Here is a 56,434-nt window from a genome sequence, read left to right on the forward strand (position 1 = left end):
GCGCACCTCCCCAGCACACCGATGCTGGGGAGGTGCGCGGCCAGGCAGTGCGTCACTCTCTCTGGGGCGGCCGGCCGTCGGCAGCTGGCGACAGAGTCGAGCCAGGGACGGCTTCCGGCTCGGGCTCGCTGTCGGCTTGCCGTCCGACGCTGCTGATCGCATCGAACAGCAGAGACGGCCGCCCGCCGAGGGAGTTGACGAAGATGAGCGTGACGGAGGCGGCCATGGCGACCATCGCCCAGACCGGGTAGACCAGCCCCGTCGTGGCCGCGGGGATGCCGATGCCGTTGAACAGGAACGCGACGCCGACGTTCTGGCGGGTGCGGCGGTAGCTGGAGCGGCTGATGTCGCGGGCGGTCAGGACGGCGTGCAGGTCGTCACGGACGACGATGATGTCGGCGCTGTCCACGGCGATGTCGGTGCCGCCGCCCATCGCGATGCCGACGTCGGCCTGCATGAGGGCCGGGGCGTCGTTGATGCCGTCGCCGACCATCGCGACCCGCTGGCCGCCGGTTTGGAACTCGCGCACGATGTCGGCTTTGGCCTCGGGCAGCACGCCGGCGCGGACGTCGTCGATGCCGAGCTCGCCGGCCACGTGCGCGGCGGCGCGCGCGTTGTCGCCGGTCACCAGGATCGGGGTGATCCCGGCGTCGCGCAGCCGGGCCACAGCGTCGGCGGCGTCGGTGCGCAGCGCGTCGCCGAGCGCGATCAGCCCGAGCGGACGGCCGTCGGCGGCGACCACGACGACCGTGCGGCCGGTGCTCTCCAGCTGGTCCATCCGGGCGCGCATCCGCTCGAGGTCGACGCCCCCGTCGGACAGGAACCCCGGACGGCCGACCAGCACCGCCTGACCGGCGACGCGGGCGCGGACGCCGAATCCGGTGACCGACTCGAACTGCTCAGCGGGCGGGACCGTCAGGCCGCGCTCCTTCGCCGCCCGGACGACCGCACGCGCCAGCGGGTGCTCGGACGAGGACTCGGCGGCGGCGGCCAGCGTGATGAGCTCACCGTCGCCCACCAGGGACACGATCTCCCGGACGGCGGGGCGGCCCTCGGTCAGCGTCCCGGTCTTGTCGAGCAGGACCGTGCGGACCTGGCCGAACGTCTGGAACGCCTCACCGGTCCGCATGATGATCCCGAGGTCGGCCGCTTCGCCGGCGGCACGGACGATCGCCAGCGGTGCCGCGATCCCGACCGCGCACGGGTAGCCCATGACCAGCACCCCCAGCCCGGCGAACACTGCCCGGCGGACGTCGGCCTCTCCCGCGATCAGCCACGACCCGAGCAGCCAGCCCGTCAGCGCGAGGGCGGAGACGACCAGAACGGTGGGCGTGTAGACGCGCAGGACCCGGTCGACCAGATGGAGGATCCCGGGCTTGAGCGCGCGGGCGTCCTCGACGTGCCGCACGACCTGAGCCAGGAAGCTGTCCGTCCCGACCCGGGTTGCTCGGACCAGCAGCGTGCCGGAGCCGTTGATCGACCCCCCGACGACGTCCTCCCCGGCGCTGCGCTCGACCGGCACCGGCTCACCGGTGACCAGCGACACGTCGAGCGTGGAGTAGCCGTCGGCGACCTGCCCGTCGACCGGGACGCGCTCGCCCGGGCGCACCCGCACCACATCGCCCACCGCGACCTGGTCGATCGGCGTGTCGGTCTCGACCCCATCGGCGAAGACCCGGGCGGTGTCGGGCTGCAGGTCCAAAAGCTTCTTCACAGCCTGGCTCGACCGGGTCTTGACCAGCAACGACAGCCACTCGCTGAAGATGTGGTAATTCGCGACGAGCACCGTCACGGCGAAGAACGGCGCCGTCGGGTAGTCCTCGAAGGCGCCGGTCAGCCCCACCAGGCCGCCGGCGATCCCGGCGAACGCGCCGACCTCCAGCAGGACGTGCTGGTTCAGGATCCGCCTCCGGCCGGCCTGGTAGGCCATCCGCAGGATGTGTGGGGCGACCCCGAACACCACGACGAGCGCGAGAGCGCCGACGACCAGACTGACAGTCGTGTCACCGAGCAGCCCGCTCTCCCGTGCGCTATACCCGAGCACTGCCGGAGTCACGATGCCGACGGCGCCGGCGGCGGCCCGCCCACGGCCGGCGGGACGCAGCAGGGCGTAGGCGACCGGGACCATCAGGGCGACGACCGACGCTGGGACGAGCACCGACCAGATCCCGGAGACCTCGAGGATCAGGGCGATCGCGGTGAGGCTCGCGCCGATCGCGGCGAGCAGCCGCTTGCCCTCCCGGACGAGGTCGGCTTCTTCCTCCTCGTACGGCCGGAGCTTGCGCGGGTCGTACAGGTCGTAGCCGATGTCGCGTAGCGTCCCGAGGATCTGCTCCGGCTCGATCAGCGCGGGGTCGTAGTCGACCAGTGCCTGCTCGTGGGTCAGACTCACCGCGACCTTGTGGACCCCCTCCTGTCGGCCGAGGGCCTTCTCGATGGTGCCGGTGCACAGCGAGCAGTGCAGCCCGGCGATGCGTGCCCTGATCCGCACATGGCCTTCCAGGCTGCTGGGCTCCTCGGCCCACAGCGCATCGGCGTCCGTCCTGGTCGGCGTGCTCATCGGGTGCCTGCCTTCGTCGGAGAGTGCGGCGTGGGACTACCTGACGACGGGGTAGCCGGCGGTCGCGAGCCGCTCGGCGATCGCCCCCTCGCCGGTCTGGCTCTCGTCGTAGACGACCTCGACGCAGTTGGTTGCGGCGTCGGGCTCGACGACCCGGACGCCGTCCATCCGGGCCAGCGACTTGCGGATCGCGTCTTCACACGCACCGCAGTGGATGTCCTGCACCTGAAAACTCTGCTGTGCCATCGGGTCCTCCTCGAGCTCGGAGGACACGCACGCTAGGCATTCCACCTACTGGAAGGTCAAGGCAGCCTCGTGGGGCGTTCCGGTGACGAGGCAGCGGAGCACCGACGCGGCGGCTCAGCCGCCCGGGGTCAGCGTGTATGACGCCCCAGTTCGACACGATCGAGACGTCCTGTGCGTAGTTCCGTTCGAGATCGTCCTTGAGAGCGCCGTTCAGGCTCGTGTCGAGGTGGTCGTCCAGCACCTCCTGGGCGCTGCGCCGCTCGCTCATCTGCTCCTCCTCGGCACGGGCCGCACCGACGGGCCGGTTGACATTCCAGTAGGTAGAAGGACAAGGTCGGCTCCGACCCCTGTACCAGCGTGAGGGCACCATGCGCATCGGCGAGCTTGCTGACCAACTCGGCATCAACACCAAGACGATCCGGTACTACGAGCAGATCGGGCTCATCCCCCTCGCGCCACGCACCTCCGGCGGGTACCGCGACTACACCGAGACCGACGCAGCCCGGCTGACGTTCATCAAGACCGCCCAGCGGCTCGGCCTGTCCCTGGAAGAGGTCGCCGAGATCCTCCGGCTACGCGACGAGGGTGAGCCGCCGTGCGCCTACGTCCGCGACGTCATCAGCAAGCAGCTGCGCGGCATCGAGCGACGCATCGCCGAGCTGCGCGCTCTGCGCGGCGAGCTGCGGGAGCTGCGCGCCGCCGCCGACAGCATCCCCGAGGTCGACGGCGCGACCTGCCGGATCATCGAGCATGTCAACGCAGTGGCGGCCCGGAGCTGACGGCGAGCGGCGCCGCGGCTACGCCGCCGGTCGCGTCTCCTCGAGCTTCAGGGAGATGCCCCACAACTGGTAGATCGGTGGGCACAGGCTCAACGCGAGAGCCCGCCGCTGCCTGGTCGCGTCTCCCGCGCGCTCGGCCTTCACCCACATGAGCGTCACTGCCGCGATGTGCGCGGCAGCTGTCGCGTACATGTGGCCGCTCGTGACGCCCTTCGCATGCATCCACTTGACCATGACAATGCTCCTGTCCCTCGGTCAACTCGTCTGCCTGTCGAGGGACGGCGTGCCCCGTGGGCGCGTGCAGACACCTGGTTGACCTTCCACCTGCGGGAAGGTGTAGTGGCCATGTGCGCCGGAGCTGTGCAGCGATCCCGCTCCGCAAGCTCATCGGGAACAGAGCGGCCCGTATGGTTGCTAATGCAACCAGCTCTCGCAACTCCTGGAGGTTCTGATGGACACCCTTCTCGTCATCGGCAGGGTCCTGTTCGCCCTGCTGTTCCTGGGATCGGCCGTGGGCCACCTGACCAAGACCGAGGCCATGACGCAGTACGCGCAGTACCGCAAGCTCCCCGCCGCCAAAGCAGGTGTGATCGTCTCGGGTGTCGTGCTCGTGCTCGGCGCGCTGTCCGTCGTGCTCGGCGTGGTCGGCGACCTCGGCGCGCTCGCGCTCGCGGCGTTCCTGGTGGTCGCCGCCTTCGTCTTCCACGCCTTCTGGAAGGAGAGCGACCCTCAGGCCACGGCGACCGAGCAGGCGCAGTTCATGAAGAACATCGCGCTCGTCGGGGGCGCGATCGTGCTGTTCGCGCTGTTCGCTGGGGACGCCGCCGGTCCCGCCATCACCGACGGCGCTTTCGACCTGTCCTGAACACACACGGTGTCGGCCGGCGTGCAGTGTGAGGCACACCGGTCCCCTCCGTGAGACCCCAATCCCTGAAGGAGATTCGCCATGACCTCGCCCCTCTTCTCCCCCTACCGCCTCGGTGACCTGGTGCTGGCCAACCGGCTGGTGATGGCGCCGATGACGCGCAACCGCGCCGGCGCCGACGGCGTGCCGACCGCCTCGATGATCACCTACTACGCACAGCGCGCCACCGCCGGGCTGATCGTCACCGAGGGCACCCAGCCCAGCGCCGTCGGCCAGGGCTACCCGCTCACGCCCGGCATCCACACCGCCGAGCAGGCCGCCGGCTGGCGGCAGGTGACCGACGCCGTCCACGGGCAGGGCGGCCACATCTACCTGCAGATCATGCACGCCGGACGCATCTCCCACCCGTCGCTGCAGCCCGGAGGTGAGCGTCCGGTCGCGCCGTCCGCGGTCCGCCCGGCCGGCCAGGTCTTCACCCCCTCCGGCCTGCAGGACTTCATGGACCCCCGCCCGCTGGAGACCGACGAGATCGCCGGCATCGTGCAGCAGTACGCCGACGCCGCGCGCCTGGCCGTCGAGCAGGGCGGCTTCGACGGCGTGGAGGTCCACGGCGCGAACGGCTACCTGCCGCACCAGTTCCTGGCCGAGGGCACGAACTCCCGCACCGACCGGTACGGCGGCAGCGCCGAGAACCGCGCCCGGTTCCTGATCGAGGTCACGACTGCGGTGGCGGCCGCCGTCGGCGGCGAGCGCGTGGGAGTCCGGCTGTCGCCGGCCAACTCCTTCAACGACATCGTCGAGCACGAGACCGAGGCTGTGTACGCCGCGGTCGTCGCCGGGCTCGCGCCGCTGGGGCTCACCTACCTGCACGTCGTCGAGGGTCCTGCCGCCGTCACCGAGCAGATCCGCCAGGCGTGGTCCGGGACGCTCATCGTCAACGCCGCCTTCAGCCTGCCGACCACGCCGGAGAACCTGCAGGGGCTGCTCGGCGGGCCTGCTGATCTGGTCGCTGTCGGCCGGGCGTTCCTCGCCAACCCCGACCTGGTCCAGCGCCTGCAGCTCGACGCGCCGCTCAACCCCGCGGACGAGACGAGCTTCTATGGCGGCACCGACGCCGGGTACATCGACTACCCCGCCCTCGACCAGGCCGCCTGACGGCGGTTCCGCCCCCCCCCCCCGGCGCCCACGCCGGGCGGGCGGACGTTGTTCTCCACGTCCTGGACGTCGGACGGCGAGTCGCACTCCCGCATCGCGGCGGAGACGCTGCACCTCAGCGCGAGTCGGTACCGCACCGCTAACGTCGCCGCGTCCCTGCCTCCGTTGCCGAGGAGCCCCTTGATGAAGGCCCTGCGCACCCCCGAGGCCCGGTTCGCCGACCTGCCTGACTTCCCGTACACGCCCCACTACGTCCACGTCGACGACGGGGACGGCGGCCGGCTGCGCGTCGCGTACGTCGACGAGGGGCCACGCGACGCTCCGCCGGTACTGCTGCTGCACGGCGAGCCGTCGTGGTCGTTTCTGTACCGGAAGATGATCCCGATCCTGCTCGAGGCGGGACTACGCGTCGTCGCGCCGGACCTGGTCGGGTTCGGCCGGTCCGACAAGCCCGTCGAGCGCAGCGACTACACCTATGCCCGGCACGTCGAGTGGATGCGGCAGGCGCTGCTCGACGAGCTCGTGCTGAACGGAGTGACGTTCGTCGGGCAGGACTGGGGCGGGCTGGTCGGACTGCGCCTGGTCGCGGAGAACCCCGACCGTTTCGCGCGTGTGGTGGTCGCCAACACCGGGCTGCCCACGGGCGACCAGCAGATGAGCGAGGCGTTCCTGGCCTGGCAGCGCTACTCGCAGGAGACGCCGGACTTCCGCGTCGGCCGGATCGTGTCCGGTGGGTGCGCCACACCGCTCGCACCGGAGGTGGTCGCGGCCTACGATGCCCCCTTCCCGGACGACAGCTACAAGGCCGGCGCGCGGGTCTTCCCGACGCTGGTGCCGACCCGGTCGGACGACCCGGCGGCAGACGCCAACCGCGCAGCGTGGGAGGTGCTGTCGAGCTGGGACCTGCCGTTCCTCACCGCGTTCTCGGACTCCGATGTCATCACGCGCGGGGGCGACAAGGTGTTTCGCAAGCTCGTCCCGGGAGCGGCAGATCGCGGGCACGTGACGCTCGAGGGCGGCGGCCACTTCCTGCAGGAGGACGTGGGCCCGCAGCTCGCGCGGGTGGTGGCCGAATTCGTCGCGGCCACCCCGCACGGCTGAAACGGCCGCGAGCGCATCTCGTCGGCCTTCACATGCGCAGGCCGGCGCCGGATAGCCGGACCGGTATGAGCCGGACCGAGGGACGGTGATGTGGTCGTGGCGCGCGCGTCCTGCGGCGCCCGCGCTCTCAGGACGCCTTCAACAGCTGCAGCGCGGCGGCCTTGCCGCTGCTGCCGGCGATGCCGCCGACCGGCGCCGTGGACGCGCCGCAGGTGAACAGCCCCTGCACGCCGGGGACGGTGTGCCCGGACAGCCTGCGGGTCGGGCGCAGGAAGGCCAGCTGGTCCAGGCTGATGTCGAGGTACATCGGGTGCGCGCCCGGCCAGCGCAGCTCCTGCGCCATGAGGGTCGGCGTCCGGACAGTGCGCGCCAGGATGCTGTCGCGGAAGCCGGGTGCGTGCTGCTCGACCTGCTCGACCATCGCGTCGGCGAACGACTCGGCGTGGCTCTCCCAGCCGCCGTCCACGTCGTACGGCGCGCTCGGGCAGGCCAGGTAGACGGTGTGGTGGCCGGCCGGGGCCAGGCTGTCGTCGTACACGCTCGGGGTGAAGCAGTAGGTCGGCGGTGGGTCGGGCAGCCGCCGCGCCTCGGCGGCCAGGAAGCCCCGGGTGAGCTGGGGCATGGAGTCGACGTGGGACTGCAGGCCGTTCCAGTCGCCCTCGCGGGCACCGGGATAGGGCGGGAGCTTGTCTGTCGCGAGATGCACGACGAGCTGGACGGCGTTGCCGCGGTGTGCCGCCGACAGGTCCCGCCCGGCGTCGCCGGCCAGCGGCGGATCGAGCAGGTCCAGCAGCGCGGTCTGCACGTCGACGGCCGAGATGACCGCGGCGGCCTCGACCCGCTCGCCGTCCTCGAGCACGACGGCCCGGGCGCGGCCGCCCGCGGCGTCGATCCGCGCGACTGCCGCGCCGGTGCGGACCTCGCCGCCCCAGCCGACGAGCCGCCGCTCGAGGGCGTCGGTCAGCGCCTGCGACCCACCGCGCGGGTGCCACTGCCCGAACAGGTGGTAGGCGGCCTGCCAGAAGACGTAGAAGGCACCGCCCGGCTGATGCGGACCGGCCGAGCTGTGGCTGGCGAACGACGAGACCGGCGCCCGGGTGAGATCGGAGCGCAGCACCCGCTCGAGCAGCGAGCCGTACGGCGTGACCAGGTCGTGCGCCAGCCCGATCGGGCCGCCCGAGCGCTTCAGCCCCTGAAGTAGCGGCCAGAGCTTGCTGCCGGTCGCCTTGAGCACCCCGCCGGCGCTCGAGCCGCTCTCCAGACCGGTGACGGCCGTCTTCACCAGCGGAACCGCCTGGTGCATGAACACGCGGTACGCCTCGGCGTCGGCCCGGTCGTGCTCGGCGATCGAGGCGACCGTCTGCTCGATGTCGCGCGAGAAGCGCACGATCCGGCCGTCCCGGAAGAAGCCGGTCGCGAACGGCTCCATCGGGAGGTACTCGAGCCCGGCGCCGGCGAGGTCGATCTCGGCCGGGATCGACGTCATGTTGATGATGTTGTGCGCGGCCGCGTGGGTGTTGAAGCGGTAGCCGGGAAGGGTTTCCTCGGTGCGCGACCCGCCGCCGAGCGTGCCGCTCGCCTCGAGGACGAGGACGCGCCGACCGGCCTTGGCCAGGTAGCAGCCGGCGACCAGGCCGTTGTGGCCGCCCCCCACGATCACGACGGGGGCGCTGCCGGAGGGTTCGGTCACTGCGCAGGTCGCCTGGTTGCTGAAAGGCGTCAGCGCTGTACGGCCAGCCGGCGCGGCGCCCCGAAGCCCTGCTCCCCCAAGGCTTCCCGGGTGCGGGCGACCGCCTGGTCGAAGCTCAGGTCCGTGGTCACTGTGCTGCCGTAGTCCATGTCCCGTCTCCTCGTCCGCTGAGGGAGCGCCACGTTCGTGGCGGGCTCCGGTTCTGCGCCATCGAGCCCCTGCCCCGGGTGTCCGGGGCCAATCAGCGAAGCGGTGCGGCATGCCCATCGGCCGGCATACGCGCCGGCTGCCGCGTGCCTACGCGGACTGGACATTGGACGCCATCGTGTGAGTAAAGTACCCCTGCCCTAACTTAGGGTCCCCTAAGAAAGATCCAGATGTCCCCCGCTACAGGAGGTCCCCCGTGCTGCTGCCGGCCAGCGCCGCAGGCACCGCCTGCGGCACCGCCCTCGGCGTCCAGACGCTCCCCCGAGCCCTGCGCGAGTCCCTGTACGCGGTCGCCGGCGCCGCCGAGCCGGTGAGCGGCTACTGGTACGACCCGGCGGTCGCGGCGTACCGCGCCCGTGCGTTGCGGGCGGTCCTGCCGACCTGGGCGACACTGCTCTACGCCGTCAAGGCCAACCGCTTCCGACCTGTGCTGGAGGCACTGGCCGCACCGGGAGGCGTCGACGGCTTCGAGGTCGCCTCACCGGCCGAGGCGATCGCGGCCGCCGACGTGCTGCGCGCCGCAGGCCGGCCGGTGCGGCTGGCGGCCGCCGGCCCGGCCAAGACGCCGGGACTGTTGGGGGCTCTGCTCGACACCCGGGTGGAGGTGGTGCACGCCGAGAGCCTGCTCGAGCTGGGCCGGCTGTCGGCGCTGGCACAGGAACGCGGGGAGCGGGTGCGGGTCGGCCTGCGGGTCAACCCGTCGCGGATGACCGTCACCGGCACCCTGACGATGGGCGGCCGCCCCTCCCCGTTCGGCGTTGCCGAGGCCGACGTGCCGGAGGTGCTCGAGCGGGCCCGCCGGCTGCCCGGCCTGGACCTCGTCGGCTTCCACGTCCACGCAGTCTGCGGCAACCGGGACGCCCGCGCTCATGCGGCGTACGTCGGCTGGTGCCTGGACTGGGCCGGCCGCACCGCGGCGGCGCATCGCGTCGACCTGCGCTGGGTGGACGTGGGTGGCGGCCTCGGCGTCGCGTACGGCGGCCAGGACGCGCTGGACCTCGCACTGCTGGCCGACGTGCTGGACGCGCTGACGCCGCCCGCCGGGGTGGAGGTCGCCCTCGAGCCCGGCCGCTGGCTGGCCGCCGACTGCGGCTGGTACGCCGCGGAGGTGGTCGACGTCAAACCCTGCGGCGCAGCGACTTTCGTCGTCGTCCGAGGCGGGATCGGCGGCTACGCACTGCCTGCCACGGAGGATTTTCCCTTCCCTGTCGCCGTGCTGCCCGTCGAGGCGTGGCCCGCGGGCCTGCCCCGGCCCGAGGTGCGCGACGCACCGGTGACTGTCGTCGGGGAGCTGTGCACCCCCGAGGACGTCCTCGTCCGCGACGTCACCGTCCCCCGCATCCGCGCCGGCGACGTCGTGGTCTTCCCGCAGGCCGGAGCGTACGGGTGGGAGTTCGCCCTACAGCCCTTTCTCGGCCACCCCCCCGCCACCCGCGCCGTCGTCGGCACGCCCATGTCCCTGCTCGTCCCACCCCCTCGCAGCACGGAGCCCGCCACATGACAGTCGCCCTTGACAGCCCGCTGACTCTCGACAGCTCGACCCGCACCCGCGACGCCGTCCTTGCCCGGCAGGAGGCCCGCGAGTCGGCAGCCCGCACCTACGCCCGCACCTTCCGCATGGTTCCGGTGCATGCCGCCGGGATGACCGTCACCGGCGCCGACGGGCGCAGCTACCTGGACTGCCTGTCCGGCGCCGGCACCCTCGCACTCGGCCACAACCACCCGGTCGTCGTGGAAGCGGTCACCCGGGTCATCGAGCGCGGCGCCCCCTGGCACGCCCTGGACATCGCGACGCCGGAGAAGGACGAGTTCACCGACGCGCTGTTCGCCGTACTCCCGCCCGGTCTGGCGCGGTCGGGCCGGGTGCACTTCTGCGGCCCCGCCGGCACCGACGCGGTCGAAGCCGCACTCAAGCTGGCCCGTACGGCCACCGGCCGCGGCGGCGTCGCCGCCTTCACCGGCGCCTACCACGGGATGACCGCCGGGGCGCTCGCCGCCTCAGGCGGGCAGGCCGCGAAGGAGCCCATGGTCGGCGCCGCGGCGGAGGCCGTCCGGCTGCCCTATCCCTACCCGTACCGCTGCCCGTTCGGCGTCGGCGGCGAGGCCACCGCCCAGCTCTCGGCGCGCTACGTCGAGCGGCTGCTCGACGACCCCAACGGCGGCGTGGTCCGACCGGGTGCGATGGTGCTCGAGGCGGTGCAGGGCGAGGGCGGAGTGGTGCCGGCACCACCGGAATGGCTGCGCGACATGCGCCGGATCACCAGCGAGCGCGGCATCCCGCTGGTGGTCGACGAGGTGCAGACCGGCGTGGGCCGCACCGGCTCGATGTGGGCCCTCGACGCGGCCGGGATCGAGCCGGACGTGCTCGTGCTCTCCAAGGCGATCGGGGGCAGCCTGCCGCTGGCCGTCATCGTCTACGCCGAGCACCTGGACACCTGGGCACCGGGTGCCCACGCCGGCACCTTCCGGGGCACCACGCTGGCGATGGCGGCCGGCGCGGCGACACTGCGGCACGTGCGGGCCGAGCGGCTGCCGGAGCGGGCCGAGGCCCTCGGAGCGCGACTGCTCACCGGGCTGCGCGGGCTGCAGGCCCAGCACCCGGGCATCGGCGAGGTGCGCGGCCGTGGCCTCATGGTGGGCGTCGAGCTGGTCGAGCCGGGAGCCGCCCCGGACGAGCTCGGCGCGCGGCCCGCCGCACCCGGCCTGGCACTGGCCGTACGCGCCCAGTGCCTGCGGCGAGGGCTGATCGTCGAGCTCGGCGGGCGGCACGACAGCGTGCTGCGGCTGCTACCGCCGCTGGTGATGACCGACGCGCAGCTCGCGGACGTCCTCGACCGGCTGGGCGACGCACTGGCCGCCGCCGAGCGGGAGCACCGGGCATGACCGCGACGACGCTGGCGCCGGCGCCGGCTGCGGCCGGCCTCGACGCGCTCGTCGCCGTCGCCCTCGGCGCCCTGGAGGACGGCCGGCGGCTGCGCGGCGGGCCGGTGCCGCGCGGCACACCGGCCGACGTCGCCGCCTCGGTCGACCTGGCCCTGGACGGCGAGGCACTGCCGCGGGACGGCGTCGGGGAGGCCCGGGCGCTGCAGACACTGGTCACGGCGGTCGCCGCAGGCGCCGCCGATCCGGCCGACCCCCGGTGCGCAGCCCACCTGCACTGCCCACCGCTCGCCGTCGCGGTCGCCGCCGACCTGGTGGCCAGCGCCCTGAACCAGTCGCTGGACAGCTGGGACCAGGCGCCGGCCGCCACCGTGCTCGAGCAACGGGTCGTGGCCGCACTCGCCGATCTGGCGGGCATGCCCGGCGGGGCAGGAGTGCTCACCACGGGCGGCACCGGCTCCACCTACACGGCGCTGCTCCTGGCCCGCGACGCCGCGCCGACGCCGGTCCGGCTCTACGCCAGTGCGCTGGCGCACTTCTCCGTCGACCGCGCGGCGCACCTGCTCGGCCTGCCCCCGGTGGTCGCCGTCCCGGTCGATGCCGACCTGCGGATGGACATGATGGCGCTCGCCGCACTGCTGCGGGACGCCCCGGCAGACGAGCGCCCCGTCGTCGTCGCCACCGCCGGCACCACCGACACCGGCAGCATCGACCCGCTGGAGGAGACCGGGCGCCTCGTGCATGCCGTCGGCGGCTGGCTGCACGTGGACGCGGCCTACGGCGGCGGCGTGCTGTTCTCCGACCGGCACGCGCCGCTGCTCGCCGGGCTGGAGCGGGCTGACAGCGTGTCACTGGACCTGCACAAACTGGGTTGGCAGCCCGTCGCCGCCGGGATCCTGCTGACCCGCGAACCCGGGGCATTCGCGCCGCTGGACCGGCGTGCCGTCTACCTCAACCCGGCCGACGACGAGCAGGTCGGCTACACCAGCCTGCTCGGCCGATCGCTGCGCACCACCCGGCGGGCCGACGTCCTGAAGATCGCGGTGACGCTACGGGCGCTGGGTCGACGTGGCCTCGGGCAGCGCGTCGACACCTGCTGCGACCTCGCCCGCGTCGCCGCTGCACGGGTGCTGGCCGAGCCGGCGCTGACGCTGGCCCGGCCGCCGGTGCTCACCACCGTCGTCTTCCGCTACCTGCCCGCCGACCCGGCGCGCAGCGACGAGGTGAACGCCGGCCTGCGCCGCCGGCTGCTGCGCGAGGGCACCGCCGTCGTCGGGCGCACCGAGCTCGACGGGGCCGTCCACCTCAAGCTCACGCTGCTCAACCCGGACGCCACCGTCGCCGACGTCGAGGGGCTGCTCACCCTCGTCGTGGCCGCCGGTCACGCCGAGGAGTCGGCGTGACGGGCCTGCTCGCCACCCCGGTCCCGCAGCGGGCGGGCGCGGAGACCCTGCGGGTGCTGCTCCGCTGCTGGCTGCGCGAGACGGGCGTCGCCGTCGGCGGACCGGGTCTGCTGCAGCTGCCGCTGCCGGCCACCGGCCGGGCACTGGTCCTCGACGTGCTGCGCCGCTCGCCCACAGGTCAGCACGACCTCGGCCAGGTCACCCGGCCCGACGGGGGCGGGCTCGACCTGCCCGACGTGGCCCGGCTGCTGCTGGAGGAGGCCGCCGCCCGCGCAGGGCTACCGGCCGTACACGCCGAGGCCGCGGTCGCCCGCGTGCTCGACTCCGCCCGGCGCACCGCCCGCTACGCCGCCGCGCGCGCCGCGGCGCCCGACCCGCCGGCTGGTCTACCGCGCTGGCTGGCCGCCGAGCAGGACCTGCTCGCCGGGCACCCGTTCCACCCGATGGCCAAGAGCCGCGAGGAGCTCCCCGACGCCGAGGACGACCTGCTCGCTCCCGAGCTGCGCGGCCACTTCCCCCTGCACTGGTACGCCGCCCGGGAGGGCGTCGTCGCGTCCGGCAGCGCCGGGCTGGACGTGGGGGCGCTGCTGCGTGAGCTCGCCGGCGACGTGCGGGTGCCGGCCGGCTTCGTGCCGGTGCCGGCCCACCCGTGGCAGGCCGCACGGCTGAGCTCGCGGCCGGCTGCGGCTGCGCTGCTCGACGCGGGCGACCTGCTCGACCTCGGCCCCGGCGGTGCGCCGTGGTGGCCGACCTCCTCGGTGCGCACCGTCGGCCGACCCGGAGCTGCGGTGATGCTCAAACTCAGCCTGGGTCTGCGGGTCACCAACAGCAGGCGCGACAACCTGCGCAGCGAGCTCACCCTCGGCACCCGCACCGCCCGGCTCGTCGACGCCGGCGTCGGGCGGGCGCTGGCGGCCACGCACCCGGGCTTCACGCTGGTCCGCGACCCCGCGTGGGTCGGCGTCGACGGCCACGGCCCGGTCGGGCTCGACACCGTCGTCCGAGACGTGCCCTTCGACGCCAGGGACGACATCGCCTGCGCCGGAGCGCTCGTGGACGCGCGCCCGGATCGGGGCCGACCGGTCGTCGTGGACCTGGTCGAGCGACTCGCCACCCGCCGCGAGCTGAGCCGGCCCGCCGCGACGTTGTCCTGGTACCGCGGCTTCCTCGCCGCCGTCGCCACTCCACTGCTCTGGCTGCACGGCGAGCACGGCCTCGGGCTCGAGGCCCACCTGCAGAACCTGCTCGTCGGCCTCGACGCCGACGGCCGCCCGGACCGCGGCTGGTACCGCGACAACCAGGGCTGGTATCTCGCCGCCTCGCACGAGGCGCGCGCGCAGGCGCTGCTGCCCGGGGTCGGCGACGGGGTGTCGCTGGTCTTCGACGACGCCCTGGTGACCGACCGGGTCGTCTACTACCTCGGCGTCAACACGCTGCTCGGCGTCGCGGGTGCACTGTCCGCCGCAGGGCTGGCCGAGGAGCATGACCTGCTGCGTGTGCTCGCCGATACCCTGCGCGCGCACCTGCGCACCCCGAGGCCGTCACCGGCGGCCGCCGTCCTGCTGGACGCCGACCACCTGCGGGTCAAGGCCAACCTGCTCACCGGCGTCGACGGCCGCGACGAGCTGGACGGCCCGGTGACCACCCAGTCGGTCTACGTCGCCATGCCCAATCCGCTGCGGGAGCTGTGATGCGCACCCATGACCTGGTCGGCGTGGGTCTGGGCCCGTTCGGGCTGTCGTTGGCGGCGTTGGCCGACGGCCGGCCCGACCTCGACGCCGTCTTCCTGGACCAGCGCGAGTCCTTCGCCTGGCACCCGGGGCTGCTGCTCGAGGGCGCCACGCTGCAGGTGCCGTTCCTCGCCGACCTCGTCACCCTCGTCGACCCGACCAGCCCGTGGTCCTACCTGTCCTACCTGCGCGCGTCGGGCCGGCTGTTCCGCTTCTACCTCGCCGAGCGCTTCCAGGTGCCGCGGGCGGAGTACGACGACTACCTGCGCTGGGTGGCGCGGTCCCTGACGTCCTGCCGCTTCGGGCAGCGGGTCGACGCGCTCGCCTGGGACGGCGACGCCTTCCGCCTCACCGTCACCGACACCGCCACGCAGGCGGCCACGACCCTGCGGTCCCGGGCGGTGGTCCTCAGCGTCGGCACCGAGCCGGTGGTGCCCGCCGCCTTCACCGGGCTGCTCGGCAAGCGCGTCGTGCACGCCTGCGACTACCTCGACGCCCGCCCGGCCCTGCTCGAGGCCGGCCGGGTCGCCGTCGTCGGCTCCGGGCAGTCCGGCGCCGAGGTGTTCCTGGACCTGCTGCGGGCCCAGCCGCAGACCGGCTCGTCGTTGCGCTGGACGACCCGCAGCCCGGCCTTCGCGCCGATGGAATACTCCAAGCTCGGCCTCGAGCACTTCACCCCCGACTACACCGCCTACTTCCGAGAGCTTCCCGAGCAGCGGCGCGAGGAGCTGCGCCACAGCCAGTGGCAGCTGTACAAGGGCATCAGCAGCTCGACCATCGCGGAGGTCTACGACCTGCTGTACGAGCGCACCGTCGGCGGCCGGGTGGTCGATGCCGTGCTCGAGCCCGCGGTGGCGGTCGAGGCGGCCGTCGCCGAGGGCGAGGCGTACCGGCTGTCCTGCCGGCAGGTGCAGCAGGACCGCAGCTTCGACGTGACGACCGACGCCGTCGTGCTGGCCACCGGCTTCGCCCCCCGCCGGCCCGCTCTGCTCGAGCCGCTGCTTCCCCTGCTCGACCTCGACGAGCGTGGCCGCTACCGGGTGGACGCCGACCACCGGGTCGCCCTGCACGTCCCGGGTCCGCTGTTCGTGCAGAACGCCGAGGAACACACGCACGGCGTCGGCACCCCCGACCTCGGTCTCGGCGCCTGGCGCAGCGCGACGATCCTCGGCGCCCTCACCGGGCAGCCGCTGGTGCCGCCGCAGCAGGGCGCCTTCACCCGCTTCGGTTCACCGTGAGCGCTCTGGCCGCGACCCGGGTGCTGGCCGCGGTCGTCGCCCTGCAGCTGGTCGCCGAGACGGCACTGACGCCGTACTGGCCTCAGCTGCTCGAGGAGCTGTTCGGTACCGCGGAGCTCGGCGCGACCGGGGCCTATCTCACCGCCTGCCGCATCGCCGGTCTGGCCGCGCTGCCGCTGTGGGCGCTCGCCGCCCGCCGCTGGTCGCTGCCGCGGCTGCTGGTGGTCGCGCTGCTCGGGTCCGCGGTGCTCGACCTGACGGTCGCCCTCGCGCCGACGCTGCTGCTGTTCACGCTCGCCTCCGCCGGCTCGGTCGCGACGGGGAGCGCGCTGGTGCTGGCCTATCCGGCCCTGGTCGCCGTCACCGACCGCCCGGGGCGGGGCGACCGGCTCGGGGCGGTGCTCGTCGGGGTCGCCGTCTTCCACGGGGCGTCGCTGCTCGCGACCGTGCTCGGCGCCGGCGTGCTCGCCCTGCCGGCGCCCCGGCTCGGGTTGGCGACCTTCGCCGTGGCCGACCTGCTGCTCGCCGTCCTGGTGTGGCGCCGCGTGGCCGTACCCGCCACCGCACAGCCGGGCGGGGCAGCCGCGGTGCCCGCCGCACAGCCGGGCGGGGCGGTCGCCGTGCCGGCCGCCGCGCCGCAGCGCGGGTCGCTGCCCCCGCGGCAGGCAGCGCTCGCTCTGCCGGTCGTCGTCGTCCTGCTGCTGGCCGTCCTCAGCGACACCGGCACCGGGGTCCCGCGACCGTTCTTCACCGCGCTCGTGCTGGACGGCGGCGGCAGCCTGTCCCTGGCGGCCGTGCTTTTCCTGCTGCCGTCCGCCGGCGCACTGCTGGTGCTGCCGTACGCCCGCCGCCTGCAGGCGGGGCTCGGCGACCGGCTGCTGCCGTACGCCGCCGGCCTGGCGGCCGTGGCCCTGGCGCTGCAGGCGATGGCGCCTGCGGCCGTACCCGTCGTCGGCGCGAGCCGGCTGGCTCTGGGCGCCGGCTTCGGCCTGCTGGCGGTGGCGCTCGACCTGCGCGTCTTCGCCGCCGTCGGGACGGGCGGGCCCGGCTTCGCGCTGGTCGAGACAGCCCGCTCCGCCGCGCTGCTGGCCTCGCCCCTGATCGCCACCGCCACCGCCACGGTGGATCTCGCCCTGCCGCTGGCCGCCGGCGCCGCACTGCTCGCGGCGACCGCACTGGTCGCCGCCGTGGCTCCCCGCCCGTCCCCTGTCCAGGCCCCGGAGGTTGACCATGTCCCCGAACCCGCCCACTGAGTCCGCCGACTGGCGGGCCGCCGGCCGTGCGCTGGTCGCCAAAGCGCTCGGCGAGCTCGCCTATGAACAGCTGCTGGCGCCAGAGCACCGCGGTGCCGGCTGGGTGTTCACGCTCCCGGACGGCCCGACGTACGGCTTCACCGCCCGGCGCACCGGCTTCGGCGGCTGGCACGTAGACCCGGCGACGGTGACCCGGAACGGCGTTCCCGCCGACGACCCGGTACGCCTGGTGCTCGACGCCCGCGAGCTGCTCGGGCTCGACGGCGCCACCGCCGCCGAGGTCGTACGCGAGCTGATCGCCACCCACGCCGCCGACGCCCGCATCCGGGCCACCTCGAGGCCGGTCGCGGAGCTCGCCGAGCTGGGCTACGCCGAGCTCGAGCAGCACCTGACCGGCCACCCGGTGCTCGTGCTCAACAAGGGCCGGCTCGGCTTCACCGCCGCCGACCTCGACCGCTACGCCCCGGAATCACGCGGGACGGTCCGCCTCCGGTGGTATGCCGCGCACCGCGACAGCGCCTCGTACGCCGTAGTTCCGGGGCTGGACCAGGGCCGGCTGCTCGCCGAGGAGCTGGCGCCGGAGGTCCTGGCCTTGCTGCAGGCCCGGCTGGCCGCGCGAGTGGACCGGCCGGCCGACTACGTCTGGCTACCGGTCCACCCCTACCAGGACGACGCCGTGGTGCGGACGCTGTTCGCCGCCCAGCTGGCCGACGGCCGGCTCGTGCCGCTGGGCGAGGCGCCGGCGGAGTACCGCCCGGTGCAGTCGGTGCGCACCCTGGTCGGGGACGGCCGGGACGTGAAGACACCGCTGCTGATGCGCAACACCCTCGTGTGGCGTGGCCTCGGCACGGCGGCCACGGCGGCTGCCCCGGACGTCAGCGCCTGGCTCACGCAGCTGCACGCCGGCGACGCGGAGCTGCGGGCCACCGGGCTCGGCTTCCTCACCGAGGTGGCGAGCGTGGTCGTGCGACACGAGGCGTACGACGCGCTGCCCGACGCCCCCTACCGCTACGGCGAGCTGCTCGGCGCGGTGTGGCGCACGCCGGTCGTCGCGCTGCTGCGCGACGGCGAGCGGGCGCGCTCGATGGCCGCGCTGCTGCACGTCGACCGGGACGGCCGGTCCCTGCTGGTCGAGCTCGTCGCGCGGTCCGGCCGGTCGCCGCAGGTCTGGCTGGAGCACCTCTACGAGGCGCTGCTGCCGGGGCTGCTGCACTGCCTGATCCGGCACGGCGTCGCCTTCTGCCCACATGGCGAGAACACCGTGCTCGTCTTCGTCGACGACACCCCCGTCAGGGCACTGGTCAAGGACTTCGCCGAGGACGTCACCCTGCTGCCAGGGCGCGACTACCCGGGCCTGTCGGCGCGCGCCGACGCGGTGCTGGTGCGCTGGCCGGCAGCGGAGATGGCGCACAGCATCACCTCGGCCGTGCTGGCCGGGCACGTCCGCTTCCTCGCCCCGCTGGTCGAGGAGCACCTCGGACTGCCCGAGGCACAGGTCTGGGACATCGTGCGCGACGTCCTGCTCCGCTGGCGGGCGCTGCACCCCGAGCACGAGCAGGCCTTCGACGCGTTCGGCCTGCTCGCGCCCGAGGTGGAGCGGATCGCCCTGAACCGTGAGCACCTCACGGGAGGCGGCTTCCACGACCGCCCGGAGCGGGACGGGGCGCCCGACGTCGTCCATGGTCGGGTTCCCAACCCGGTCGCCGCGGCGCAGGTGCCCGCGTGCTGACGCTCGAGGCGCTGCGCGAGCAGGTCGACCGCGGCGACGTCGACGAGGTGGTGCTCGCGCTGCCCGACCTGACCGGCCGGCTGCAGGGCACCCGGCTGGGCGCGCGGTTCTTCCTCGACACGGTGGCCACGTCCGGCTTCGGCGCCTGCACCTATCTGCTCACCACCGACGTCGACATGGTCGTCGTCGCACCGTCGTCCGCGCTCGACCCGGAGGGAACCGGGTACGGCGACCTGCGCCTGGTTCCCGACCTCGCCACACTGCGGCCACTGCCGTGGGACCCCGGCACCGTGCTGGTCATCGCCGACGCCGAGCTGCCGGACGGCGCACCGGTGCCGGTGGCGCCGCGCTCGGCCCTGCGTGCGCAGGTCGAGGCGCTCGCCGCGCACGGCCTGGTGCCGTACGCCGGCGCGGAGCTGGAGTTCCGGGTCTTCACCACGAGTTACGCCGAGGCTGCGGCCGCCGGCTGGCGGGACCTGCCGGCCGCCACCCGTGGCAACGTCGACTACGCGCTGGTCGGCATGCAGGCCATGGACCGGCTGACCCGGCGGCTGCGCCGGGAGATGTCGGCGGCGGGACTGGTCCTCGAGTCAGCCCGCGGGGAGTGCGCTCCGGGACAGTACGAGATCGTCTTCGGCTACGACGAGGCGCTGCGGACCGCCGACGCGGCGGCGTTCTACAAGACCGGCGCGCGGCAGGTGGCCGCCCAGGAGGGTCAGGCGCTCACCTTTCTGCCGAAGTACGACCAGGCCGAGGGCAGCTCCTGCCACCTGCACGTGAGCCTGCGCGGCACCGACGGCGGGCCGGTGCTCGCGGGCGACGGCCGCTACGGCGATTCGGCCCTGCTGCGCCGGGTACTGGCCGGGCAGCTGGCCTGCCTGCGCGAGTTCACCCTGCTGTTCGCGCCGACCGTGAACGCCTTCAAGCGGCTGCGGCCGGGCGCCTTTGCCCCCACCGCCGTCGCCTGGGGACGCGACAACCGGCTCGCGGCCCTGCGGCTGGTCGGTTCCGGCGCCTCGCTGCGGGTCGAGAACCGGGTACCGGGCGCGGATGCCGATCCCTACCTCGCGCTGGCCGGCGTGCTGCTCGCCTCGCGGCACGGCATCGAGAACGACCTGCCGCTGCCCGACCCGGTCCGCGGTGCACCGCCCCGCGGAACGGAGGGGCTGCCGTCGTCGCTCGGCGAGGCTGCCGATTTGCTCGACCGCAGCGAGGTGGCCCGCAAGGGGCTGGGCGACGCGCTCGTCGACGCGTTGGTGGCGACCGCACGCGCCGAGGCCGCCGGCTACGCAGCGCAGGTCAGCGAGTGGGAACGGGCACGGGGCTTCGAGCGACGCTGAAGCGCCCGTGCGGCGCCGCCAGCAGGTGCTCCACGAACAGCTGCGCGGTCGCCGTGGGCACGTCGCGGGTCACGAGGTGCCACGGACGTACGAGGGGCAGGTCGGGCAGCTCGACGACGCGCAGCGCACCGTCGGCCAGCAGGGAACGCACCGCGTCCTCGGACACCAGGGCGAGGCCGAGCCCGGCCACCGCGCCGGCCGTGACGGCACCGCTGCTGCCCATGTACAGCAACGGAGGGTCCAGCTCCTGCGCGGCCAGCAGCACCTCCAGCGCGACCCGGATGCCGGACCCCGGCTCACGCATCAGCCACGCGGTGCGGGAGGCATCGACCCGCACGGCCGGGGCGGCCACCGCGATCAGCCTGTTCGCGCGGGTCGCCCTCGTGGCCGCCCCGTCGACCGATGCGGGCGGCCGGCCGGCCAGCACGACGTCCGCCTCGTACGCGCCGAAGGCCGCCCACAGCGTGCGGTTGTCCGAGACCTGCAGGCGCAGCGTCACGCCGGGGTGGTCGGCACGGAAGCCCGCGAGCAGGGTCGGCAGCACCTGCTCGGCGGCGGTCGTGACCGCCGCGATCCGCACGGTGCCGACCTCGGGGTCGGCGCCCCCGGTGGCGGCAACGCGTCCCTCCTCCAGCAGGCCGAGCACCCGCCGGGCGTACGGCGCGAAGGCCAGACCGGCCGCAGAGCAGCGAACTCCCCGCCCGTGCCGCTCCAGGAGGGCGATGCCGACCTGCCGGTTGAGCGCGCCGACCGCGGAGGAGACCGCCGACTCGGTGACCACGAGCTGCCGGGCAGCCTCGCGCACCGACCCCCCAACCGCCACGGCAAGGAAGGCCCGCAGCTGCGCCACGGTGACAGCTGGAGCCGAGACTGAAGACATCGCTTGATGGTGTCACGGCAATTGTTGATTGACCATCGGGTGCAGGGCGGCGCACGGTCGGCAGCGGAGAAGCCCGGCACAGCCCGAGAGCGGGCGTGGCCCGCACGTACCGTCCGCGGGCCCCGGCAGAGCCGGTCTCCGTCGCAGCAGATCCAGGCGCGTTCGCGCGTGGAGGTTCCAGGAGGAGTGAAGCCGATGAAATACGCCAGCACCCACGACCCTGCAGGCGGCGGCGACCCACACCTGACCTTCGCGTCCGGCGGGCAGATGACGTACGACCTGTGCTGCGACCCGGCCGGACAGCGCATCTTCCACCTCCCTCCGGGGGTGAGCACCATCGGCAGCGACGAGAGCTGTGACCTGTGCCTGGAAGGCCTGCGCCCCCAGCACGCGCAGATCTACCGCAACGACGCGGACGACTACGTCATCGTCAACATCTCCCGCTGCCCGGACCTGCGGGTGCACGGCCGGACAGTTCCCGAGGCCGAGCTGCACACGGGGACGCGCATCGAGCTGGGCCCGTGGGTGCTGTGCTACAACCGGGCGGAGTTCGCCGATCACGGGCGACCCAATGGCGGTCGGCAGGGCGGCGAACTCTCGGCCGGAGACCGCTGCCGGGCCTGACCGCACCGCCAGAGCAGGCTGACGGCTGACGGCTGACGGCTGACGGCGTACGCCACCGTGCCGCCCACGTCGGGTCGGCCACGCCGCTGCGGCCGCAAGCCGTGCAGGCGCGGGGGCCAGCCCGTGCGGGCGGGTGTGACCCGGCTCGATCGCCCTGGGGCCGGTCTGACCCGGCTCGATCGCCCTGGGGCCGGTCCGACCCGCCTCGATCGCCCTGGGGCCGGTCTGACCCGCTTCGATCACCCTCGGCGGGTCGGCGCCGCACGGCCCGCGCCGGACGCGGGTCTTCCCGAACCGGCCGCCTCCGGCGCGCGCCGTCGGTCATCGGTCCTGCGGCGTGTGGCCTGCGCGCCCTCACGCTTCCCCGGCGAAGCGTGGAGCCGAGCAGGAGTCCCCGTCCGCGACAGGCAACGTGCGCGTCCGGCACACCGCTGGAACCGCCTGCTACCACCGGCGTGTCGCGCGACCTCACCCGTCCCCGGCGCCCGGGGGCAGGACGCGCGACACGCGGTTCACCCCCAAACCAACCCCCATTTCCTTTTCGCGCGAAACGTGCCACTGTCTGCGCGGAACAGTTACCGCCTTGTACTCGCGGTGCTACATGGACTAGCAACGGGAGTGTTCATGCGACGGCATCCTCAGATGAGCGGTGACTCCGGCGCGGCGATCCTCGGCCTGGCTGTGACGATCGTGGTGGTGCTGGTGGCGGCCGGCCTGCTGCACCGGACAGCGTCGTTGGCCGGCGAGATCAACGACAAGGCCAAGACGATTGCCCTCACCGGTCGCGGCATCAACGAGTCGACCGACAGCATCATCCAGCTGGAGCGGACCAATGAGCTCGCCACGTCCATCCTGAACTCCGCGAAGCCGCTGGAGGGCAAGCTCGGGCAGATCGTGTCGCTGGCCGGCAACGTGAACGGTCTGGCCGGCTCGATCAACAACTCGGCGGGGAGCATCAACGGCTCGGCCGTCAGCATCAACGGGACGGCAGGAGGCATCAACTCCAACGCCACCAGCATCAACAAGACGGCCGACGGCATCAACGGCGAGGCCTCACGCATCCTCGCCGTCGCCCAGTCCATCAACCGGGGCGTCGCGCAGATCAACACCAACCTGGACGCCACGATCGCGATCGCCACTCAGATCCGCGGTGACACGAGCAACATCGTCACTCAGGCCAGGCGCGCGCACATCAAGGCAACCTGCATTGACCGTGGCGTCGCTGGCGCCAAGGGCAACGACGGCCACTGCAAGTAGAGGAGACTGAGATGCCAAGCACAATCGCCCCTGGCGGCAAATCGACCGGCGTTGCCCGGTCGTCGGATCCCGGCAAGCAGACCTTCTTCGACCGCTGGCTCAAGACGTGGGCCATCCTGCTCGGCCTGGTGGTCCTGGTCGTCGTCGCCTACCTCATCGCGATCACGAGTTCCCTGTCGTCGATCAACAAGAACCTCGGCGTCGCCAGCGACTCGGTCACCGGAGCCGGCGGCAACGTCCTGACGCTGCCGGACCAGATCCAGCGAGCGAACGAGAACCTCACCGGCATCGACACGGCCCTCAAGCCGATCGACGCCGAGACGGATCGGATCATCTCCGCGCTGACCTCGATCCGCGGCGGACTCACCTCCATCGACGGGTCGCTGAAGAACACCAACGGGTCGCTCGTGGACACCGACAGCTCGCTGAAGAACACCAACGGGTCCCTCACCGACACCGACAACGTGCTCGGCTCGGTCCTGGGCCTGGCCGGCAAGATCCGCACCACCCTCGTGGACGCGGATGACCCGCCGGACAAGCTGGGCGTCCAGAACATCCACCGCCGCGTCGACACGGCGAACAAGATCCTGACCTCCGCCCGGGCGGACACCAAGAACATCCTGACGTCGCTGGTGCAGGTCAACGTCCACCTGGAGAGCATCTGCAACTCTCCGGCGGTGCGCGGCGGGCCTTCATGCAACGCCTGAGGCCGCACCGGAACGCCGGTGACCACGGCATCATCGCGACGCACATGGCGATCACCGTCGCCTTCGCGTTGTTCGCGGTCGTGCAGCTGACCCGCACCACGCTCTCCGCACAGCAGATCGACACGCGGGTGAGTGACATCGTCAACTCCGTGGACACCATCGACACCGCCACCATTCCGGTGGCGCTGCTGGACGAGACCGGTGACACCACCGACGAGATCCTGGCTGCGGCGAAGAACCTGAACGGGCAGGCCCAGGAGGTCACCAAGCACGCAACCACCATCGACGGGCATGTGAAGGACATCCTGAGCAGCGCGAACACGATCAACAGCAGTGTCGTGGACATCAACAGCAACGTCCGTGAGATCAACACGACCGCGCGGGCGATCAACAAGAACGCCTCCGAGATCCTCGGCTCGTTCCAGCGGCTGTCACCCGTCGTCGTCTCCATCCACGACGGTGTGGCCGCCATCAACGGCCAGGCCGACAGGATCATCGCGTTGTCGCAGGGCATCAAGAGCGACACCGGCAACATTCTCGCCGCAGCCCGCGACGTGAATGCGCACGCCAAGTCGATCGACTGCAGCTCGCTGATCCGTGGGTCTGCCTGCAACCAGCCCTAGGACTGCGCGCCGCTCCCCGGACGCAGACCGGATCGACTCTGCCGATGCCGCCCCACTGAGCCGAGCCACCGCCAGGTGATCCACGGGGACTTTGGGGCGGACCTTTGACCGGCAACCGCCCCAAAGTCCGCGTGGATCAACCCCAGGGGCCGGAGGGCCGGGGCCGGAGGGCCGGGGCCGGAGGGGCGCGGGCGGGGAGCGGCGCGGGCGGGGAGCGGCGCGGGCGGGGGGCGGCGCGGGCGGGGGGCGGCGGCGGGGTGCTGGTGGGCGCGACAGCAGTCGGTGGAGTCGGCGCGGACCATCACGGCCCTCAGTCGATCCGGCGAGCCCCCGGCCGCCGCCCAGTGCCGCAGGTGAGGAGGGAGGTTGAACGCCACCTCACGGCCCCCGGCGGTCCGGGTGTAGCCGGACCGCACGCACGCCGGCGAGGCTGCCGGTCTTGGGCGGGACTGCACCGCAGCTGCAACAATCAGGAAGCACGGCGGTATCAGGAGCGCCGGCATCGGGGGAGCGGGGGCGGGTGTCAAGACCGCCGCATCGGAGAAACGATGCTCACACCCCTGCCACGACCCGATGCTCAGGCCGTTGTCCTGATCGCTTCCTGTCGCGCGGCACAGGTGAGCCGCGCCGGCCGCCGTCCACCGACAGCCTTTCTGACCCGGATCCGGTCGAGCAGGCACCCGAGCTGCTGCGCCAGCTGCAGACACACCGACGGACACTCCACTCCAGGCTGTCGAATGTCGGGTGACCGCACAGGGCGGCGCTACTGCAGGATCTGGTAGCTCTGGGCGATGCGGTCGAAGTCCTCGGCAAGCCCCTCGAAGGATTCGCTGGGCAGCGCCTGAAAGACCAGCGTGTGCATCGTGCTGTCACGGAACAAGAAGAAGTGCGAGTGCACGCCTTCCACCTGGGTCTCCTCATCCGTGAAGGTGTAGAGGTAGTAGTAGCCGGGTGTGCCGCCCAGCTCGACAGACTTCTGCTCGACGACGCCGACACCGGGCGCCTGCACCACCACATCGGTGACAGCCTTGACATCGTCGATGTCCGCCGGATCGATCGGCGTCTCGAGCGGCACGAGACGCACCAGCATCGACCCGCCCTCCGGTCCCAGCAGCACGACCCCGATGTCAGGGTCGTCCGTCTCCAAAGGCTTCCAGGTCTCCGGGTGCTGCAAGGTGAAGCGTCCCTGCGGATCCCGGTAGTCGACGAGGCGAACCTCGGCCGACGGGCTCGCCGACGGATTGGCGTCGGCGCCCAGCTTGTCGGCACGATCCCGTGCCGTGGCAGCCAGCACGGTCGCAGCGACCGCGACCACCAGTACACCCGCAAGCAGCGAAAGCCGCGAGCGGCTGCGCCATGGGTTGGCCTCTCCTGCCGCGGCAGAAGAAGCCCGGTCGGCGTCGGTTGTGGGACTCGATGGGCTGCGCGCATCGCCAGCAGCTGACTCCGCTCCGGCACCGCCGGTGGACCCGGCAGCGGTCGCGCCGGTCGCCTGGCCAGCCCCGGCCCGGGCATTGAGCACAGCGAACACATCGGCCAGGCTGCGACCCCACAGATCCCACCGGCCGGACTCGATGCTCAGCCGCTCCCGCACCAGTGGGTGCGCGAGCGAGCTGTCACGATCCAGGCTGGTCAACCCCTCGACGACCAGCGCCCGCTCGACGGCGGCCCGCGACTCGGCCAACTCGGCAGGCAGGTCAGCGCGTACGAAAACAACTTCGTGGCCAGCCCGCAGAGCTGCGGCGATCCGGCCACCGACGAACAACACGTCCCTGTCGGCCGTCAGCTCGTCGGTGTCCTCCACGGTCTCACCACGGACGAAGCAGAGCGCGGCCCTGTCGTGCGGCGAGCCGCTGTTCTCCAGAGGCTGTGTAATCCCGATGCCCGTCAGACGCTGAGCCGCTCTGCCCCGACCGCCGCTCGCTCGAGATCGGCAGCTGTGGCAGCCAGGTTGGAGTTGATCTGGTCAGCCGCCGGACCGATGGCGCCACACTGCGTCACCAACGTGCGGACGCCCCATGTGATCTTGGCGAGGTTCGTCGAGATGTGCCGCAGCAGCTTCGTGATGCGGATGACAAAGAATGCCAGCACGGCAACGAGCAACACGATCTCGAACACCGACAGCGCGATCAGCAGTGTCATACCCGGGCTCCCCTGTTGCTGCCGTTGCTGGACTGGAAGAGGGTGGCATGCGTGTGAACCTCTTCACGCAGCGCGTCCGTGAGGGTCCCGGTGCTCGTGAGCTGCCAGGTTGTGGTCGTGTTGCGGGCCACCTTCGTCGCGACCTGCCAGACGTCGGCGACGTTGCGGTCGATGTCGCGGACGATGCCCGTCAACAGCGAGAGCAGCAGGATGACGACCAACACGACGACCAGGCCGAGGCCGAGGGTGGTCCACCACATGGCGATCTGGTTGTCGGCGAGGGCGATGTTCACCGTCGCCGCGTTCACAGCCGCGCTCCCAGGACTCCGCGCGCCGCCTGCGCGTTCGCGACGATGCTGGTGAGGCCTTCGTTCACCGCGGCGACGTCCCACAGCGCCTCGGTGTTGGCGCGGGAATCCTCCAGCGCTTCGGTGATCAACGTCGCCTGGACCGCGATGCGGCGAGCCATCGTCAAGATGATGGCGACGAGGATGACCACCAGGGTGATGATCACGCCGGCGATGACGAAGGAGACGTACCAGGTCGTGAGACTGGGTGAGTCCAAGATGTCTTGTGCCAGGACTGCGTACATCGACTAGGTCCTCTTAACCTTCTGCGAGACGAGGTTGACGATGGTGTCGCTGACGGTGTGGACCTCGTGCTTGCGCTGCACGTGGTCCGCCACCTTCGCCATGAGTTCGGGCTCGGAATTCGCTCTCCCATGCCAACTGCACGGGTGGTCGGCGTCCTTTCAAGCAAAGCTGTAGGGCATGTCAGCTCCGGTCTCTGTGTCGGACGTTCATCGGGTCGCCCGGGCGCGGGTGCGCCGAGCCGGTTGCGGCACCGTGGCCGTCGTCACGAGATCCTTCAGAGCGTCGTCGATGGCGCCGACCTCGGAGGCGATGGTGCTGACGACAGCTCCCACCGGCTCGGTCTGGTTGGCGATCGACCGCACTCCGATGAGGACGGTTCCGAGGGTGAAATTCACCTTCGTCAGGTGGTACGAGATGAGGCTGAGGTAGATGGCGAGCGCGCCGACGAGCAGCGCGACCCCGATCAGCGTGACGATCACTTCAGCGCGCATGAACTCCTACTTCGGGTTGGCGAAGGCCGGCGGGAACAGAACGTCTCAGAGCAACCGTCGTAGCGCGGCACCGTAGCGCCCCACCAGGCCGCGAGCGGTCCCGGCCAGCTCAGCCGTGGTGACCAGCTTGGGCACCGCGTCCAGCGTGCCGGTGAGCGTGACGCCATTGTCGAGCACGTCGTCCGCGTAGCGCCTGATCTCGAGCGTGGCCTGGAGGAGGCCATGAGCGAGATAAACGACCAGCGGGACGACGACGAGCAGAAGAACAGCATTGCCGATCCACCACAGCACCACGTGTTGCTCCTCAGGGAGTCTGGCTATTGGTCCTCGACATTTAGTGAGTATCACGGCAACTCCGTCAAACGCAAGGACCATCACCCGGTCCACGAGCTGCGGCCGAGGGCGATTCGGCGCCCGCGCCCGCAGGCTCGAGGTCAGCATCTCCCCCCGGCGGCATCCTCGGCCACCCCGAGGAGCACGGCCGGCCGAGTGGGGGTTGCGGCGGCGCTGTCAGCACACCATGTTGCGCCCATGCCAACAGTGACGATCGGCCCGGAGAACGGCAGACTCACGCTGCATACCGGCGTGGAAGGTCGTGCCGCCAAGGCGGGACACGCCCTGACGATCCGGATGAGCGACTGGTCCGGCACGGTGACCCTGGAGGGCTCGGAGCCCATCGCCGTGTCGTTCCGGACGTCGGTCGCCAGCCTCGAGGTGATCTCCGGTGAGGGCGGCGTGAAGCCGCTGACCGACAAGGACAGACAGACGATCGAGAGCAGCGCGCTCGACACACTGTCGGCGGCCAAGCATCCCGACGTGACCTTCGTGAGCCGGACGATCAGCGGCCGGGCCGGCGGCTACGACGTGCAGGGTGAGCTGCTGATCGCCGGCACTACGTCCGCCGTGACCGCGGCGCTCGATGTGCAGCGCGCTGCAGGGCAGGCCACGGTGGAGACCACCGTCCCCGTCGTCCAGACCGAGTTCGGTCTCAAGCCCTACACCGGGCTGATGGGCGGCCTTCGGGTGCGCGACCGGGTCGACGTTCGACTGTCGTTCACGGTTCCCGAGCCCCAGTGACGTCGCGCCAACAGGAGCGGCGTCACCGCGAGTAGCGGCTGACCACCAGGAGTGGTCTCAGCACCGGTGACGGTCACACCCGCCCCGGACGCGCGTGCGTCGCCGGCCGGCCCCTACCGGCCGGCCTGCAGAGCCAGCGACAGGACGCCGGAGTTCGCCTGGACGCGCTCGTCGAGGGCCGCCTGGCCCGCCTGCCAGCGCGCCGGATCGCCGGCCCACGCGCGCAGAGCCGGGTCGACGAGGGCGCGGCCGAAGGAGAAGGTCACCTGCCAGGGTGTGTCGACTGCCGCGATCGCGGCCAGATGTGCCGTCGCCACCTCGGGTGGCTGCCCCCCGGACAGGAAGGCGATACCCGGAACTGCCTCGGGGACGTGCTCGCGCAGCACCCGTACCGTCGTCTCCGCCACCTCCTCGACCGACGGCTGCCGGCTGCAGGCCTTGCCGGCCACCACCATGTTGGGCTTGAGCACGATGCCCTCGAGGTCCACGCCCTGCGCGAGCAGCGACACGAAGACCATGTCCAGGGTCTGCCCCGTCGCCTCCGCACAGCGCTCGATCCCATGGTCACCCTCCATCAACAGCTCCGGCTCGACGATCGGCACGATGCCGGCCTCCTGGCACAGCGCGGCATACCGACCCAGCGCGTGCGCGTTGGTGAGCATCGCGCGCTCGCTGGGCAGGTCGGCGCTCAGGACCAGGGCGGCCCGCCACTTGGCGAAGACGGCACCTTGCGATTCGTACTCCGCCAGCCGCTCGCGAAGCCCGTCCAGTCCCTCGGTGACCGTCTCCCCCGGCGCAAACGCCAGCGGCTTGGCGCCGGTGTCGACCTTGATGCCCGGCAGGACCCCTACGTCGCAACAGGCCTGCGGCACACTGCGCCCGTCGGAGAGCGACTGCCGGAACGTCTCGTCGGCCAGGATGACCCCGCTGACCGGCTTCGACAGCCCCGGCGTCGTGAGCAGCATCTCGCGATAGTCGCGCCGGGCCTCCGCCGAGGGCTCGACGCCGACCCCCTTCAGCCGTGTGGACATCGTGCCGGGACTCTCGTCGGCAGCCAGGATCCCGCGTGGCGGCGCGACCATTGCCCGAGCCGTGCTGTGGAGCCGGTCGGTGTGTTCGTGCGTCACAGTTCCTCCTCAGAGAGTTGCAGCCCGGTCGCTGCTGTCGCCCACGGCCCCGACGTCGCAGCGCCCGGCCATGGCCGCCGCCCCGGTCACCCGCAGCGGCTCGAGGGCGGGATTACGGTCCGGTGTGGACCTCGTCATGTGACCACCACAGTGCCGGCTCCCCCGTAGACCGGCACCGTAGGCAGCACGAACAGGGCCCCGCCTCCCCCGGACGGTGGAGACAGCGGGTGAAAGGTCTCGATGACGTCGGTCCACACCTAGCTCTGGTAGACCTCCTGGGCCAGGTGGTAGAGCAGGATCAGCTGGGTCACCGCGAGCGGCTCGCTGCGAAAGCCGGGGGCCACGTCGCCCAGGCCCTGGGGCATCTCCCGCCGGTCGGCCAGACCCTCCCAGATCGCCTTCTCCAGCAGGTGGGCGTCCTCGGCAGGCGCGTGTCCGTGCACGTGCAGGCAGTCGACCGGCGTGCCGTCGTCATCGCGGAGGATCTTCAGGTGCATCGCGGCGCGCACGTCGTCGGTGAGAATGTGGCTCAACGGCGGATGCTGCACCGTCGGGCGCAGCAGCAGCTCGGCCGAGAGCGGCGTGTCCGGGGGGTCGTGCCGGTCCGCGACAGGGGCGAAGCGGACGACGATGTCGGCGTGCCGGCGCTGCGGACGGATGAACTCAGCCGACTCCGGCTCCCGCCGCACCAGGTCGGCAAGCACCTCCTCGCGGGTGTAGCCGCGATCGGTGCTGTCCCGCGCCACCTTCCAGACGTGCCGGATCTCCTCGGGCGGGTCGAGGTAGACGCTGATGTCGAAGCAGGCCCGCGACAGCTTGGTGAACAGCGGGAACAACCCCTCGACGATGACGAACTGCCGGGGCTCGACGTACTCCGGGCGGCCGAAGGTCCCCGTCCGGTGGTCGTAGACCGGCTTGAGGATGGGCTGCCCCGTCGCCAGCATCTGCAGGTGCTGCTCCATGATGTCGATGTAGTTGCCGTCGGGGTGCGTCGGCGTGAACGGAAGGCTGCGCCGCTCCGCCCGGTCGTAGCGGTGGTAGTCGTCCACGCAGATCGACGTGCAGCGGTCGCGACCGACCGCCTCCACCAGGCCGCGGGTGAGCGTCGTCTTGCCCGACGCGCTGTCGCCGGCGACGGCCAGCATCACAGGCCGGGCCACCGGGCCGTACGGCGGCCGCGAGCGCGTCATCCGGATCAACTTGTCAGGCATCCAGCACTCCTGCCAGACGGCCGCCGGACACGTGCGTCATGCGTCTCCTCCAGCCGAGCCGGGTGCCGTACCCGCACGGTAGGCATCCGTGCGCCGAACCGTGCCACCCTCTCGGGTGGTCGCGCGGGTGATCTGGGCGCCCGAGGACCGGATCATCGCCGCGTTCTGCCAGTACGGTCGGGCCATGCGACAGCCCATGCGCGTCCTGCTGGTGGACGACCACGAGATGGTGCTGCAGGGGCTGGCCGCGATGCTCTCGCGGTTCCCGGAGAAGGTCTGTGTCGTCGGCACGGTCGGGGAGCTGCCCGACGCCGTCCGCGCCTTCGGCGACGACCGCCCCGACGTCGTCCTGTGCGACGTCCGGCTGCGGCAGGCGAGCGGCCTGGACGTCTGCAAGGCGATCCGCGAGCTGGACCCGACAGCGAAGGTTGTCTTCCTCACCGTCTACGACGACGAGCAGTACCTCTACCAGGCGCTGCGGGTCGGGGCCGCCGGCTTCCTGCTCAAACGGGTGGACGGCCACGAGTTGGTGCGGCACCTGGAGAACGTGTGCGCGGGGGAGATCGTCATCGACCCCACCCTCGCCGGGCGGGTGGCCGCGTCGGCGGCGCACCTGCAGCACGGCGAGTTCTGGCCGGGGGCACGGCTGGGCCTCACCCAGCGAGAGAGCGAGGTGCTCGCACAGCTGGTCGCCGGCCTGTCGAACAAGGCGATCGCGGCCAAGCTGGTGGTCAGCGAGGACACCGTCAAGACGCACCTGCGCGGGCTCTACCGCAAGCTGGACGTCAACGACCGCGGTGGGGCCGTCGCCACGGCGCTGCGCGAGGGCCTGTTCCATTGACGCCTGCGACCGGCTGGGGGCCGCTGCTCGACGACGTCCGGCGGCTGGTCACCCGTGAGCCGTCGCTGAAGGTCGTGCTCGCGGGAGTCGCCCGCCACCTGGTCGGCGCACTCGACGTCGACGGCTGCCTCATCTACCGGATCGAGCCGGGTGGCGAGGTCGTGGTGGCAGCCGGCCACCCCTCGTCGGCCGGCGAGGGAGAACCGCTGCGCCTTGCGCCGGGCTTCGGCGTCACCGGCCGCGTCGCCGCAGACGGCATCGCGGTGACGCTGGTCGACGACAACCCGCGCAACGCCCGGCACCGTGAACTGCTCGGACTCGCTGAGGGGCAGCGGGTGTCCCGACTGTGCGTACCGGCCCGCGCTCCTGACGGCAGCTGTGCTGCCGTCGTCGCCGCGCACAGTCGGACGCGCCGGGTCTTTCTCGACGCGGAAGTGGCGCTGGCCCAACAGGTAGCCGACCTCGTCGCGCTACGCCTGCGGCTGGACCGGCTGACCGCGGCCTCCGCCGACCATCGCACCGAGTGGAACGTCTTCGTGGCCGGAACGGTGACCGCGCAGGAGGCCGAGCGTCGGCGGATCGCCGGAGACCTGCACGACGGCGTCAGCCAGGTCATCGCCAGCCTGACCTTCCACCTCTCGGCTGCAGAACTCGCGCTGGCCGACCACGACCTGGCCTATGTCACCGACCAGGTGCACGCGGCGCGGGCCCTGGCCGAGCTCGCGGTGGCCGAAACGCGCAGCGCGATCACCGGCCTGCACAGTCCGGTGCTGGACGACCTCGGCCTGGCGGCCGGGCTGGAGAGCATGGCCCGGGCGGTCCCGAACCTGAAGGTCGCCGTGGACGCGCAGGACGTCGACCTGCCCGAACACGTCGCCGTCTCGTTGTTCCGGATCGCTCAGGAGGCCATCCAGAACGCCGTGAAGCACGCGGGCGCCAGCAAGGCACAGGTGCGGCTGGCTCGGCACGGCCGCAAGGTCGTGCTGACGGTCAGCGACGACGGCCACGGCTTCCCGGCGAGGACCGGTCGGGCCGGCCGACCCTCCGGCACCGGCTTCGGCCTCGCGGGGATGACCGAGCGCGCTGAACTCATCGGCGGCCACCTCGACGTCGTCTCCGTGGCGGGAAAGGGGACGACGGTCGAGGTCGTCGTGCCGATAGAGGGCTGAGATGGACGGGCTGGGCAGCCCTCAGGCCCGCCGGCGCTGCTCCATGAGCCGCAAGATGAGCGGCGTGAAGATCAGCTGCATCGCCAGTTCCATCTTGCCGCCCGGTACGACGATGATGTTCGGCCGTGACATGAACGAGTCGTGCAGCATCGACAGCAGGTACGGGAAGTCGATGCCCTTGGGATCACGGAAGCGGATGACGACGAAACTCTCGTCCGCGGTCGGGATGAACCGCGCGATGAACGGGTTCGAGGTGTCGACCGTCGGGACGCGCTGGAAATTCACGTGCGTGCGCGAGAACTGCGGACAGACGTAGTGCACGTAGTCCGGCATCCGGCGCAGGATCGTGTCGGTGACGGCCTCGTCGGAGTAGCCGCGCTCGCTCTTGTCGCGGTAGGCCTTCTGGATCCACTCGAGGTTGATGATCGGCACGACGCCGACCAGCAGGTCGGGGTGCTGCGCGACGTCGGCCGTCTCCGTCACGACCGCGCCGTGCAGCCCCTCGTAGAAGAGCATGTCGGTGCCCTCCGGGACCTCCTCCCAGGGAGTGAAGGTGCCCGGCTCCTGCCCGTAGGGCTTGGCCTCCTCCGCGTTGTGCAGGTACTTGCGGGTACGGCCGGTGCCGTCGGCAGCATATTGGGAGAACAACCCCTCGAGCTCGTCCAGCAGGTTCGCCTCGGGGCCGAAGTGGCAGAAGTGACGGTTGCCCGCCGCCTCGGCGTCCGCGGTGGCGAGCTTCATCTCGTTGCGGTCGTAGCGGTGGAAGGAGTCGCCTTCCACGAGGGCGGGCGAGATCCGCTCTCGCCGGAAGATGTGCTGCAGCGTCTTGGTGACCGAGGACGTGCCGGCCCCCGAGGACCCCGTGATCGCCACGATCGGATGCTTGGCCGACATTGCTTGCTCCTTCTCAGCTGCGGAACAGGGACCTCGTGTTGAACATCGAGGTGTCGAACACGTCCCCGAAGGGCTCGACGTGCTCGTGGTGGTACTGCTCGATCCGCTCCACCTCGTGGCGGGAGCCGAAGACGAGCGGGACGCGCTGATGCAGTCCTTCCGGCACGATCTCCATGACCCGCTCGCGGCCGGTGCTCGACGCCCCTCCGGCCTGCTCGATGACGAAGGAGATCGGGTTCGCCTCGTACATCAGGCGCAGCCGGCCGGGGCGGCTCGGGTCCTTGCTGTCGTGCGGATAGAGGAACACGCCGCCGCGGGTCAGGATCCGGAACGCCTCGGCGACCAGCGAGGCGATCCACCGCATGTTGAAGTCCTTGGCCCGGGGGCCGGTCCTGCCCTCCAGGCACTCCTGGACGTAACGCCGGACCGGCGGCTCCCAGAACCGCTCGTTCGAGGCGTTGATCGCGAACTCCTCCGCCTCCTCCGGCACGCGCATCTGCGGGTGGGTGAGGACGAAGGCACCGATGTCCCGGTCGAGGGTGAAGCCGTCTACACCGTTGCCGGTCGTCAGGACGAGCAGGGTGGACGGGCCGTAGAGCACGAAGCCACCGCAGACCTGCTCCACGCCCGGCTGCAGGAAGTCCTCCACCCTGGGCTCCGCACCTGGATTCGGGCTGCGCAGGACGGAGAAGATCGTGCCCACCGAGATGTTCACGTCGATGTTGCTGGAACCGTCCAGCGGGTCGAAGACCAGCAGGTACTTCCCCCGGCGGTAGCGCGCCGGAATCGGGTAAAAATCCTCGAGTTCCTCCGACCCCATCGCGGCCAGGTGACCGGTCCACTCGGTCTCGCCGATCATCACCTCGTTGCTGATGACGTCGAGCTTCTTCTGCACCTCGCCCTGGACGTTCTCCGCGTCGGCGCTACCCAGCGCCCCGATGAGGGCACCCTTGTTCACCTGGTTGGCGATGACCTTCGCGGCCGTCGCCACCGCGTTGAGCAGGCCGGAGAAGTCACCGGTGGAGTCCGAGTGCCGGTGCTCCTCCTCGATCGTGTAGCGCGTGAGGGTCTTCCGCATGTCTGCCACGGTCGGGCCGCCTCTCCTCCATTGATCGCCGGCAGCCACGGCGGACGATTCCGACGCGGCCGAGCGTCTTCGCGGGCCGTGGACGTGAGCGTCCGTGCGGCGTGACCCGCAGCGCAACGTAGCCACCCGCGCCGGACGGCCACCTCACCCCTGCGGGCGGCGGACGGGGTGAGACCCGTTCACCCCGGCCTGCTGTCAGCCGGCGGACGCCGGCGCACCGGCCGACAGCCGTCCTGGACGAAAGGCCAGCTCCCCGGCGGCCCGGCCGTCCGTCAGGTGTGCGAGGAACAGCCGGGCGGTGGCCGTCGGCTCAGCCGTCGTGACGGCATGCCAGGGCCGCCTCAGCGGGGTTCCCCGGGCGGTCAGGGGCTGCAGCTCGCCGCTGCGCAGGTGCTGGCGAACCGCGTCGGTGGACACCACCGTGATGCCCAGGCCGAGTACTGCGGACGCCACGACCGCACCGTGCGAACCGAGGGTCAGTACCGACGGCGAGATCTCGAGCGCGCCGATCAGCGAGAGAGTCGTGTCGCGCGTGCCCGAGCCGGGCTCGCGCAACAGCCAGGTGGCCTTGGCGACCTCGGTACGGCCCCCCGGGGCGGCGACCAGGATGAGGGAATTCGAGCGCGTGGCCCGGCTGACCAGCCCCCGGCCGGGCAGCGGGCGGCCCCCGATCGCCACGTCGAGCTGGTGGTCGGCCAGCAGCGAGAAGACCCGGTCGCGAACCCCCACGTCGAGCGTGATCTCGACGTGGGGGTAGCTGCGCCGGAACGACGCCAGCAGGCCCGGAACGAGATACTCCCCCGCCGTCGTCACCGCTCCCAGCCGCAGCTTGCCGTGCTCTGCCGCCACACCCCGCCGCGCAGCGGCAACGCTCTCCTCCATCAGTCCGACGATGCGGCGCGCGTACTGCGCGAAGACCGAACCGGCCTCGGTCAGCGCCAGCCCGCGGCCCGTGCGCTCGAACAGCTTCACCCCGACCTCGCCGTTCAGCGCCGCCAGCGACGCGGAGACTGCCGACTCCGTCACCGACAACTGCGCCGCCGCGGCCCGGGCCGAGCCGCACTGGACGAGGGCGAGGAACGTCCGCAGTCGCGCCGGCGTCATCGGCCCTCCTCCGTACTTGAGTGAACACTCAAGCTAACACTGCGAACACTCACTGGACACATCAACAAGGCCGGAGGCATGGTGGGGACCGACCAGCCCGGGCACACCGGGCGGACGGACTGGAGGAGCCGCATGTCGATCGACGAGGTCGTTGAGCCGAACCGCTGGGATCCAGGTGTACACAGCTACCGCAGCATGGGCTACTACAACGCGGACTACATCCCCAAGGACACCGACATCCTCGCGGTGTTCCGGGTGACGCCGCAGCAAGGGGTCGACCCGATCGAGGCCGCCGCGGCGGTGGCCGGCGAGTCGTCCACCGCGACCTGGACCGTCGTGTGGACCGACCGGCTGACCGCCAACGAGCACTACCAGGCCAAGGCCTACCGGGTGGACCCGGTGCCCGGGCGCGAGGGCGAGTACTTCGCCTACATCGCCTACGACATCGACCTGTTCGAGGAGGGGTCGATCGCGAACCTCACCTCCTCCATCATCGGCAACGTCTTCGGCTTCAAGCCCCTGAGCGCGCTGCGCCTCGAGGACATGCGCATCCCCGTCGCCTACGTCAAGACCTTCCAGGGCCCGGCCCACGGCACGGTCATGGAGCGCGAGATGCTCAACAAGTACGGCCGCCCGCTGCTGGGCGCCACGACCAAGCCCAAGCTGGGGCTGTCGGCCCGCAACTACGGCCGGGTCGTCTACGAGGCCTGCCGCGGCGGCCTCGACTTCACCAAGGACGACGAGAACATCAACTCGCAGCCGTTCATGCGCTGGCGCGACCGGTACCTCTACTGCATGGAGGGCGTGAACCGCGCGATCGCCGAGACCGGCGAGATGAAGGGGCACTACCTCAACGTCACCGCCGCCAGCATGGAGGACATGTACGAGCGGGCGGAGTTCGCCAAGGAGCTCGGCAGCGTCATCATCATGATCGACCTCACCGTCGGCTACACGGCGATGCAGTCGATGGCCAGCTGGGCACGGGCCAACAGCATGCTGCTGCACCTGCACCGGGCCGGCCATGCGACCTACACCCGGCAGAAGACGCACGGCGTGAGCTTCCGCGTCATCGGCAAGTGGTGCCGCCTGATCGGTGTCGACCACATCCACGCCGGCACCGTCGTCGGCAAGCTCGAAGGCGACCCCGCCACCACCAAGGGCTACTACGACGTGCTGCGCGACCAGCACGTACCGACCAATCCCGGCAACGGCATCTTCTTCGACCAGGACTGGGCGAGCCTGCCCGGGGTCATGCCGGTCGCCTCCGGCGGCATCCACGCCGGGCAGATGCACCAACTACTGGACCTGTTCGGTGACGACGTGATCCTGCAGTTCGGCGGCGGCACGATCGGGCACCCGATGGGGATCGCGGCCGGCGCGGAGGCCAACCGGGTCGCGCTCGAGACGGTCGTCAAGGCCCGCAACGAGGGTCGCGACTTCCTCAAGGAGGGTCCCGAGATCCTCAAGAAGGCGGCCGAGTGGAACCGTCCGCTCCAGGTGGCGCTGGACACCTGGGGTGACGTGACCTTCGACTACACCTCGACCGACGCCCCCGATTCCGTCCCGACCGCAAGCGTCTAGGAGCCGACATGCTGCTTCGCCACGGAACGTTCTCCTACCTGCCCGACTTCACCGACGACGAGATCGCCTCGCAGGTCCGCTACGCCCTGCTCAACGGCTGGCCGGTCTCCATCGAGTACACCGACGACCCGCACCCGCGCAACGTCTACTGGGAGTTGTGGGGCCTGCCGTTGTTCGACCTCGACGAGCCGGACGGCGTGCTGCGCGAGATCAACGAGTGCCGGGCGACCTTCCCGAACCACTACGTGCGGGTGCTCGCCTACGACGCGTCCCTCGGCCGGCAGACGACGGCCCTGAGCTTCCTCGTCCAGCGACCGAAGCACGAGCCCGGTTTCCGGCTGGACCGCAGCGAGAGCGACGGGCGCAACCAGCGCTACACGTTCCACGCCTACGCCACCGAGACACCGGCCGGCGGGCGGTACCCGCGCGGTGACGGCTCGTCATGAGCCCCGAGGCACCGTCCGGGTTCCAGATGCACCGACCCGGAACGGCCCCGCCTCCGGGCGGGGCCGCGGGCGGGGGCAGGTCGGACGCCGACAAGCCGGCCTCCGCCGCTGAGGTCGACGCACCGACCCAGCTGGATCCCGACGCGAAGGTGGACCTGCGCGAGGACGAGGCAGCGACGCGGGTCCGTGAGGTGCTCGACAAGATCGACGCCGATCTGGTCGGTCTTGCCTCGGTCAAGCTCCGCATCCGGGAGATCGCCTCCCTGCTGACGGTCGACCGGGCACGGGCGCAGTTCGGCCTGTCGTCGAGCAAGCCCTCGCTGCACATGAGCTTCACCGGCGGCCCCGGCACCGGCAAGACGACGGTCGCCCTGCGGATGGCCGAGATCCTGCACGCCCTGGGCTACCTGCGGGTACCCAAGGTGCACGCCGTCACGCGAGAGGACCTGGTCGGCCAGTTCATCGGGCACACGGCTCCGAAGACGAAGGAGGCGATGGCCAAGGCAGCCGGCGGCGTGCTGTTCATCGACGAGGCCTACTACCTGCACCGGCCCGAGAACGAACGTGACTACGGCCAGGAAGCCATCGAGATCCTGCTGCAGGAGATGGAGTCCGAGCGCGGCTCACTGGTCGTGATCTTCGCCGGTTACGAAGACCGGATGGAGAAGTTCTTCTCCTCGAACCCCGGTCTGAGCTCGCGGGTCGCGCACCACATCCAGTTCCAGGACTACACGAAGGACGAGCTGACCGAGATCGCGGAGGCGCTGCTGACCAGCGACGACTACCGCTTCGACGACGGTGCCAAGGAGGCGTTCGCCGAGTACCTCGACCGGCGCCTGCAGATGCCGCGGTTCGCCAACGGCCGCAGCGTACGCAACGCGCTGGAACGGTGCCGGCTGCGCCAGGCGGACCGGCTGGTGTCCACCGACGGGCCGGTCACCAAGGACGACCTGATGACGCTGACGGAAGCAGACGTTCGCGCCAGCCGGGTCTTCGAGTCCGAGCCGGAAGACGACGGTCCGGAGGCCTCGGGGGGCGAGAGTTCGGAGCCGGCTGAGCAGAGCGACTGACACGGATACCCATCCCGCGTCCGGTCTGACCACGACGACTCCTCCCGTCCAGGTCGGACCACGACGCCCGACCACCCGGGCCTACGCAGGCCCGGGTGGTCAGGGTTCGTGGCGGACGAGCCGGGCGACCGCCAGCGAACGCACGTTGGGCGGCGTCTCGTCCTCGTCCTCCGGCAGCACGATCGGCAGGGGCTTCTGCGGCACCACTGGCGCCCCCTGGGCGTAGCGGGTGTAGGCCTCGCGTTCGGCGTCCAGCAGCACGTCCAGTGCCGCCAGGTGGCTGGCGACCCGCTCACTGGCCGTCGGGCCGTACTGCGTCAGCACCGCCATCATCTCGTCCACCTCACGGCGACGCGCCAACCAGACGGCGAGCCGCCGCAGGTCGTCGTGGGAGGGGCCGGACACGTCGCCATCGTGGCCCATCGCCGGCGCGGCGCGCAGCGGAACGACCAACCCCGGCGGGCTAGCCTCGGGCCTCCAGGACCCGGCGGCCCAGGGGAGGCGCTGTGCCGCTCACCCCGTTGCGGGCGTACGACCCGGTCAGCATCGGACCGCACCGCCTGCTCGGCCGTCTCGGCCAGGGCGGCATGGGCACCGTCTTTCTCGGCGTCTCGCCGGACGAGCGGGCCGTGGCCGTGAAGATCCTCCGCGACAGCGTGGCCGACGTTGTGGCGCGGCAGCGCTTCCGGCACGAACTCGACGCGCTGCGGCGGGTCCGCGGGCCGCACGTCGTCGAGGTGCTCGACGCCGACGTCGACGCCGACCTGCCCTACCTGGTGACGCGTTTCGTGCCGGGCGAGCGGCTCGACGAGCTGGTGACGGCACGCGGACCGCTCACCGGCGACGCGCTGCATGAGCTCGCCCGCGGCCTGGCCGACGCCTTGGCCACGCTGCACGGAGCCGGCGTCGTCCACCGCGACCTGACCCCGGGAAACGTGCTGGTCCTCGACGGCTCGCCGCAGGTCATCGACCTCGGGCTGGCCACCGCCGCCGACGTCACCGCCCTGACCCGCAGCGGCCTGCTGGTCGGTACCCCGGGCTATCTCGCGCCGGAGCAGGTGAGCGGCCTGCCGGTGACACCGGCCGTCGACGTGCACGCCTGGGGCGCCACCGTGGCGCTGGCCGGGACCGGTCGCCCGCCGTACGGCACCGGTCGCCCTGAGGTGGTCCTCTACCGGATCGTGCACGAGTCGCCCGATCTCGAGGGGCTCCCGCACGAGCTGCTGACGCTGATCGAAGCGGCCATGCGCCCGGATGCCCGCTACCGGCCGAGCGCGACCGACCTGCTCAGGGAACTCGGCGGCGCCTCCCGGGCAGAGACGAGCGCGCTGCACCTGCCGCGCGACGTCGACGCCACGGCGCTGCTGGCGGGCGACGGCCTGCAGCCGCTGCGGACCGCGGTGCTCGACGTGCCCGGCGTTCGGCAGGTCGCCTACGCCGGGTCGCCCCGCGAGCACGGCGGGTACGGCAGGTCGCCGGATGAGGAATCGCCGTACGACCAGGACCCGCTCGTGCCGTGGGACGAGGAGGACTGCCGACCCGTACCGTCCCCCGGCCGCTCTGCCCAACTCCTCGCGACCGGCACGGCGGCGCTGGCGGTCGTGGTCACCGGCACGCTGGTGGCCCCGGTGGTGACCGCGACCACCGCCTTCGCCGCGGTGGTGCTGCTGCGGGCCGCCGGCCGCAGCTCCGACCGGCTGGCGCTGCGCCGCGAGCGGCGCGGCGACCGGCGCCGCGACCCGGTCGTCGCCGCACTGGGCGCGCCCTGGCACCTGCTGGCGTCGCTGCTGGACACCCTGGTCAGCCTGCCGCTGCTGGCCGCTGTCGCCGCGGTCCCGGCGGGTCTGGTGTGGCTGCTGGACCCGACGTTCAACGGGCTGGAGCGGCCCGAACTGACGGCCGCGACGGCGACGACCGTGGCGCTGGTCAGCTGCCTGTCCCGGCGCGGACACCGAAGGACCCGGCAGGTGCTGCGCCGCGCGCTGGTGACCGCCACCCCCAGCGCGGCGGCGGGCGTCGCCGTGCTGAGCGCACTGCTGGCCAGCGCCGTACTCCTGCTGGCCGCCGCGGAGGGAGCGGCTCCGACCTGGTGGCCGCTCGACGGGCTGCGGCGGCGCTAGTGGGGCCGGCTGCGCGGTGGCCGGTCGGATCCTCCGCTGCCGCCGGTCGCCCGTACCACGAGCACCGCGAGGTCGTCGCGGGACGGCTCGTCACCGAAGTCGCGGACGGCCTGCTCGAGCCGACCAGCGAGTTCGTCGGCGGAGCTACCGGCCGCGGCGGCGCACAGCGCGAGCAGGCTGTCGTCGGCGAACATCCGGTCGCCGCTGCGGCGCTCGGTGACGCCGTCGGTGTAGAAGACCAGTGCGTCGCCGGCGGCCAGGAGCACGTCGTCGCCGGCCACCTCGACCTCGCGGAAGACGCCGAGCAGGCTGCCGCTGGTACCGACGAACGAGGCGCGGCCGTCGGGGTGCACGAGCACGGGCGGCGGGTGGCCCGCAGCGGAGAGGCAGACCTCGAGCCCGTCCTGCACCGGCCGCACGGTGGCCATCGTCGCCGTGCAGAAGCGGCCGCGCTCGCCCAGGTCGAGGATCGCCGCGTTGAGCCGGTGCAGCACCTCCGGCGGCGGCGTGCCCTCGCGGCCGAGCAGCCGCAGGACGTTGCGGGCCAGTCCGGTGATGGCGGCGGCCTCGGGGCCCTTGCCGCAGACGTCACCGATCGCGACGGCCCAGCCGTCGGGAACTTCGAACACGTCGTAGAAGTCACCGCCGACCTCGTTGCCCTCACCGGCCGCGGCGTAGCGTGCGCCGAACTCGACGTGGGGGAGGTCCGGCAGTTCCGGCGGCAGCAGCGAGCTCTGCAGCGCCTGCGCGATGGCAGTCCGCTCCTCGTACAACCGCGCGTTGTCGACGGCCAATGCCGCGCGGCGGGCCAGGTCGAGCAGCAGGCCGAGGTCGTCGCGGGCATAGCCGGCTCCGGGTGTCCGCCCGGCGAGCAGCACCCCCAGCAGGCGCCGCCGGGCGACCAGCGGCACGGCGAGGACCTCCCCTGCCGTGCCGGCGAGCGACGCGGGCAGGTCGCGCGGCGGGACGAGCAGCGGCCGGTCGTCGAGGTCGCGCACGAGCGCGTGCGCCAGGGCGAGACTGGCGTCCTCGGTGAGGACGTCCCGCAGCTTCGCCGTCCCGGCCTCGTCGCGATGGGCGAGCGCAGCCAGCCGGGGCCCGTGCTCGTCGCCGATGTAGACCGCCGACCAGGTGGCGAAGCGCGGCACGACGAGCTGGGCGGCCAGGGTCACCGCGAGTGTCACGTCGAGTGTGCCGGCGAACAGCTCGCTCGCCTCGGCCAGCAGCGCCAGCGACCCCCGGTCGCGCAACGATGCGGCGTGCGCCCGGTCGTCGCGCAGGACGACGCCCATCCGGTCGCCGACCAGCCGGGCCAGCGCCACCCCGGTCTCGTCCAGCTGTCCGGCGTCGCCGACGACGAGCGCACCGAAGACGCCGGTACGCCGACGCAGCGGCAGGACGAGCAGGCCCGCTCCGCCGGTCACCACCTGGTCGACACCGTCCCGCGCGAGCCGACGCACCAGCTCCACCTCCGGCGGCGGGGTTCCGGCGTCGTGCGCCGCGACCGTCGACCAGGACGAGGCGTCGCTGACGGACTCGGCGATCAGCCAGCCCTGCTGGAGCCCCATCGCACCGCAGAGCCGGTGCAGCAGCTCACCCAGCAGCTGGGTCGGGCTGAGCCGCTCCTCGAGGTCGGCCGGGAGGCCGAGCAGCCAGGAGACCACCGGCGGCGCCGGCGCCCCGGGCGGCGCCGGGCGCAGCGGCAACGCCCGCGGCAGCGCTCGCGGCAGGGCCCGGTCGGCCACGCCGAGCTCGAACCACACCGACTTCCCACCGGAGAAGTGCCGGGTGCCCCACTCCTGCGCCAGCGCGTCGAGCAGGAAGATCCCCCGCCCTCCCTCGCGGGTGCCGTCGGCCGGGTCCGCGCCCTGCATCGGCAACGTGCCCGGCCCGTGGTCCAGGACCTCGATCCGGGCGGTGCCGGCGCCGATGTCGACGGACAGCACGAAATCGGTGCCGGCGTGCACGACGGCGTTGGTGACCAGCTCGGTGACCAGCAGCAGCGCGTCGTCGAGCACCACCTCGAGGCCGGCGTCCAGCAGCGCCGCGTGGACCACCCGGCGGGCCACCGCGGGGGAACGGTCCTCCGCCGGCAGGGTCGTGAGGGCTGCGGTCACCGGCCCCGCTCCGAACCGACGGGCGCCGCGCGCAGGGCGAGCACCGCCCGGTTCAGCGCCCTCGCCGCGGCGGCCGCCTCCTGCAGCGCGTCGGTCAGGTCGGCCCCGTCGGGTGCGGCCGCGCAGGCCCGTTCGACGGCCGCACAGGCCGCGGCACTCAGCTCCCCGAGCCCGGCCGCGTCGTAGCGGGCCAGCTGGCGGCGCAGCTCGTCGGCCTGGGCGGCCAGCTCGCTGCGCCGCTCGTACAGCTCGACGAAGACGCCGACCTTGGCCTTGAGGACCCACGGGTCGAACGGCTTGGCCAGGTAGTCGACCGCACCGGCGGCGTAGCCGCGGAAGGCCTGGTGCGCTTCACCGTCGATCGCGGTCAGGAACAGGATCGGGATGTCGCGGGTCTTCTCGCGCCGCTTGACGTGCGCGGCGGTCTCGAAGCCGTCCATGCCGGGCATCTGGACGTCGAGCAGCATCAGAGCGACGTCGTCGACGAGCAGGCGCTTGAGCGCCTCCTCCCCGGAGTTGGCCTTGAGCAGCTCGTGGCCCAGCCCCTGCAGGATCGCCTCGAGCGCCAGGAGGTTCTCCGGCCGGTCGTCCACCAGCAGGATCTTCGCGGAGCGGCCGGCCATCAGGGGCGCTCCGTACTCCGCGGCGCCAACCAGGAGCGCATCACGGTCAGCAGCCGCTCCAGGTCGACCGGCTTGGTGACGTACTCCGACGCTCCGGCGGCCAGGCTCCGGTCCCGGTCGCCCGGCATCGCCTTCGCCGTGAGGAAGACGATCGGCAGCCCGTCGTACTCGGGCATCCTGCGGATCCGCGCGGTGGCCTCGTTACCGTCCATGCCCGGCATCATGACGTCCATCAGGACCAGGTCGACGTCCGGGCGCTGTCCGAGCAGCGCGATGCCGTCGGCGCCGTTGTCGGCGTAGAGCACCTGCATCCCGTGCAGCTCGAGCGCGCTGGTCAGGGCGAAGACGTTCCGGACGTCGTCGTCGACCACCAGCACCGTCGCGCCCTGCAGCGGTTCGGCTCCCGGCGGCAGTGGGTCGACCTGCTGCGGCACCAGCGGCTCCTGGGTGATCATCGGCGTCTGCGGGAGCTCTCCCTGCACGTCGTCGCCGGAGAGCGCCGGCTGCCCGTCGACCGGAGAGTGGTGCTCCACGGGAACGTACAACGTGAAGGTGCTGCCCTTGCCGGTCTGGCTGCTGACCTCGATGGCACCTCCGAGCAGACGGGCGATCTCGCGGGAGATCGACAGCCCCAGACCGGTGCCGCCGTAGCGGCGGCTGTTGGTGCCGTCGGCCTGCTGGAAGGCCTCGAAGATCAGCTCCAGCTTCTCGCCCGGCACACCGATGCCGGTGTCGGAGACGCTGAAGGCCACCACGCCCGCAGCCTCGCTGAGGCTGGGCGTGGTGAAGGTCAGGTCGGCCCGCGGCCGGTGTACGCGCAGTCGCACGCTGCCGGCCTCGGTGAACTTCAGCGCGTTGGACAGCAGATTCTTCAGCACCTGCTGCAGGCGCTGCTCGTCGGTGACGATGGTTGCCGGCAGGCCGTCCTCGAACTCGACGACCAGCTCGAGACCCTGCTGCTCGACCAGCGGGCCGAAGGTGACGCCGACGTATTCCCCGACCTCGGACAGCACGACCGGCGCCGGTCGCACGTCCATCTTCCCCGCCTCCACCTTGGACAGGTCGAGAATGTCGTTGATCAGCGCCAGCAGGTCCGAGCCGGCGTTGTGGATGGTGCGCGCGAACTCGATCTGCTTGTCCGTCAGGTTGTCCTGCGGATTGTCGGCGAGCAGCTCGGCCAGGATGAGCAGGCTGTTCAGCGGAGTGCGCAGCTCATGGCTCATGTTGGCCAGGAACTCCGACTTGTACTGCGAGGACAGGGCAAGCTGCTCGGCCTTCTCCTCCAGGCCCAGACGAGCCATCTCGATCTCGCGGTTCTTGATCTCCAGGTCGTTGGACTGCTCGGTGAGCAGCCGCGCCTTGTCCTCGAGCTCGGCATTGGTCCGCTGCAGCTCGACCGACTGGACCTGCAGCTCCTTGGCCAGCCGCTGCGACTGGGCGAGCAACTCCTCGGTGCGGACGTTGGCGATGATCGTGTTGAGGACCACGCCGATCGTCTCGACCAGCTGCCTGAGGAAGCCGGCGTGCACCTCGTCGAACCGGCTGAACGACGCCAGCTCGATGACCCCGAGGACCTGCTCCTCGAACAACACGGGCAGCACGAACAGGTCGGCCGGCGTGGAGACGCCGAGCCCGGAGCGGACCCGCAGGTGGTCCGGCGGCACGTCCCGGACGCGGATCGGCTTCTTCTCCACCGCGGCCTGGCCGACCAGCCCCTCTCCGGCGAAGAAGGTGCGGTCGTCCTCGGTCGACTCGGCGCCGTACGACGCCGCGCGCCGCAGCTTGATCCGGCCCTCGGGGCTGTCCACGAGGTAGAAGGCTCCCTGCACGGCCTCGACGACCGGCGTGACCTCGCTCATGATCATCTGGGTGACGGCGTCGAGGTCGCGCTGGCCCTGCAGCTGGCCACCGATGCGGGCGAGGTTGCTCTTGAGCCAGTCCTGCTGCGCATTGATCTCGGTGGTCGACCGCAGGTTCGCGATCATCTGGTTGATGTTGTCCTTGAGTTCGGCGACCTCGCCCTGCGCCTCGACGTTGACCGATCGGGTCAGGTCCCCGCGGGTCACCGCGGTGGACACCTCGGCGATGGCGCGCACCTGGGTGGTCAGGTTGCCGGCCAGCTGGTTGACGTTCTCGGTCAGGTGCCGCCAGGTGCCGCTGACGCCGGCGACGGTCGCCTGGCCGCCCAGCTGGCCCTCGGTGCCGACCTCGCGGGCGACGCGGGTCACCTCGGCGGCGAACGAGCTCAGCTGGTCGACCATCGTGTTGACGGTGCTCTTGAGGTCCAGGATCTCACCCTGCGCGTCGACCGTGATCTTCTGGCTCAGGTCGCCCTGGGCGACAGCGGTCGTGACGAGCGCGATGTTGCGGACCTGGCCGGTCAGGTTGGAGGCCATGTAGTTGACGTTGTCGGTCAGGTCACGCCAGGTGCCGGACACGCCCTGCACCTGCGCCTGACCGCCGAGCCGCCCCTCCGTGCCGACCTCGCGGGCCACCCGGGTCACCTCGTCGGCGAACGAGCTCAGCTGGTCCACCATCGTGTTGACCACGTTCTTCAGCTCGAGGATCTCGCCCTGCGCGTCGACCGTGATCTTCTGGCTCAGGTCGCCCCTGGCGACGGCGGTGGCGACCGAGGCGATGTTGCGGACCTGGCCGGTCAGGTTGGCCGCCATCGAGTTCACGTTGTCGGTCAGGTCACGCCAGGTGCCGGACACCCCCTTCACCTGCGCCTGACCGCCGAGCCGCCCCTCCGTGCCGACCTCGCGGGCCACCCGGGTCACCTCGTCGGCGAACGAGCTCAGCTGGTCCACCATCGTGTTGATGGTCTTGGCGAGCGCGGCCACCTCGCCCTTGGCGTCGACCGTGATCTTCTGCGACAGGTCGCCCTGCGCGACGGCCGTGGTGACCTGGGCGATGTTGCGGACCTGGCTGGTCAGGTTGCCGGCCATGAAGTTGACGTTCTCGGTGAGGTCTCGCCAGGTGCCCGACACCCCCTTGACCTGGGCCTGCCCGCCGAGGTTGCCCTCCGTACCGACCTCACGGGCCACCCGGGTCACCTCGTCGGCGAACGAGCTCAGCTGATCCACCATCGTGTTGATCGTCTCGGCGAGCGTCGCGATCTCACCGCGGGCGTCGACAGTGATCTTCTGGCTCAGGTCGCCCCTGGCGACGGCGGTGGCGACCTGGGCGATGTTGCGGACCTGACTGGTCAGGTTGGACGCCATCGAGTTGACGTTCTCGGTCAGGTCCTTCCAGGTGCCGGACACCCCCCTGACCTGGGCCTGCCCGCCGAGGTTGCCCTCCGTACCGACCTCGCGGGCCACCCGCGTCACCTCGTCGGCGAACGAGCTCAGCTGGTCCACCATCGTGTTGATCGTCGACTTCAGCTCGAGCGTCTCGCCCTTGACGTCCACCGAGACCTTCTGCGAGAGGTCGCCGCGAGCCACCGCGGTGGTGACCTGCGCGATGTCACGCACCTGTGCCGTGAGGTTGCTCGCCATGGAGTTGACGTTGTCGGTCAGGTCCTTCCAGGTGCCCGCCACGCCCGGCACCTCGGCCTGCCCGCCGAGCTTGCCTTCGGTGCCGACCTCGCGGGCGACCGTGGTGACCTGCTCGGCGAACAGCTCGAGCGTGTCGGTCAGGCTGTTGATCGTGTCGGCCAGCGCCGCGACCTCGCCGGCCGCGTCGACGGTGATCTTCTGGCTGAGGTCGCCGCGGGCGACGGCGGTGACGATCTGCGCGATGTTGCGGACCTGGCTGGTGAGGTTGCCGGCCATCGAGTTCACCGAGTCGGTGAGGTCCTTCCACGTGCCGCCGACGCCGGGGACCGCCGCCTGGCCGCCCAGCTTGCCCTCCGTGCCGACCTCGCGGGCGACCCGGGTCACCTCGTCGGCGAAGGAGGACAGCTGGTCGACCATCGTGTTGAGCGTCTGCGCGAGCGCCGCGACCTCCCCCTTGGCGTCGACCGTGATCTTCTGGCTCAGGTCGCCGCGGGCGACCGCGGTGGCGACATGGGCAATGTTGCGGACCTGGTCGGTGAGGTTGACGGCCATCGAGTTCACCGAGTCGGTGAGGTCGCGCCAGACGCCGGACACCCCGCGCACCTGCGCCTGGCCGCCGAGCTTGCCCTCCGTACCGACCTCACGGGCAACCCGGGTCACCTCGTCGGCGAACGAACTCAGCTGGTCGACCATCGTGTTGACGGTCGACTTCAGCTCGAGGATCTCCCCCCGGGCGTCGACCGTGATCTTCTGGGAGAGGTCGCCCTGCGCGACCGCGGTGGTGACCTGGGCGATGTTGCGGACCTGGCTGGTCAGGTTGCCGGCCATCGAGTTCACCGACTCGGTGAGGTCGCGCCAGACGCCGGACACCCCACGCACCTGCGCCTGGCCGCCGAGCTTGCCCTCCGTACCGACCTCGCGGGCGACCCGGGTCACCTCGTCGGCGAAGGAGGACAGCTGGTCGACCATGGTGTTGACGGTGGCGCCGATGCGCAGGAACTCCCCCTTGACCGGCTGCCCGGCGATGTCCAGCGCCATCTGCTGCGACAGGTCTCCCTCGGCCACGGCGGCGATGACGCGCGCCACCTCGGTGGTCGGTCGGACGAGATCGTCGATCAGACTGTTGACGGCCGCTGCGCCCGTGGACCAGTCACCCTCGGCGCCGACCTCGTCCAGCCGCTCGGTCATCCGGCCTTCGCGGCCGATGACCCGGCTGGCCCGGACCAGCTCGCGGGTGCGGCGCTCCTGCAGTCCGGCGAGGTGGTTGACCCGTTCCACGACCTGTCCGGCCAGGCCGTCGCGGGGCTCGGCACGGGCCGCGAAGTTGCCGTCGCACAGTGCCGACAGGACGTCCAGCAGGTCGAGCAGGTCCCGCTCCCGGGGGTGGGCGGCGGAGTGCTCGGGCAGCGTCTCGGTCGGCATGGACCCTCCGGAGGTCGGCTCGGCGCCAGGACGTGGGCGCGGCTGACAGGAGCGTATGGCTCGGCCGGACGGGTAGGGAGGCTTTACGCCCCGCCGGCTCCTCCTGCGGCCGGGGACGCAGCGTCCGGAGCCGATAGCCTGGGCGGGATGGCCGCCCCGTACGCCGACCCGTTCGCGGACCTCGACGTCGCGGGAGCGCCGCACAGCCTCATCGCGCTCGGCGGGACCCTGGACGCGGCTACGCTGCTCTCGGCCTACCGTGCGGGCGTCTTTCCCTGGCCGTCGTCCGGGGAGAACGAGCAGAGCCTGCAGCGCTCGGCCCGCCGGCTGGTGCGCCGCGGCGTCGTGCCGCAGCTGCCCGGCGAGGACGCGCTGATCCCCTGGTGCTCGCCGGACCCCCGCGCGGTGCTGCTGGCGGACGAGGTGGTGGTCCGCAGGTCGCTGCGCGCCCGGCTGCGCCGCTGCGGCTGGGAGGCGACGGTGGACGCCGCGTTCGACCAGGTGGTGGCGGGCTGCGCCGTCCGGGTCGAGGGGACCTGGATCACCGACCGGATGCGCCAGGGGTACGGCGAGCTGCACCGCGCGGGCGGCGCCCACAGCGTCGAGGTCTGGGACGGCGACCGGCTGGTCGGCGGGCTGTACGGCGTGCTGGTCGGCTCGGTGTTCTGCGGCGAGTCGATGTTCCACCGCGAGACCGACGCCTCGAAGGTGGCGCTGGTCGAGCTGTGCTCCCGCGTCCTCGAGGCCGGCTGCCGGCTGATCGACACCCAGGAGGAGACCGGGCATCTGGCCGGCCTCGGGCAGGTGCTGGTCCGGCGGTCGGACTACCTGCGGGCGGTTGCCTCCCTGCGGGACCGCCCCGTCCGGCTGAGCCACGACCGCCGCCCGGTCGCCCGCCTCGCCCACCGCTGAGGGCATTGCGTCCCAGGTGGGAGCGGTCCCGCGCCGGCGGACCGGACGCACCGGCTCAGCGGGTGCGCCAGAGCAGCACGAGACCCCGGTCGTCGCTGCCGCCGCTCGCCACCCGCCGGACCAGCACGTCGGCCCCGCCGGTGAAGCCCTGCGGCACCAGCCGCTCGGCCTCACCGAGCAGCTTGTCGATGCCCACGTCCAGGTCGCGGCCGGGGATCTCGACGAGGCCGTCGGTGTAGAGCAGCAGCGCATCTCCCGGGCCGAGCCGGCCGCTCTCCCCGACGTAGGTCACGGCCGGCACGAGCCCGAGCGCGAGGCCCTCCGCGCTCAGCAGGCGCCAGCGCCCGCTGCCGGCGTCGAAATGCGCGACCGGCGGGTGCCCGGCCGACTCGACGACGAAGGCGCCGGTCTCGAGGTCGAGCACGAGGTGCACGGCGGTGGCGAAGCCCTCGTCCCAGGCCTGCCGGTGCAGGTAGCGGTTGCCCGCCGGCAGGAACTCCTCCGGCCGCAGCGAGCCCAGCAGCCCGCCGAGTGCTCCGGAGAGCAGCAGGGACCGGGTGCCGGCCTCGATGCCCTTGCCCGAGACGTCCACCAGCGCGAGCTCGAGGGTCCGGCCGCAGTCGGTCAGCGAGCTGACCACGAAGTCGCCGGCGAACGGCGCCCCGCCGGCCGGCCGGATCACCGCCTCACCCGCCCAGCCCGGGAGCAGCGGCGGTAGCTGGCCCTGCCGCTGCAGCCGCTCGCGCAGATCCACCAGGAAGGTGTCACCGGTCGAGCCCGCCAGCCCGGTCTCCTGCCGGGAGCGGGTGAACTCGTGCGCGACCACTCCGGTGAGCAGGACGGTGACCAGGGCCCCCAGCCGCACGACCTCCACGCCCAGGGTCGCCACGTCATAGGCCAGGCACAGCGCCACCACCGCCAGGAGCACCCGCATCGTCGTCGGGCCGAGCAGCAGGCCCCCTCCGAGCAGCGGCAGGATCTGGACGCCGGGCGGGACCAGGCTCGGGCCGAGCAACCGGCCCGCAGCGACCACCAGCACCGAGAGGACCACCAGGCCGAGCAGCGCCAGCCGCTCGGGGGGGGGATCGTGGCGCAGCCGGGTGACGGAGCGGGGCAGGGCCAGCGCCACCGTCCACACGCCGCCGAGGACGTGCGGCCGGCGCTGCACCGTTGTGATGGTCATCGCGGTGAACCTATCCCGGCGGCACAGCGGCCCGGGTCGACTTCAGCCCGGAAGGGCCCGGCTACAGCGGCGGGAGTGCGCCCGTCGTCTCGTACTCCGTCAGCATGGCGATGCGGCGGGCGTGCCGCTGCTCGTCGCTGTACCCGGTCGACAGGAAGGTCTCGAGGATACCCAGCGCGGTCGCCTCGTCGTGCATCCGGGCCCCCAGGCTGACGACGTTGGCGTCGTTGTGCTCGCGGGCGAGCTGCGCGATCCCGGTGCTCCAGGCCAGCGCGCAGCGCACGCCCCTGACCTTGTTCGCGGCGATCGCCTCGCCGTTGCCCGAGCCGCCGATCACCACGCCGAGGCTGCCCGGCTCGGCGGCCGTCGCCTCGGCGGCCCGCAGCACGTAGGTCGGGTAGTCATCGTCGGCGTCGTACTCCGCCGGGCCGTGATCGACCAGCTCATGGCCCAGCCCGGCCAGGTGAGCGGCGATCACCAGCTTGAGCTCGAAGCCGGCATGGTCGGATCCCAGGTGCACACGCATGGCCGGCAGTCTGCCCCACCAGGTCACAGCTGCAGCGACTTGACCTCCAGGAACTCCTCGAGGCCGTACTCCCCCAGCTCGCGACCGTTGCCGCTCTGCTTGTAGCCGCCGAACGGCGCGAGCGGGTTGAAGCGCCCACCGTTGACGTCCACCATCCCGGTACGCATCCGCCGGGCCACCGCGACCGCCCGCTCCTGGTCGCCGGAGAACACCCCGCCGGAGAGCCCGTACGGCGTGCCGTTGGCGATGTCGACGGCCTCGTCCTCGTCGGCGTACGGGATCACCGCGAGGACCGGCCCGAAGACCTCCTCCTGCTCGATCCGGGAGCCGGGAGTGACGCCGGCGAGCACCGTCGGCTGGACGTAGAAGCCGCGCTCCAGCCCCTCGGGCCGCTCGGGACCGCCGACCACGACCGTCGCGCCGTCGGCCACGGCCTGCTCGATGTAGCCGACCACCTTCTCGTACTGCGTGGCGCTGGCCAGCGGCCCGATCCGGGTCCCCTCGGCCAGCGGCTCACCGACCGGGTACTTCGCGGCGGCCGCACGGATCAGCTCGAGCACCTCGTCGTACTGCCCCGCCGGCACCAGCATCCGGGTCCAGGCGGTGCAGGTCTGGCCGCCGTTGATGAAGCAGTTGGCCAGCCCCACCTTGACGGCCTTGCCGAGGTCGGCATCGTCGAGCACGAGGAAGGCGCTCTTGCCGCCGAGCTCCAGCGAGACCTTCTTGACGGTGCCGGCGGCGACCGCCATGACGCGCTTGCCGGCGGTGGTGGAGCCGGTGAAAGAGACCATGTCCACGTCGGGGTGCGCGGCGATCGCCTCACCCACGACCGGGCCGAGGCCGGTGACCAGGTTGAAGACGCCTGCCGGCAGGCCGACCTGCTCGAAGACCTCGGCCAGCGCGTAGGCGGACAGCGGCGCGACCTCGGACGGCTTGAGGACCACGGTGCAGCCGGCGGCGAGCGCCGCGGCGACCTTCGCCACGACCTGGTGCAGCGGGTAGTTCCACGGGGTGATCGCGCCGACCACACCGATCGGCTCCTTGACCACCAACGAGTTGGCGATCTGCTGCTCGAACGCGTAGCCGCCGAGGATCTCGGCGTAGGACCGGAGAACCTTCACAGGGTTGCCGACCTGCACCGCCTTGCTGAAGCCGAGCGGCGTGCCCATCTCGCTCGTGATGAGAGCGGCGACCTCGTCGGTGCGCGCCTCGAGCGCGTCGGCGGCCGCGGCCAGCAGCGCGGCCCGGTCCGCCGGCGTGCTGGCCGCCCAGCCCGGGAACGCGGCGCGAGCGGCGTCGACCGCGCGGTCGACGTCCTCCTGCGCACCGGCCGGGACAGCGGAGACCTGCTCCTCCGTGGCGGGGTTGACGACGGGGATCGGCGCACGGCCGGTGGCCGGCACCCACTGACCGTCGAGGAAGAACACGTCCTTGCCCTGCACTGCCGCTCCCGGGGGTCGAAGACTGGATCCTCGACAGTACGTGCGGCGCGATCAGTCGAACTGCGGACCTTCCGTGCGGGTCCGCTTGAGCTCGTAGAAGTGCGGGAACGCGGCGAGCAGCCGCGCACCGTCCCAGACCCGGCCGGCCTCCTCGCCGCGCGGGATCCGCGAGAGCACCGGACCGAAGAAGGCGACTCCCTCGACGTGGATCACTGGGGTCCCGACGTCCATGCCGACCGGGTTCATGCCGCGGTGATGGCTCTCCTCGAGCGCCGCATCACAGGACGCGTCGCCGGCGGCCTTGGCCAGCTCGACCGGGTAACCGGCTGCCTCCAGTGCGCTCTCGTGCAGGAAGGGGTCGGACAGCTCCACCTTGCGGTGGTGGATCCGCTCGCCGTAGGCCTCGTAGAGCGGGAGCAGGTCGTGGCCGGCCTGCTGTGCCGCGATGCAGACACGCACGGGTCCCCAGCCCAGCTTCATCGTCTCGAGGTAGTCCTCGGGCAGGTCGCGGCCGTGGTTGAGGACCGACAGGCTCATGACGTGCCAGGACACCGACACGGGGCGGACCTTCTCCACCTCCAGCATCCAGCGGGAGGTGATCCACGCCCACGGGCACAGCGGGTCGAACCAGAAGTCGATGCGGGTGGTGTCGTCAGTCATGCACTCCATCCTTGCATGCGCAAACGAGGGGGCCGGTTCAGGGGGCACCTCCGGACGCCGGGCCGTGACCGCGCCCCCCGGACCCGGCCGGGGTGCGTGGAAGACTCGGGAGTGTGACCGGCACCCCGAACAACCTCACGCGGGACGAGGCCGCCCAGCGCGCCCGCCTGCTGACCGTCTCCTCGTACGACGTGGAACTGGACCTGACCGACGGCGCGGGTGCGCCGGGTGAGGGCACCTTCCGCAGCACCTCGACGGTCCGCTTCCGCTGTGCGCAACCCGGCGCCGCCACGCACCTGGACCTCACGGCACCGACCGTCCGCTCGATCACCCTCAACGGCGAGCCGCTTGCCGCCGCGGCCTTCGACGGCAACCGGATCGCGCTGACCGGGCTCGCCGCCGACAACGAGGTGGTCGTCGAGGCCGACGCTGCCTACATGCGCACGGGCGAGGGGGTCCACCGCTTCGTCGACCCGGTGGACTCCTCGGTCTACCTCTACACGCAGTTCGAGACCTTCGACGCGCACCGGATGTACGCCTGCTTCGACCAGCCCGACCTCAAGGCGACGTTCCGCCTGGCGGTGCAGGCCGCCGGTGACTGGGTCTGCGTGAGCAACGGCGCCGTGGTCGACCGGCCGGCCGAGGGCGAGACCGGCCGGTGGATTTTCGCCGAGACGCCCCGGATGTCGACGTACATCACGGCTTTGGTGGCAGGGCCGTACGCCTCCGTGCACGACGAGCACGACGGGATCTCACTGGGGATCTACTGCCGCCGTTCGCTGGCGCAGCACCTCGACCCCGACGACCTGTTCACGGTCACCAAGCAGGGCTTCGACTTCTACCACCGGGTCTTCGGCTACCGCTATCCGTTCGGCAAGTACGACCAGCTGTTCGTGCCGGAGTTCAATGCCGGCGCGATGGAGAACGCCGGGTGCGTCACCTTCCTCGAGGACTACGTCTTCCGCTCCAAGGTGACCGACGCGGCGTACGAGCGGCGGGCCGAGACGGTGCTGCACGAGATGGCCCACATGTGGTTCGGCGACCTGGTGACCATGCGCTGGTGGGACGACCTGTGGCTCAACGAGTCCTTCGCCACCTACATGTCGGTGCTGTGCATGGTCGAGGCGACCCGCTACACGCGCGGCTGGACGACCTTCGCCAACACGGAGAAGACCTGGGCGTACCGGCAGGACCAGCTCCCCTCGACGCACCCGATCTCCGCCGACATCGCCGACATCGAGGCCGTGAAGGTCAACTTCGACGGGATCACCTATGCCAAGGGCGCTTCGGTGCTCAAGCAGCTCGTCGCGTGGGTCGGCCAGGACGCGTTCATGGCTGCGCTGCAGACCTACTTCCCGACGCACGAGTACGACAACACCGTGCTCGCCGACCTGCTCGGCGCGCTCGAGCAGGCCAGTGGCCGGGACCTGACCGACTGGTCCGCGCAGTGGCTCCGGACGGCGGGCGTGAACACGTTGCGCGCCGCCTTCGAGACCGACGGCGACGGCGTCTTCACCGCGTTCGCGGTGCAGCAGGAGGCGCCGGAGGAGTGGCCGACGCTGCGCTCGCACCGGGTCGCCGTCGGCCTCTACGACCTCGTCGGCGGCCGCCTCGTACGCACCTGCCGCGAGGAACTCGACGTGGTGGGCGCGAAGACCGAGGTGCCCGCGCTCGTGGGGTGCCGGCAGCCAGATCTCGTCCTGGTCAACGACGACGACCTGACCTACGCCAAGATCCGGCTCGACGACCGATCGCTCGCCACCCTGACCGGGCACGTGGGCGACGTCGAGGAGTCGCTGCCGCGCGCGCTGGCGTGGGCGGCGATGTGGGACATGACGCGGGACGCCGAGATGCCTGCCCGCAACTTCCTGGCGACGGTGCTGGCCGGCATCGGCCGGGAGGGCGACATCGGCGTCGTGCAGTCGCTGCTGCGCCAGGCGCAGTCGGCGCTGACGCTGTTCGCCGACCCGGCGTGGGCCCCGGTCGGCCGGGCCCTGCTGGCCGCTGCGGCAGCAGATGCACTGCTCTCGGCAGTACCGGGAAGTGACCTGCAACTGGCCTGGGTCCGGGCGCTGGCCGCCGTCGCCTCGTCCGACCCGCACCTGGCGCTGCTGAGCGGCCTGCGCGACGGCTCCGCCTCGCTCCCCGGCCTGGACGTCGACACCGACCTGCGCTGGCACCTGCTGCACCGCCTGGTCGTGCTCGGCCGGGCCGGCGACGCCGCGATCGACGCCGAGCTGGCCCGCGACGCAACGGCGGCCGGCCAGCGGCACGCCGCGACGGCCCGGGCGGCGCGACCGACCGCCGCGGCCAAGGACGAGGCCTGGCGGCTGGCCGTCGAGGACGACAGCGTCCCCAACGCGGTGCAGTCGGCGGTCATCGGCGGCTTCTGGTCGGCCGAGCAGCTGCCGCTGCTGGAGCGGTTCGTCGAGCCCTACTTCGAGGTGGTCGGCGCCGTCTGGGAGACGCGTACCGCGGAGATGGCGCAGAACATCGTCGTCGGCCTCTACCCCTCGCTGCTGGTCTCGCCTGCCGTGGTGGAACGCACGGATGCCTACCTGGCCGCGGGCGACGTGCCGCCGGCGCTCGCGCGCCTGCTGCTCGAGGGTCGTGACGGCGTGGTGCGGTCCCTGCGGGCGCGGGAGCGAGACGCCGCCGCCGGCTGATCTCTTCTGCGCATTGCGTCATGCTCAGCGGAGCGGCGCAGGCGGCGCACAGCAGGACGCAGGGGCTAGCTAGTGGACGCCGGCGGTGCCGTGGGCCGGCGAGCTGCCCACGGCGAGGTCGGCGCGCTTCTCGTCGGCCGGCGACACGGCGGTGCGCCGGCCG

50 protein-coding genes and 1 pseudogene are annotated in these 56,434 nt (G+C 72.0%); 25 read left to right on the plus strand and 26 right to left on the minus strand.

The features are described from left to right. Positions 1 to 52: 52 nt before the first annotated feature. Positions 53 to 2,560, minus strand: a complete 2,508-nt coding sequence (locus WD794_14250; protein MEX2291470.1) for a cation-translocating P-type ATPase — start codon at positions 2,558 to 2,560, stop codon at positions 53 to 55. Between the two features lie 36 nt (positions 2,561 to 2,596). Next, the gene (locus WD794_14255) at positions 2,597 to 2,806 is read right to left on the minus strand and encodes a heavy-metal-associated domain-containing protein (GenBank protein ID MEX2291471.1); all 210 of its coding nucleotides are present in this window, start codon (positions 2,804 to 2,806) and stop codon (positions 2,597 to 2,599) included. Between the two features lie 368 nt (positions 2,807 to 3,174). On the opposite strand from WD794_14255, the gene WD794_14260 reads away from it, so the two are divergent. Further along, entirely contained in the window at positions 3,175 to 3,585 is a 411-nt protein-coding gene (locus WD794_14260; GenBank protein MEX2291472.1) for a heavy metal-responsive transcriptional regulator, read from the plus strand. Positions 3,586 to 3,603: 18 nt separating this feature from the next. Here the strand turns inward: WD794_14260 and WD794_14265 are convergent, their stop codons facing one another. Then, positions 3,604 to 3,819 carry a hypothetical protein gene (locus tag WD794_14265; GenBank protein ID MEX2291473.1) on the minus strand — a complete coding sequence of 72 codons (216 nt, stop codon included), beginning with the start codon at positions 3,817 to 3,819 and terminating at the stop codon, positions 3,604 to 3,606. 217 nt (positions 3,820 to 4,036) lie between these two features. Between WD794_14265 and WD794_14270 the strand changes: the two genes are divergently transcribed. From WD794_14270 to WD794_14280, 3 genes are all read left to right on the plus strand, one after another. Further along, positions 4,037 to 4,450 (plus strand): DoxX family protein, encoded by a 414-nt coding sequence (locus tag WD794_14270; protein MEX2291474.1) that lies wholly within the window; start codon positions 4,037 to 4,039, stop codon positions 4,448 to 4,450. 81 nt (positions 4,451 to 4,531) lie between these two features. After that, complete coding sequence (locus WD794_14275) at positions 4,532 to 5,605, plus strand: alkene reductase (protein MEX2291475.1); 1,074 nt, start codon at positions 4,532 to 4,534, stop codon at positions 5,603 to 5,605. Positions 5,606 to 5,788: 183 nt separating this feature from the next. Continuing rightward, positions 5,789 to 6,706 carry a haloalkane dehalogenase gene (locus WD794_14280; GenBank protein ID MEX2291476.1) on the plus strand — a complete coding sequence of 306 codons (918 nt, stop codon included), beginning with the start codon at positions 5,789 to 5,791 and terminating at the stop codon, positions 6,704 to 6,706. A 127-nt stretch (positions 6,707 to 6,833) separates the two neighbouring features. On the opposite strand, the gene WD794_14285 is transcribed toward WD794_14280, so the two are convergent. Next, a complete protein-coding gene (locus WD794_14285) occupies positions 6,834 to 8,396 on the minus strand; it encodes an NAD(P)/FAD-dependent oxidoreductase (protein MEX2291477.1) in 1,563 nt (520 codons plus the stop codon). Between the two features lie 403 nt (positions 8,397 to 8,799). Here WD794_14285 and WD794_14290 point away from each other — a divergent pair, with 403 nt between their 5' ends. The 8 genes from WD794_14290 to WD794_14325 are packed head-to-tail and all read left to right on the plus strand — an operon-like array spanning position 8,800 to position 20,176. Then, positions 8,800 to 10,104 (plus strand): alanine racemase, encoded by a 1,305-nt coding sequence (locus WD794_14290; protein ID MEX2291478.1) that lies wholly within the window; start codon positions 8,800 to 8,802, stop codon positions 10,102 to 10,104. Beyond that, positions 10,101 to 11,486: a diaminobutyrate--2-oxoglutarate transaminase family protein gene (locus WD794_14295; GenBank protein ID MEX2291479.1), complete on the plus strand. Its 1,386-nt coding sequence runs from the start codon at positions 10,101 to 10,103 to the stop codon at positions 11,484 to 11,486. Before WD794_14290 ends, WD794_14295 begins: the two co-directional genes overlap by 4 nt. Further along, a complete protein-coding gene (locus WD794_14300; protein ID MEX2291480.1) occupies positions 11,483 to 12,886 on the plus strand; it encodes an aminotransferase class I/II-fold pyridoxal phosphate-dependent enzyme in 1,404 nt (467 codons plus the stop codon). Before WD794_14295 ends, WD794_14300 begins: the two co-directional genes overlap by 4 nt. After that, entirely contained in the window at positions 12,883 to 14,577 is a 1,695-nt protein-coding gene (locus WD794_14305) for an IucA/IucC family protein (GenBank protein MEX2291481.1), read from the plus strand. Before WD794_14300 ends, WD794_14305 begins: the two co-directional genes overlap by 4 nt. Next, a complete protein-coding gene (locus WD794_14310; protein ID MEX2291482.1) occupies positions 14,577 to 15,854 on the plus strand; it encodes a SidA/IucD/PvdA family monooxygenase in 1,278 nt (425 codons plus the stop codon). The genes WD794_14305 and WD794_14310 overlap by 1 nt, the downstream gene beginning before the upstream one ends. Beyond that, positions 15,851 to 17,107, plus strand: coding sequence for a hypothetical protein (locus WD794_14315; protein MEX2291483.1), 1,257 nt, complete (start codon positions 15,851 to 15,853; stop codon positions 17,105 to 17,107). Before WD794_14310 ends, WD794_14315 begins: the two co-directional genes overlap by 4 nt. Next, complete coding sequence (locus WD794_14320) at positions 17,085 to 18,836, plus strand: IucA/IucC family protein (GenBank protein MEX2291484.1); 1,752 nt, start codon at positions 17,085 to 17,087, stop codon at positions 18,834 to 18,836. The genes WD794_14315 and WD794_14320 overlap by 23 nt, the downstream gene beginning before the upstream one ends. Next, the gene (locus WD794_14325; protein ID MEX2291485.1) at positions 18,830 to 20,176 is read left to right on the plus strand and encodes a glutamine synthetase family protein; all 1,347 of its coding nucleotides are present in this window, start codon (positions 18,830 to 18,832) and stop codon (positions 20,174 to 20,176) included. Before WD794_14320 ends, WD794_14325 begins: the two co-directional genes overlap by 7 nt. Here the strand turns inward: WD794_14325 and WD794_14330 are convergent. Beyond that, positions 20,136 to 21,056: a LysR substrate-binding domain-containing protein gene (locus WD794_14330; protein ID MEX2291486.1), complete on the minus strand. Its 921-nt coding sequence runs from the start codon at positions 21,054 to 21,056 to the stop codon at positions 20,136 to 20,138. The two genes, WD794_14325 and WD794_14330, sit on opposite strands and share 41 nt — an antisense overlap. Before the next feature lie 195 nt (positions 21,057 to 21,251). Here WD794_14330 and WD794_14335 point away from each other — a divergent pair, with 195 nt between their 5' ends. From WD794_14335 to WD794_14350, 4 genes are all read left to right on the plus strand, one after another. Then, positions 21,252 to 21,680, plus strand: a complete 429-nt coding sequence (locus tag WD794_14335; GenBank protein ID MEX2291487.1) for an FHA domain-containing protein — start codon at positions 21,252 to 21,254, stop codon at positions 21,678 to 21,680. Between the two features lie 642 nt (positions 21,681 to 22,322). After that, on the plus strand, positions 22,323 to 22,937 hold the full coding sequence (locus WD794_14340) for a hypothetical protein (protein MEX2291488.1): 615 nt from the start codon (positions 22,323 to 22,325) through the stop codon (positions 22,935 to 22,937). An 11-nt stretch (positions 22,938 to 22,948) separates the two neighbouring features. After that, positions 22,949 to 23,644 carry a hypothetical protein gene (locus WD794_14345; protein ID MEX2291489.1) on the plus strand — a complete coding sequence of 232 codons (696 nt, stop codon included), beginning with the start codon at positions 22,949 to 22,951 and terminating at the stop codon, positions 23,642 to 23,644. After that, on the plus strand, positions 23,632 to 24,267 hold the full coding sequence (locus WD794_14350) for a hypothetical protein (protein ID MEX2291490.1): 636 nt from the start codon (positions 23,632 to 23,634) through the stop codon (positions 24,265 to 24,267). The genes WD794_14345 and WD794_14350 overlap by 13 nt, the downstream gene beginning before the upstream one ends. Before the next feature lie 763 nt (positions 24,268 to 25,030). Here the strand turns inward: WD794_14350 and WD794_14355 are convergent. The 7 genes and pseudogenes from WD794_14355 to WD794_14385 all read right to left on the minus strand — a co-directional run bounded on the left by WD794_14355 (position 25,031) and on the right by WD794_14385 (position 27,787). Further along, complete coding sequence (locus tag WD794_14355; protein MEX2291491.1) at positions 25,031 to 25,903, minus strand: hypothetical protein; 873 nt, start codon at positions 25,901 to 25,903, stop codon at positions 25,031 to 25,033. A gap of 251 nt (positions 25,904 to 26,154) precedes the next feature. Beyond that, a complete protein-coding gene (locus WD794_14360; GenBank protein ID MEX2291492.1) occupies positions 26,155 to 26,409 on the minus strand; it encodes a hypothetical protein in 255 nt (84 codons plus the stop codon). After that, positions 26,406 to 26,717 carry a hypothetical protein gene (locus WD794_14365; GenBank protein MEX2291493.1) on the minus strand — a complete coding sequence of 104 codons (312 nt, stop codon included), beginning with the start codon at positions 26,715 to 26,717 and terminating at the stop codon, positions 26,406 to 26,408. The genes WD794_14360 and WD794_14365 overlap by 4 nt, the downstream gene beginning before the upstream one ends. Continuing rightward, positions 26,714 to 27,001 carry a hypothetical protein gene (locus WD794_14370; protein ID MEX2291494.1) on the minus strand — a complete coding sequence of 96 codons (288 nt, stop codon included), beginning with the start codon at positions 26,999 to 27,001 and terminating at the stop codon, positions 26,714 to 26,716. Before WD794_14370 ends, WD794_14365 begins: the two co-directional genes overlap by 4 nt. Positions 27,002 to 27,004: 3 nt before the next feature. Further along, positions 27,005 to 27,145, minus strand: a pseudogene (locus tag WD794_14375) (DUF1059 domain-containing protein). Positions 27,146 to 27,208: 63 nt separating this feature from the next. Beyond that, positions 27,209 to 27,493 (minus strand): hypothetical protein, encoded by a 285-nt coding sequence (locus WD794_14380; protein MEX2291495.1) that lies wholly within the window; start codon positions 27,491 to 27,493, stop codon positions 27,209 to 27,211. Between the two features lie 45 nt (positions 27,494 to 27,538). Next, a complete protein-coding gene (locus tag WD794_14385) occupies positions 27,539 to 27,787 on the minus strand; it encodes a hypothetical protein (GenBank protein MEX2291496.1) in 249 nt (82 codons plus the stop codon). 237 nt (positions 27,788 to 28,024) lie between these two features. On the opposite strand from WD794_14385, the gene WD794_14390 reads away from it, so the two are divergent. Then, on the plus strand, positions 28,025 to 28,570 hold the full coding sequence (locus WD794_14390) for a YceI family protein (protein ID MEX2291497.1): 546 nt from the start codon (positions 28,025 to 28,027) through the stop codon (positions 28,568 to 28,570). Positions 28,571 to 28,683: 113 nt separating this feature from the next. Here WD794_14390 and WD794_14395 read toward each other — a convergent pair whose 3' ends face one another. From WD794_14395 to WD794_14405, 3 genes are all read right to left on the minus strand, one after another. Next, positions 28,684 to 29,697 (minus strand): class I fructose-bisphosphate aldolase, encoded by a 1,014-nt coding sequence (locus tag WD794_14395; GenBank protein MEX2291498.1) that lies wholly within the window; start codon positions 29,695 to 29,697, stop codon positions 28,684 to 28,686. A gap of 9 nt (positions 29,698 to 29,706) precedes the next feature. Beyond that, entirely contained in the window at positions 29,707 to 29,835 is a 129-nt protein-coding gene (locus WD794_14400) for a hypothetical protein (protein ID MEX2291499.1), read from the minus strand. Between the two features lie 119 nt (positions 29,836 to 29,954). Further along, complete coding sequence (locus WD794_14405; GenBank protein MEX2291500.1) at positions 29,955 to 30,908, minus strand: phosphoribulokinase; 954 nt, start codon at positions 30,906 to 30,908, stop codon at positions 29,955 to 29,957. Between the two features lie 184 nt (positions 30,909 to 31,092). Here WD794_14405 and WD794_14410 point away from each other — a divergent pair, with 184 nt between their 5' ends. Both WD794_14410 and WD794_14415 read left to right on the plus strand, forming a co-directional pair. After that, positions 31,093 to 31,749: a response regulator transcription factor gene (locus WD794_14410; GenBank protein MEX2291501.1), complete on the plus strand. Its 657-nt coding sequence runs from the start codon at positions 31,093 to 31,095 to the stop codon at positions 31,747 to 31,749. Continuing rightward, on the plus strand, positions 31,746 to 32,918 hold the full coding sequence (locus WD794_14415) for a GAF domain-containing sensor histidine kinase (GenBank protein MEX2291502.1): 1,173 nt from the start codon (positions 31,746 to 31,748) through the stop codon (positions 32,916 to 32,918). Before WD794_14410 ends, WD794_14415 begins: the two co-directional genes overlap by 4 nt. Positions 32,919 to 32,939: 21 nt before the next feature. Here the strand turns inward: WD794_14415 and WD794_14420 are convergent, their stop codons facing one another. From WD794_14420 to WD794_14430, 3 genes are all read right to left on the minus strand, one after another. After that, entirely contained in the window at positions 32,940 to 33,812 is an 873-nt protein-coding gene (locus WD794_14420) for a phosphoribulokinase (GenBank protein MEX2291503.1), read from the minus strand. Between the two features lie 13 nt (positions 33,813 to 33,825). Continuing rightward, positions 33,826 to 34,890, minus strand: a complete 1,065-nt coding sequence (locus tag WD794_14425; GenBank protein ID MEX2291504.1) for a class 1 fructose-bisphosphatase — start codon at positions 34,888 to 34,890, stop codon at positions 33,826 to 33,828. A gap of 204 nt (positions 34,891 to 35,094) precedes the next feature. Beyond that, entirely contained in the window at positions 35,095 to 36,003 is a 909-nt protein-coding gene (locus WD794_14430) for a LysR substrate-binding domain-containing protein (protein MEX2291505.1), read from the minus strand. A 132-nt stretch (positions 36,004 to 36,135) separates the two neighbouring features. Here WD794_14430 and WD794_14435 point away from each other — a divergent pair, with 132 nt between their 5' ends. The 3 genes from WD794_14435 to WD794_14445 are packed head-to-tail and all read left to right on the plus strand — an operon-like array spanning position 36,136 to position 39,100. Then, a complete protein-coding gene (locus WD794_14435) occupies positions 36,136 to 37,584 on the plus strand; it encodes a form I ribulose bisphosphate carboxylase large subunit (protein MEX2291506.1) in 1,449 nt (482 codons plus the stop codon). 8 nt (positions 37,585 to 37,592) lie between these two features. Further along, a complete protein-coding gene (locus WD794_14440; protein MEX2291507.1) occupies positions 37,593 to 38,030 on the plus strand; it encodes a ribulose bisphosphate carboxylase small subunit in 438 nt (145 codons plus the stop codon). Next, positions 38,027 to 39,100 carry an AAA family ATPase gene (locus WD794_14445; GenBank protein MEX2291508.1) on the plus strand — a complete coding sequence of 358 codons (1,074 nt, stop codon included), beginning with the start codon at positions 38,027 to 38,029 and terminating at the stop codon, positions 39,098 to 39,100. Before WD794_14440 ends, WD794_14445 begins: the two co-directional genes overlap by 4 nt. A gap of 99 nt (positions 39,101 to 39,199) precedes the next feature. Here WD794_14445 and WD794_14450 read toward each other — a convergent pair whose 3' ends face one another. Further along, positions 39,200 to 39,505: a hypothetical protein gene (locus WD794_14450; GenBank protein ID MEX2291509.1), complete on the minus strand. Its 306-nt coding sequence runs from the start codon at positions 39,503 to 39,505 to the stop codon at positions 39,200 to 39,202. 101 nt (positions 39,506 to 39,606) lie between these two features. On the opposite strand from WD794_14450, the gene WD794_14455 reads away from it, so the two are divergent. Next, on the plus strand, positions 39,607 to 41,220 hold the full coding sequence (locus tag WD794_14455) for a serine/threonine-protein kinase (protein MEX2291510.1): 1,614 nt from the start codon (positions 39,607 to 39,609) through the stop codon (positions 41,218 to 41,220). On the opposite strand, the gene WD794_14460 is transcribed toward WD794_14455, so the two are convergent. From WD794_14460 to WD794_14470, 3 genes are read right to left on the minus strand one after another with little or no spacing between them, the layout of a single operon-like run. Beyond that, complete coding sequence (locus tag WD794_14460) at positions 41,217 to 43,337, minus strand: SpoIIE family protein phosphatase (GenBank protein ID MEX2291511.1); 2,121 nt, start codon at positions 43,335 to 43,337, stop codon at positions 41,217 to 41,219. The two genes, WD794_14455 and WD794_14460, sit on opposite strands and share 4 nt — an antisense overlap. After that, on the minus strand, positions 43,334 to 43,960 hold the full coding sequence (locus tag WD794_14465) for a response regulator (protein MEX2291512.1): 627 nt from the start codon (positions 43,958 to 43,960) through the stop codon (positions 43,334 to 43,336). The genes WD794_14460 and WD794_14465 overlap by 4 nt, the downstream gene beginning before the upstream one ends. Beyond that, positions 43,960 to 48,882 carry a HAMP domain-containing protein gene (locus WD794_14470; protein ID MEX2291513.1) on the minus strand — a complete coding sequence of 1,641 codons (4,923 nt, stop codon included), beginning with the start codon at positions 48,880 to 48,882 and terminating at the stop codon, positions 43,960 to 43,962. Before WD794_14470 ends, WD794_14465 begins: the two co-directional genes overlap by 1 nt. 147 nt (positions 48,883 to 49,029) lie before the next feature. Between WD794_14470 and aat the strand changes: the two genes are divergently transcribed. Then, positions 49,030 to 49,794, plus strand: coding sequence for a leucyl/phenylalanyl-tRNA--protein transferase (aat, locus tag WD794_14475; protein ID MEX2291514.1), 765 nt, complete (start codon positions 49,030 to 49,032; stop codon positions 49,792 to 49,794). A gap of 55 nt (positions 49,795 to 49,849) precedes the next feature. On the opposite strand, the gene WD794_14480 is transcribed toward aat, so the two are convergent. From WD794_14480 to WD794_14495, 4 genes are all read right to left on the minus strand, one after another. Further along, positions 49,850 to 50,977, minus strand: coding sequence for a PP2C family protein-serine/threonine phosphatase (locus tag WD794_14480; GenBank protein MEX2291515.1), 1,128 nt, complete (start codon positions 50,975 to 50,977; stop codon positions 49,850 to 49,852). A 61-nt stretch (positions 50,978 to 51,038) separates the two neighbouring features. Continuing rightward, the gene (locus tag WD794_14485; protein MEX2291516.1) at positions 51,039 to 51,503 is read right to left on the minus strand and encodes a ribose-5-phosphate isomerase; all 465 of its coding nucleotides are present in this window, start codon (positions 51,501 to 51,503) and stop codon (positions 51,039 to 51,041) included. Between the two features lie 23 nt (positions 51,504 to 51,526). Further along, entirely contained in the window at positions 51,527 to 52,945 is a 1,419-nt protein-coding gene (locus tag WD794_14490; GenBank protein ID MEX2291517.1) for an aldehyde dehydrogenase family protein, read from the minus strand. 51 nt (positions 52,946 to 52,996) lie between these two features. Further along, positions 52,997 to 53,605, minus strand: a complete 609-nt coding sequence (locus WD794_14495; protein MEX2291518.1) for a disulfide bond formation protein DsbA — start codon at positions 53,603 to 53,605, stop codon at positions 52,997 to 52,999. 113 nt (positions 53,606 to 53,718) lie between these two features. Between WD794_14495 and pepN the strand changes: the two genes are divergently transcribed. Beyond that, positions 53,719 to 56,271 (plus strand): aminopeptidase N, encoded by a 2,553-nt coding sequence (gene pepN / locus WD794_14500; GenBank protein ID MEX2291519.1) that lies wholly within the window; start codon positions 53,719 to 53,721, stop codon positions 56,269 to 56,271. Positions 56,272 to 56,434: the final 163 nt, after the last annotated feature.

It is taken from the genome of Mycobacteriales bacterium, from assembly GCA_040902655.1.
In the GTDB taxonomy this organism is placed as follows: Bacteria; Actinomycetota; Actinomycetes; order Mycobacteriales; family SCTD01; genus SCTD01.

Excerpts from the sequence above, each read along its gene's own strand:
- WD794_14250 (MEX2291470.1), bottom strand. The coding sequence starts at position 2,560 with ATGAGCACGCCGACCAGGACGGACGCCGATGCGCTGTGGGCCGAGGAG.
- WD794_14255 (MEX2291471.1), bottom strand. The coding sequence starts at position 2,806 with ATGGCACAGCAGAGTTTTCAGGTGCAGGACATCCACTGCGGTGCGTGT.
- WD794_14260 (MEX2291472.1), top strand. The coding sequence starts at position 3,175 with ATGCGCATCGGCGAGCTTGCTGACCAACTCGGCATCAACACCAAGACG.
- WD794_14265 (MEX2291473.1), bottom strand. The coding sequence starts at position 3,819 with ATGGTCAAGTGGATGCATGCGAAGGGCGTCACGAGCGGCCACATGTAC.
- WD794_14270 (MEX2291474.1), top strand. The coding sequence starts at position 4,037 with ATGGACACCCTTCTCGTCATCGGCAGGGTCCTGTTCGCCCTGCTGTTC.
- WD794_14275 (MEX2291475.1), top strand. The coding sequence starts at position 4,532 with ATGACCTCGCCCCTCTTCTCCCCCTACCGCCTCGGTGACCTGGTGCTG.
- WD794_14280 (MEX2291476.1), top strand. The coding sequence starts at position 5,789 with ATGAAGGCCCTGCGCACCCCCGAGGCCCGGTTCGCCGACCTGCCTGAC.
- WD794_14295 (MEX2291479.1), top strand. The coding sequence starts at position 10,101 with ATGACAGTCGCCCTTGACAGCCCGCTGACTCTCGACAGCTCGACCCGC.
- WD794_14300 (MEX2291480.1), top strand. The coding sequence starts at position 11,483 with ATGACCGCGACGACGCTGGCGCCGGCGCCGGCTGCGGCCGGCCTCGAC.
- WD794_14310 (MEX2291482.1), top strand. The coding sequence starts at position 14,577 with ATGCGCACCCATGACCTGGTCGGCGTGGGTCTGGGCCCGTTCGGGCTG.
- WD794_14320 (MEX2291484.1), top strand. The coding sequence starts at position 17,085 with ATGTCCCCGAACCCGCCCACTGAGTCCGCCGACTGGCGGGCCGCCGGC.
- WD794_14330 (MEX2291486.1), bottom strand. The coding sequence starts at position 21,056 with ATGTCTTCAGTCTCGGCTCCAGCTGTCACCGTGGCGCAGCTGCGGGCC.
- WD794_14335 (MEX2291487.1), top strand. The coding sequence starts at position 21,252 with ATGAAATACGCCAGCACCCACGACCCTGCAGGCGGCGGCGACCCACAC.
- WD794_14340 (MEX2291488.1), top strand. The coding sequence starts at position 22,323 with ATGAGCGGTGACTCCGGCGCGGCGATCCTCGGCCTGGCTGTGACGATC.
- WD794_14345 (MEX2291489.1), top strand. The coding sequence starts at position 22,949 with ATGCCAAGCACAATCGCCCCTGGCGGCAAATCGACCGGCGTTGCCCGG.
- WD794_14350 (MEX2291490.1), top strand. The coding sequence starts at position 23,632 with ATGCAACGCCTGAGGCCGCACCGGAACGCCGGTGACCACGGCATCATC.
- WD794_14360 (MEX2291492.1), bottom strand. The coding sequence starts at position 26,409 with ATGACACTGCTGATCGCGCTGTCGGTGTTCGAGATCGTGTTGCTCGTT.
- WD794_14370 (MEX2291494.1), bottom strand. The coding sequence starts at position 27,001 with ATGTACGCAGTCCTGGCACAAGACATCTTGGACTCACCCAGTCTCACG.
- WD794_14380 (MEX2291495.1), bottom strand. The coding sequence starts at position 27,493 with ATGCGCGCTGAAGTGATCGTCACGCTGATCGGGGTCGCGCTGCTCGTC.
- WD794_14390 (MEX2291497.1), top strand. The coding sequence starts at position 28,025 with ATGCCAACAGTGACGATCGGCCCGGAGAACGGCAGACTCACGCTGCAT.
- WD794_14400 (MEX2291499.1), bottom strand. The coding sequence starts at position 29,835 with ATGACGAGGTCCACACCGGACCGTAATCCCGCCCTCGAGCCGCTGCGG.
- WD794_14405 (MEX2291500.1), bottom strand. The coding sequence starts at position 30,908 with ATGCCTGACAAGTTGATCCGGATGACGCGCTCGCGGCCGCCGTACGGC.
- WD794_14410 (MEX2291501.1), top strand. The coding sequence starts at position 31,093 with ATGCGACAGCCCATGCGCGTCCTGCTGGTGGACGACCACGAGATGGTG.
- WD794_14420 (MEX2291503.1), bottom strand. The coding sequence starts at position 33,812 with ATGTCGGCCAAGCATCCGATCGTGGCGATCACGGGGTCCTCGGGGGCC.
- WD794_14425 (MEX2291504.1), bottom strand. The coding sequence starts at position 34,890 with ATGCGGAAGACCCTCACGCGCTACACGATCGAGGAGGAGCACCGGCAC.
- WD794_14430 (MEX2291505.1), bottom strand. The coding sequence starts at position 36,003 with ATGACGCCGGCGCGACTGCGGACGTTCCTCGCCCTCGTCCAGTGCGGC.
- WD794_14435 (MEX2291506.1), top strand. The coding sequence starts at position 36,136 with ATGTCGATCGACGAGGTCGTTGAGCCGAACCGCTGGGATCCAGGTGTA.
- WD794_14440 (MEX2291507.1), top strand. The coding sequence starts at position 37,593 with ATGCTGCTTCGCCACGGAACGTTCTCCTACCTGCCCGACTTCACCGAC.
- WD794_14445 (MEX2291508.1), top strand. The coding sequence starts at position 38,027 with ATGAGCCCCGAGGCACCGTCCGGGTTCCAGATGCACCGACCCGGAACG.
- WD794_14465 (MEX2291512.1), bottom strand. The coding sequence starts at position 43,960 with ATGGCCGGCCGCTCCGCGAAGATCCTGCTGGTGGACGACCGGCCGGAG.
- WD794_14470 (MEX2291513.1), bottom strand. The coding sequence starts at position 48,882 with ATGCCGACCGAGACGCTGCCCGAGCACTCCGCCGCCCACCCCCGGGAG.
- aat (MEX2291514.1), top strand. The coding sequence starts at position 49,030 with ATGGCCGCCCCGTACGCCGACCCGTTCGCGGACCTCGACGTCGCGGGA.
- WD794_14480 (MEX2291515.1), bottom strand. The coding sequence starts at position 50,977 with ATGACCATCACAACGGTGCAGCGCCGGCCGCACGTCCTCGGCGGCGTG.
- WD794_14485 (MEX2291516.1), bottom strand. The coding sequence starts at position 51,503 with ATGCGTGTGCACCTGGGATCCGACCATGCCGGCTTCGAGCTCAAGCTG.
- WD794_14495 (MEX2291518.1), bottom strand. The coding sequence starts at position 53,605 with ATGACTGACGACACCACCCGCATCGACTTCTGGTTCGACCCGCTGTGC.